This window comes from Kitasatospora sp. NPDC048298 (assembly GCF_043201465.1).
Lineage (GTDB): Bacteria > Actinomycetota > Actinomycetes > Streptomycetales > Streptomycetaceae > Kitasatospora.
Genome location: NZ_JBICYZ010000002.1, coordinates 1 through 57,671, shown reverse-complemented (window position 1 = coordinate 57,671; position 57,671 = coordinate 1). Strand labels below are relative to the sequence as shown.

Here is a 57,671-nt window from a genome sequence, read left to right as displayed (position 1 = left end):
TCCTCCTCCCCACCGCCTCCGTGCTCCGCATCGAGGTCTCGGACGCCAACTCCAAGCTCCCGACCGTCCGCCACGCCACCCCCGAGGACGAGTCCGGCCGGGGCCTCGAACTCGTCGCCGCCCTCGCCACCTCCTGGGGCGCCCACCTCCGTGGCGACGGCCACATCGGCAAGACCATCTGGTGCGAACTCGCCCTCCCCGCCCCCCTCGACCCTCACGCCTGAGCCCTACCCGCCGACCGCGCGAGAAGTCGGGTGGGCCGACTTCTCGCGCACGCCCTCCGGTCGCTGCCGCACGCCTCTACCGCCTTCTGCGGTGCCGGGACAGGGTGGCGACCGACCGTATCCGTCTCATCAACAGGAGAACAGCATGGGAGAGCACTCGAAGCCGCCGACGGACCCGAGCCAGGGGACTCCGCCGCCGGACAACGCCGACGGCAAGGTGCCCCCGCCGCCGCCGAGCAACGGCAAGCACAAGAAGAAGTGATGGCGAGCGACGACGGGCGCCTGGCCGAGCACCGGGCACGCCTGCACGCGGAGATGGCGCGACGCGGGGCGTGGCCGGAGGACTCGCCGTGGCTGCGCGAGGCCTTCGCCGCCCTGCCGCGCGACCGGTTCGCGCCGGACCGGCTGTGGCGCTGGGACGGCTGGGCCTACGTGCCGGTCGACCACGCCGACGACCCGGACCGCTGGGCCGCCGAGCTGTACTCCGGCGTCGACGCGGCTGCCGTCACCCAACTCACCGACGGCCGCCCGTCGTCCTCACTGTCCGCGCCCTCCGTGGTGGCGGACATGCTGGACAGCCTCAGGGTGGAGCCGGGCCACCGGGTGTGGGACGTCGGCACCGGCCAGGGCTGGACGGCGGCGCTGGCCGCCTGGCGGGCCGGGCCCGGCCTGGTGGTGACCACCGAGGTCGACGAGGGCCTGGCCACCTTCGCCCGGGCCCGCCTCGCGGACGCCGGGCTCGACGTCCACGCAGCGGCGGGGGACGGCACCCGCGGCGGGGTGCCGGGCGGCGGCCGGGTCGACCGCCTCCACGCCACCTACGCCGTCGAAACCGTCCCCTGGTCCTGGGTGGAGGCGGTGCGCCCGGGCGGACGGATCGTCTACCCCTGGGGCCGGTTGGGGTACGTCGCCCTCACCGTCGCCGACGACGGCACCGCCGCGCACGGCTGGGTCCACGGCCTGGCCCAGTTCATGGGCGACCGCCACGCTCCGGCCCAGCCGGGCAGTGGGCCCGCCGCGTACGCACAGGTGCGCGGCGATGCCGAACCCGAGGCCTGCCGGGTACTGGACCGCGACCCGGCAGGCCTGGAGGACTGGCACCTCAGGTTCGCGCTGCGCGTCGCCGTCCCGGACGCCGTGCTGTTCACCGACCGGGCCGGGGAGGGGCCGGCCACCCTGGTCCACGACGGCGCCCGTTCGTGGGCCGAGATCCGTCCGGACGCGGACGGCGGGCCGCTGCTGTCGCAGGGCGGGCCGCGCCGCATCGGCGACGAACTCGTGGCCGCCTGGTCCCAGTGGGAGGAACTCGGCCGCCCCGATCTCTACGACTACGGCGTCACCGTCACCCCGGACGCCCAATGGGCCTGGCAGGGCGACCCGAACGACGGCCCCCGGTGGCCGATCGGACGCCGGTCGACCCCGCCTCTGCCCGGCGCCCTCGGGCAACGGACCGCGCTGAATGACGTTCTCCGGCGGTTCGGGCCGGATGAGGACTTTGCGGCGGACGTGGCATCCGCTCACGCCCTGCTCAACGACAAGGTGGCCGAGTGGCCCGCCGACTGAGGGCGATGCGCGAGAAGTCGGCCCGGCCGACTTCTCGCGCAGCATGGGCGTGTTGATGACGCCCGGGGTCAGGAGAGCGAGAAGCCCATCTGGTTCACCACCGGCGTCATCGGCACGTACAGCACCTGCGCGTAGCACTTGGCCGGGTGCGTCGTCGATCCGGCCGGGCAGCCGACCTCGGACCTCGCCGCCACGATCACGCCGCGGGCCTCCATGTCGCCGTTCGGGCCGGAGGGGTTGGCCACTGCCGGGCCGCCGCTGTCGCCCTGCGCGGCGATCGCCCGGCGGTCGCCGCCCTTCGACTCGGCGACGTCCACCGGCCTGATCTTCGTGCCCTCGTCGTTCGTCGTCTCCACGTCGACCCGCTTGATCTGCACGTCGCACTTCCACCCCGACTGGGCGCCGCTCAGGCAGACCAGGTCCCCGACGTTGTTCCGCCCGGCCCCGTACGTGTGCCGGGACGAGCCGCCGTGGTCCGACCAGGCGCCGTCGTAGAACCGGCCGCCGCCGCTCCCGTTGACCGCGATCATGCCGACGTCCAGGCCGTCGCCGACCGAGGACAGGTCGCCGATGTAGCCGCCGGTGCCGTTGTAGTACCTGCCGCCGCCGCAGTGCGCGGCGGTCAGTACCACCCTCGTCCCGCCCTTCCAGCCGCTGAACGCCGTCGAGCAGAACGACGCCTTCGCCGTGCTCACCTCGGCCCCCGCGTAGTACGGCGCGCTGTCGGAGTGCCGGCCGCCGGACAGCGCCACCGGTGTTCCTTCGACACTGGCCGTCACCGGCATCCCGGCGATCTCGGCGGCCCGCGAGGAGTACGCCTGCACGGTCGCGTCACCGTCGGTGAGCCGCTTCGCCGCCGCCGTCTCCGGCGCGTACGTGATCGCGATCGCGGCGCCGTCCTCCTGGGGGCCGATCGACGTCCAGGCGTCGCGGGCCACGGCGGCGGTGAAACGGTCGATCGCGGCGCGCATCTCCGCGCGGGAGTACGGGCTCCGGTGGACGTCGACGGTGTAGCCGGGCCGGGCGTTCGCGTCGAGGAGGAGGCGGACCGTGGCCGGGGTCGCACCCTTCCAGTAGACGTCGGCGTGCTGGTCGGACGCGTCGACCACCGTCCCCGCGTAGCCGGCAGCCGCCGGGTCCCCGGACTCCACCCAGTCCTGCACCGGGTCCGTCATGCGGTGGAGCACCTGCTGGGCGTCCGGATCGCGGAGCACCGGCAGACTCACGGACAGGTACGGCTCGTCCTGCGCCACATCGGCGGCGACCAGGCCGGAGCCGACCACGACGGCCAGGACCACGGGCAGCACGAGGCGGGAGCGGCGCATGAGCGGGGTCCTTCCGGTGAGCCGACGGGCCGACACTCAGCGTAGGGATTCATCGACGGTCCGCTACGGGGGAAAGCCGAACACCGGGCCGCCAACGGGTGTGCGCGAGCGGCAACGCGCCCCCGCGAGGGGCGGGGCGACCCCCCGGAGGCAGATGGGGCGCCTGCGCGGGAAGTCGGCCCTGTCGACTTCCCGCGCGGACGGCTAGCATCGGGCCCGTGAACCTGTACTGGCACGTCGTGCTGCCACCGCTCAGCGCCTGATCGGGCGCGCGCTTCGGTGGCTTGACCCCCTGCGACCCCGGCCCGGCCCGATGGCGGCCGCCGTGGGCCGGTGGCGTGCGCCCGTTCTCGGAACCCCTCTCCTGACGGTCTTCGACGACGGAAGTTCACGACTGTGCCGAATCGCTTGCCCTCGCCTGCCCGTACCGCTTCCCCCGTTTCCCCCGTGCCCCCCGTTCCCCGGGCACCCCGCCGCGCCCGTCCCCGCGGTGGCGCGGTGCCGATCCTGACCGCCGCCGTCCTCTGGGGCACCACCGGCACGGCCAGCTCGCTGGCACCCTCCGGCGCCCCGGCGGCCGGGATCGGCGCCGCCGGACTGGTGCTCGGCGGACTGCTGCTGTTCCTCACCGACCGCACCGCCCGGGAACTGCCCCGGGTGTGCGCGCCGCGCGAGCGGTGGCTGCTCGCGGCCGGAGCCGTCGCGGTGGCCGGGTACCCGCTGACCTTCTACCCGGCGGTGAGCCGTACCGGCGTGGCCGTCGCCACCGTGATCGCCCTCGGCAGCGCGCCGGTGTTCACCGGACTGCTCGGCTGGCTCGCCCGGCAAGGCCGGCCCGACGGGCGGTGGGCCGGGGCCACGGCGCTCGCCGTACTCGGCTGCGCCGTGCTCGTACTGGGCCCCGAACTCGCCGGGCGCGGCACGGCGGTGGACCCGTTGGGCGTACTGCTGGCGGCGCTCTCCGGGCTCTCCTACGCGGTCTACTCGCTGATCGGCGGACGACTGATCGCGGCCGGGCACCCCTCGGGCGGGGTGATGGGCGCCATGTTCGGCGGCGGGGCGCTGATCGTCCTGCCGGTGCTTCTCACCGGAGACCTGGCCTGGCTCGCCTCGGCGCGCGGGGCAGGAGTGGTGCTGCACCTCGCAGTGGTCACCACGTTCGTCGCCTACTGGCTGTTCGGCCACGGCCTGCGGCACACCACCGCCCAGACCGCCACCACCCTGACCCTCGCCGAACCGGCCGTCGCCGCCGTCCTCGGCGTGGCCGCCCTCGGCGAGCGCCTGCCCGCCCTCTCCTGGTGCGGCCTCGCCGTCCTGGCCTGCGGCCTGGCCGTCCTCGCCCTCCCAGCGCGCCGCTAGTGCTCTGACCGCATAGGTTCGCCGGGGTGGGTGCTTCTCAGTCGGATCGTGCCGCCTTCCATGTCCACGATGTTCGGCGGGGAAGGCTGTCCAGTTCCCGGCGGCCGGTGCACCAGAGAAGCACCTGGACAGGATCTCCGGGTGGGGCGTCGGGGAAGAGGCGATCGAGCACAGCCGCACACAGCGGTGCCGGCGGCAACCAGTCCACGCCCAGTCCCTGCGTGATGTCGTGGGTGTGCAGCAGGGTTTCGGCGACGCCCATGGCTGCGAACCCCTCGGGGTCGCACGGACCCCAGTGCCAGGCCCGCAAGGTGGGGCCGGCTGTGGCCAACGCGCTGCTGAGGAGTCGGCCGCAGGCGGTGACCGTCTGAAGTACATCGGCCGGCGAGGCGGTGGGGCGAACGTTCAGGTCGAAGGGGAGGTAGGCGTCGGCAGCACCTGATGCCACTTGCCCTGCGTAGGCCAGGAGGTCGTGTCCGATGTGCGCCGCCGTCTCCCAGCAACTCCACTCCAGCGGACCCGCCCGCACCGTCCAATCCGCAGCCGTGTGGGGGCCGAGCGTCCTCGACATCTCCGCCACGGCCGTGTCGACATCCTGATAGTCCATGCGGAGCTCCTTACGAGGTTCGTGTTGTGCGACTGAGCTGTGTCGGTGGTCCGGTCACGCTGCTTGGGCTTCGGGGCGCCCTCCCCACCGGACGCCCTTCTCTGAGCTGTGTGGTTCGGATGGTTCGAGTCCGCCGGCGTGAACTGCCGCAGCGGTCCGAAGTGCGCCTCGATCGGGTTCGCCCAGGACGCGTTGGCGGGTGTGAAGCAGAGGTGGACGTTGTTGTTCTTCGTCCAGCGAATGATCTTCTTGCCGTTGTGGGCGGAGAGGTTGTCCGGGATCACGTAGACCGGGGCGCCGTCCGGGCGGGCCGCCCGGATCGACCTGAGCGCGGCCAGGGTGTTCACGGTGCCCTCGCGGCGCCTGTTCACGCCCCACAGGGCGTCGTCGCCGACCGAGTAGCAGCCGTGGAAGTAGGTCACGCCGTGGGTCCGCTTGTAGGTCGCCGGCAGCCAGTCGGGCCGGCCCTGCTCGACCCGGCAACTTCCCGCGGTGGGGCGGGTGCCGAGCGGGCCGAACCCGTCGAACGCGAATGTGCGGTCCGGGAAGCGGTCCAGGACGTGCTCGATCCGGTCGAGCTTGGCGTCGTAGCCGGGGTCGGTGGACTCCTTCCACGTCTTGGTCCGCTGGAAGGCGACGCCTCGTCGGGCGAGCAGACAGCGCAGGGCCTCACGGCCGATGCGGATCACCCGGCCATGAACCCGGCGCAGGTAGGCGAGCAGTTTGCGGACGGACCAGCGGGTGAACGGCTGCCCGAGCTGGGCGGGGCGGGTGGCGGCCGTCTTGATGACGAAGGCCTCGTCGTCAGGACTGAGCAGACGGGGACGGCCTCCCGCCCGCTGAGGGTCCAGGCAGGCCAGGCCGATCTCGTTGAACCGGTGGACCAAATCCCGCACGGTGTCCCCATCCGCCTGGACCAGCCGGGCGATGACCGGCACCCGGTTCCCGCCGGCCGACGCCAGCAGCATCGTCGCCCGCCGGTAGCGCACCGAACTGGTACTGCCCCGGCGCACGATCCGCTGTAACTGCTGCCCCTCTTGATCGGTCAGTCTCCGGACCTTGACCGGCTCTGCCACCATGCCTCCCCACACCGGACCGGAGGTCCACCGACATCCAACCGGTTCAGGCGTCACCGCCGCCAACCTGGCGAACCTATGCGGTCAGAGCATTAGCCGCCCGCCTCGTGCGGGAAGTCGGACTGGCCGACTTCCTGCGCGTTGGGGTGAACCGGTTGTCGGCAGTGGCGCCGTCTGTTGGGCTGGCCGGATGGGTCACCTGGATGAGCAGAGCAGGCCTGCGGCGTATGACCGCATCGGCGTCGGGTACCGGCGGATCCGGCGGCCGGATCCACGGCTGCACGCGTTGATCGGGTCCGCGCTGCGGGGGGCGCGCACGGTGGTCAACGTCGGGGCGGGGGCGGGGTCGTACGAGCCGGAGGGCGCCGAGGTCACGGCCGTCGATCCGTCGCAGGTCATGCTCGACCAGCACCCCGGGCGGCGGAAGATCAAGGCTTCGGCCTCGCAACTCCCCTTCGCGGGCGGGGCGTTCGACGCGGCGATGGCCGTGCTGACCGCCCACCACTGGCCGGATCTGCAGCAGGGGCTCGCCGAGCTGCGGCGGGTCGCGCGGCGGCAGGTGGTGTTCACCTGGGATCCGGCGCACCGGCCGCAACTGTGGCTGTTGGAGGACTACCTGCCGGAGATCCGGGAGCTGGAGGACGGCCGCTTCACCCCGCTCGCCGAGGTGGTGGAGGCCCTGGACGCCCACACCGTGCTGCCGTTCCCCATCCCGCACGACTTCACCGACGGCTACCAGGCCGCCTACTGGCGGCGGCCCGAGCTCTACCTCGACCGGGCCGTCCGGCAGGCCAGTTCGACCTTCGCGACGCTGCCTCCGGAGGTGGTGGAGCCGGCGGTCGAGCGGCTGCGGGCCGACCTGGCCTCGGGGGAGTGGCACCGGCGGTACGCCGACCTGCTCGACCGGGAGAGCGTGGACTACGGCTACCGCCTGATTATCGCGGGCAAATAGGCCGGGTATCGGCTGCGGCCGCCGCGCGGGAAGTCGGACCGGCCGACCTCCCGTGCGGCGTCGGTCACTTGACGAACACGCTGGCGCCGAACTCCTGGGTCGTGTGGCTGCAGGGGGAACGACCGCGATCACGTGCCCGGTGCAGTTCGGGCCGTCGTACACCAGGGCGTACTCGTCGGTGTTGTTCCGCGTGATGAGCGGAAAGATCGGGTTGTCGATGACCACGTTGGGGGAGATGGCGAGCTGCCCGTCGGCGGCGAGGGTGCCGAGTGCGGTCGTGAGGCGTCGCATGATGACACCTTGGGAGTGGAGGGTCGGGTCCGGGGCCGATGCGGCCCCGGAAGCAGCCTCCCCGCCCGCCGGGGAAGCCGCCGGCCCCGTGCGCCGAGCGGGCGACACGTATGCGCACCAGCGGGCGCGGCCCCGGCGGGTCAGAGGCCGAAGTGGGTGGCGATGCCGTCGAGGACGCAGTCGAGGCCGGTCTCGAACTGCCAGTCGGGGTCGTCCTTGCGGGTGGCCTCGTGGAGGTAGCGCTGGTAGCGGGGGTAGCGGCCGGTGCTCATCAGCCAGCTCATCCGGGAGGCCAGGCCGGCCCGGGTCTGGTCGCCGTCGGACCAGCCGCGTTCGCGGCGCAGGGTCGCGAGGGTGATCTCGGTGGTGACCGAGCCGTGGACGTAGCCGGTGACGGTGCGGAACACCGCCATGGTGGTGTCGGCGTCCAGGCCGTGCTCGGCGAGGGCGGCGAACGCGTGCTCGGGGACTGCCAGTTGGTTGGGGCTGAGGGAGAACGGGGTGGCCGCCCGGACGGTCCAGGGGTGGGCCAGGTGCATGGCCCGCAGGTGGACGGCCAGGGTGCGCATGGTGTCCCGCCAGTCCTCGGCGGGGGCGTCCAGGGGGAGCCGGCCGTAGGCGAAGTCGACCATCAGCTCGATGAGTTCGTCCTTGCCGGAGACGTACCGGTAGGCGGCCATCGGGGCGACGCCGAGTTCGGCGGCCAGTCGGCGCATGGTGACGGCGTCCAGGCCCTCGGCGTCGGCGATGGCGACCGCGGTCTCGGCGATCCGGTGCGGGGTCAGGGTGGTGCGCGGCGCGGGGGCCGGGCGGGCCAGGCGCTCCCAGAGTGGGACCTGGGTTCTGTCGCTGTCGCCACTGGGGGCCTGCTGGGCGGGCATGGGGCGGGCTCCTTCCGGCCGGGATCGTTCTCACCGTAGCACTTCTGGTGTACGGCGTATCGGCAGTGGACGGCGTACGCGTCGATGTGTACGTTGTATTCGACTGATACGCCGTACACAGCGCCCATCCCGGAGGGGGATTCCCATGTCCACGGAGCAGAACCTGAAGGTCGCCGTCCTCGTCGGCAGCACCCGCGAGGGCCGTTTCGGCCCGGTGGTCGCCGACTGGCTGCTCGGCCACCTCGAAGCGCGCGGCGACCTGACCGCCGACCGGATCGACCTGGTGGAGACCCCGCTGCCCGTCACCTTCCCGTCCTTCGGCGGTGAACTGGCGCCGGGTGACGCCGAGTTGCTGGCCGCCGTGTCGCCCCGGCTGGAGGCGGCCGACGCGTTCGTGATCGTCACGCCCGAGTACAACCACAGCTTCCCGGCCCCGCTGAAGAACGCCATCGACTGGCACAACCGGCAGTGGCACGGCAAGCCGGTCGGCTTCGTCTCGTACGGCGGCCTGTCCGGCGGCCTCCGCGCCGTCGAGCAACTCCGCGTGGTAATGGCCGAGTTGAACGCCGCGACGATCCGCAACACGGTCAGCTTCCACAGCGCCGCGCAGTGCTTCGACGCCGACGGCAGGGCGGTCGACCCGGCCGCCGACGCGGCCGCCAAGACCATGCTCGACCAGCTCACCTGGTGGGCCCAGGCGTTGCGGGACGCCCGCCGGGCCCGCCCGTTCGCGGCCTGAGCCGACGGGGGGAGGTACGAACGCCATGGCCAGCGAACCCGCCACCGAGCCCGCCACCGAACCCGCCACCGGCCCGGTCACCGGTCCCGCCACCGGCCCCGCCGTCGAACCCGCCGCCGAGCAGCGGCCCAAACCGCGGCTGCTCGGCGTGGTCGGGCTGATGCTCGGCATCTTCCTCGCGGCCCTCGACGGGGAGATCATCAGTACCGCGCTGCCCACCGTCGTCGGCGACCTCGGCGGGCTGGAACACCTCTCCTGGGTCATCACCGCGTACCTGCTGACCTCCGCCGCCACCACCCCGCTCTGGGGCCGGCTCGGCGATCTGTACGGACGCAAGGGCGCCTACCAGTGGGCGGTGGTGCTGTTCCTCGCGGGCTCGGTGCTCTCCGGGCTCGCCCAGGACATGGCGCAGCTGGTCGCCTTCCGGGGCCTCCAGGGGATCGGCGCGGGTGGGCTGATGGTCGGCGCGCTCTCCGTGATCGGGGTGCTCGTCCCGGCCGACGACCGGGCCCGGGTGCAGTCGGTGATCGGCGTGCTGATGCCGATCGCGTTCGTCGGCGGCCCGCTGGCCGGCGGCTTCCTCACCGAACGCCTCAGCTGGCGCTGGGCCTTCTACGTCAACCTGCCGATCGGGCTGTTCGCGCTGCTCGCGGTCGGCGTCGGGGTGCAGCTGCGGACCGAGCGCGTGCGCGCCCCGTTCGACTGGACCGGGGTCGTCCTGCTGACCACCGGCATCACCGCGCTCACCCTGGTCGGCAGCTGGGGCGGCGTCGCCTACTCCTGGACCTCCCCGCAGCTCCTCGGCGCGGCGGCGGTCGCGGCGGTCGCGCTCGGCTGGTTCGTCCGGACCGAACTGCGCGCCCCGGGGCCGCTGATCCCGCCCGCCCTGTTCCGCAACCGCAACTTCACGGTCGCCCAGGTGCTCGGCTTCCTGGCCGGAGCGCTCATGCTCGCCCTGATCGGCTACCTGCCGCAGTACCTCCAGTTCGTCCAGGGCGCCTCGCCCACCGTCGGCGGGTTGCTCCTGCTGCCCCTGATGCTCGGCATGATGGGCACCCAGCTGGTGACGGCGCGGCTGATGGGCCGGCCGGGCGGCGAGCGGCGCTACCCGCTGCTGGGCGGCGCGCTGGCGTTCGCCGGGGCCGCCCTGCTCCTGTTCCTCGGCACCGGTACGCCGGTGGCCCTCGCCTCGGGGCTCACCCTGGTCGCCGGGGTCGGGATCGGCCTGTTGACCCAGAGCACCCTGCTGACCTCGATGGGCGCCGTGCCGCCGCGGGACATGGGCGCGGCGATGGGCGTGGTCACCCTGCTGCGCAGCATCGGCGGCTCGCTCGGCATGGCCGTGCTCGGCGCGGTCTACACGGCGCGGCTCACGAGCTCGCTCGCGGAGCGCCTGGGGCCCGCCGAGGCCGACCGCCTCACCGGCGGCGGTGGTCTGACCCCGTCCGCCCTGGCCGGGCTCCCGACCGGGGTCCGCGACGCGGTCGGGGTCGCGGTCACGGGCGGCCTGCACGGTACGGCCGCGGGCGGTGCGCTGTTGGCGGCGGTGGCCACCGCGGTGGCCTGTCTGGCCCGCCCGTCCAGGGCTCCGGGCCCGGTCGGGACGGGCACCGCCGCCGGCGCCGCGGCCGGCGCCGCGGCCGGGGCCGGGGCCCGGGCGGAGGCGGGCAGCTGAGGCGCACGGGACGTGCGAAGGCCCCCGGGCGGAGGGGAACTCCGCCCGGGGGCCGTCAGACCGCCGCGATCAGCACTCGATGACGTTCACGGCGAGGCCGCCGCGCGAGGTCTCCTTGTACTTGATCTTCATGTCGGCGCCGGTCTCCTTCATCGTCTTGATCGCCTTGTCCAGCGAGACGTGGTGCCGCCCGTCGCCGCGCAGCGCCATCCGGGCCGCGGTGACGGCCTTGACCGAGGCCATGCCGTTGCGCTCGATGCAGGGGATCTGGACCAGGCCGCCGACCGGGTCGCAGGTGAGGCCGAGGTTGTGCTCGATGCCGATCTCGGCGGCGTTCTCGACCTGCTCGGGGGTGCCGCCGAGGACCTCGGCGAGGCCGCCCGCGGCCATCGAGCAGGCGGAGCCGACCTCGCCCTGGCAGCCGACCTCGGCGCCGGAGATGGAGGCGTTCTCCTTGAAGAGCATGCCGATGGCGCCGGCCGCGAGGAGGAAGCGGACGATGCCGTCCTCGTCGGCGCCCGGAATGAAGTTCAGGTAGTAGTGCAGGACGGCCGGGATGATCCCGGCGGCGCCGTTGGTCGGCGCGGTGACCACCCGGCGGCCGGAGGCGTTCTCCTCGTTGACCGCCATCGCGTAGAGGGTCACCCACTCCATCGCGTTGGCCGGCCCGATGCCCTCGGCGCGCAGCGTCCGCGCCGCGGCGGCCGCCCGGCGGCGGACCTTCAGGCCACCCGGCAGGATGCCCTCGCGGGTCATGCCGGCCCGCACGCACTCCTGCATCACGGACCAGATCTCCAGCAGCCCGGTGCGGATCTCCTCCTCGCTGCGCCAGGCCTTCTCGTTCTCCAGCATCAGGCCGGAGATCGACAGCCCGGTCTCCCGGCTGAGCCGCAGCAGCTCGTCACCGGTGCGGAAGGGGTACTTCAGCACGGTGTCGTCGGGCTTGACCCGGTCCGCGCCGATGGCGTCCTCGTCCACCACGAAGCCGCCGCCGACCGAGTAGTAGGTCTTCTCCAGCAGGGTCGAGCCGTCCGCCGCGTACGCCCACAGGGTCATGCCGTTGGCGTGGTACGGCAGCGAGCGGCGGCGGTGCAGGACCAGCTGGCTGTCCGGGTCGAAGTCGATGGTGTGCTCGCCGAGCAGGCTGATCCGCTTCTCGGCGATGATCCGCTCGACGTCCTTGTCGGCCTGGTCGACGTCGACGGTGCGGGGCGAGGCGTCCTCCAGGCCCAGCAGGACGGCCTTCGGGGTGCCGTGGCCGTGGCCGGTGGCGCCGAGCGAGCCGTACAGCTCGGCGCGCACGCCGGTGACCCCGTCCAGCAGGCCTTCGGTGCGCAGTCGGCGGGCGAACATCCGGGCGGCGCGCATCGGGCCCACGGTGTGGGAGCTCGACGGGCCGATGCCGATGGAGAAGAGGTCGAAGACGCTGATGGCCACGGGGGACGTCCTTGTCTGGTCTCGTGGAAGGACTTGCAGGCAGGGGAGGGCTGACACGGGACGGGGCACCGCACGCACTGTCCAGTGTGCGCGGTGCCCCGGGGTCCCCAGGTACGCCGGCGGGGTGAGGCCGGTCACCTGTTCCTGAGCCCGACCGGGCCCTGGAAGGACTACTCCTGGTTGCCCAGGTTGGGGTACAGCGGGTACTTGTCGGCCAGGGCGGTGACCCGGGCCTTGAGGGCGGCGGCGACGGTCTCGTCGAAGGCGGGCTTGAGCGCCTCGGCGATGATGTCGGCGACCTCGCGGAAGTCCTCGGCCTGGAAGCCGCGGGTGGCCAGGGCCGGGGTGCCGATGCGCAGGCCCGAGGTGACCATCGGCGGGCGCGGGTCGTTCGGGATCGCGTTGCGGTTGACGGTGATGCCGACCTCGTGCAGCCGGTCCTCGGCCTGCTGGCCGTCGAGCTGGCTGTTGCGCAGGTCGACCAGGACCAGGTGGACGTCGGTGCCGCCGGACAGCACGCTGGCGCCGGCCTCGGCCACGTCGGCCTGGAGCAGGCGCTCGGCGAGGATGCGGGCGCCGTCCAGGGTACGCTGCTGGCGCTCCTTGAACTCCTCCGAGGCCGCGACCTTGAAGGCGACCGCCTTGCCGGCGATCACGTGCTCCAGCGGGCCGCCCTGCTGACCGGGGAAGACCGCGGAGTTGATCTTCTTGGCGAACTCGGCCTTGGACAGGATGACGCCGCCGCGCGGGCCGCCCAGGGTCTTGTGGGTGGTGGTGGTGACCACGTCCGCGTAGGGCACCGGGTTCGGGTGCAGCCCGGCGGCCACCAGGCCGGCGAAGTGCGCCATGTCCACCATGAGCAGCGCGCCGACCTCGTCGGCGATCCGGCGGAACGCGGCGAAGTCGAGCTGGCGCGGGTAGGCCGACCAGCCGGCGATGATCAGCTTCGGCTGGTGCTCCTTGGCGAGGCGCTCGACCTCGGCCATGTCGACCTGGCCGGTCTTCTCGTCCACGTGGTACGCGGCCACGTTGTAGAGCTTGCCGGAGAAGTTGATCTTCATGCCGTGGGTCAGGTGGCCACCGTGGGCCAGGCTCAGGCCCAGGATGGTGTCGCCCGGCTGGATCAGCGCGAACATCGCGGCGGCGTTGGCCTGCGCGCCCGAGTGCGGCTGGACGTTGGCGTGCTCGGCGCCGAACAGGGCCTTGATGCGGTCGATCGCGATCTGCTCGACCACGTCGACGTGCTCGCACCCGCCGTAGTAGCGGCGGCCGGGGTAGCCCTCCGCGTACTTGTTGGTGAGGACCGAACCCTGCGCCTCCATGACCGCCACCGGGGCGAAGTTCTCGGAGGCGATCATCTCCAGGGTGGTCTGCTGGCGGTGCAGCTCGGCGTCGACCGCGGCGGCGATCTCCGGGTCGAGGGCGTGCAGGGACTGGTTGAGAACCGTCATGGTGTGGTCTTCCCGGTGGAGGAGAGCGGAGGGACGGTGGGGGCGGGCCGGCGAGCGGCCCGCCCGGTCACGGGCTGGTCAGCCGCCGATGAAGGCGGTGTACTCGTCCGCGCTGAGCAGCGTGTCGGTGGCCTCGACGCGCACCTTGAACAGCCAGGCGTTCCCGAACGGGTCCGCGTTCACGGAGGCCGGGTCGTCGATGACGTCCTGGTTGATCTCGGTGACCTCGCCGGTGGCCGGGGAGAACAGGTCGCTGACCGACTTGGTGGACTCCAGCTCGCCGCAGGTCTCACCGGCGGTCACGGTGTCGCCGACCGCGGGCAGCTGCACGTAGACGATGTCACCGAGCGCGGTGGCGGCGTGCTCGGTGATGCCGACCGTGGAGACACCGTCCTCGGCGGCCGTCAGCCACTCGTGCTCCTTGGTGTACTGCAGGTGCTGGGGGTTGCTCATGGCGTCATTCTCCAGGATGGGAAGCGGGCACGACGAAGCGGGCCGCCGCGCGGACGGCTGCGACGTGCGTGTATGGGAAAAACGGGGGCGGGACGAAGACTCAGCGGGCGCGCTTGTAGAACGGCAGCGCCACGACCTGGACGGGCTCGTGCTTGCCGCGGACGTCCACCGCGACGGTGGTGCCGGGCTCCGCGTGGGCGGCGTCGACGTAGGCCATCGCGATCGGCTGGCCGAGCGTCGGGGACGGCGCGCCGGAGGTGATCCGGCCGATCGGCTCGCCCTCGGTGGAGACCACGGTGTACTCGGCGCGCGGCACCCGCTTGCCCTCGGAGACCAGGCCGACCAGCTTCTTCGGCGGGTTGGTCTCGGCCGCGGCGGCGGCCTGCTCCAGCGCCTTGCGGCCGACGAAGGCGCCCTCGTTGGTGGTCTTGTCGAAGCGGACGACCCGGCCCAGGCCGGCGTCGAACGGGGTCAGGTCGGTGGACAGCTCGTGCCCGTACAGCGGCATGCCGGCCTCCAGGCGCAGCGTGTCGCGGCAGGACAGGCCGCACGGGATCAGGCCGTGGCCCTCGCCGGCGGCGGTAAGCGCCTGCCAGACGGGCTCGGCGTCGACCGGGTGGCAGAAGATCTCGAAGCCGTCCTCGCCGGTGTAGCCGGTGCGGGCGAGCAGCACGTCGCGGCCGGCCACCTGGGCCGGGAGGATCGCGTAGTACTTCAGGCCGGGCAGGTCGGCGTCGGTGGTCTTCGCCAGGATGCCGGTGGCCTCCGGGCCCTGGACGGCGATCAGCGCGTAGGTGTCGCGGTCGTCGGTGACGACGGCGTCGAAGCCCTTGGCGCGGGCGATCAGCTCGTCGAGGACCAGCTGGGCGTTCGAGGCGTTGGCGACGACCAGGAAGGCGTCCTCGCGCAGGCGGTAGACGATCAGGTCGTCCAGGATGCCGCCGTCCTCGGCGCAGATCATGGTGTAGCGGGCGCGCAGCACGCCGAGCGCGGAGACGAAGCCGACCAGCGCGTGGTCCAGCATCTCGCCGGCCTGCGGGCCGGTGACGGTGATCTCGCCCATGTGCGAGAGGTCGAACAGGCCGGCCTTGGTGCGGACGGCGAGGTGCTCCTCGCGCTCGCTGCCGTAGCGCAGCGGCATGTCCCAGCCGGCGAAGTCGGTCATGGTCGCGCCGAGGGCGCGGTGCAGCGCGTCGAGCGCGGTCAGGCGGAGGGACGACATGGCCAGGAACTCCTCGGTCGGGGCACTCAGGGGTGCACGCACCGGATCGGACCCGCTCGGGGGCCGACCCTGCGCGCGGGCATGCGGCGGCGTGGGTCTCCCCATCTGTCGTCGAACCTGAGAGCTTCACCGCCCGCCGCCCGCAGCCGTTTCCAGCTTGGGGGACAGCATGACGGCTTGCACCGTGGGTGGGCACACGACATGGCCGTGCGCCGCTTTCCAGATGTGCCTAACCCGTGCGGTAGGGGTGCCTGAGAGATTCCGGGGAGGACTTGCTCCTTCGGCGCCGGCTGTGCCTGAGCGGCACTCCGGGCTCTCCCGCGCGGGTTCGAGCGGCCGGTGTGGAGTTGTAGGGGCCCGCGGCGCATGCCGTCGGACGGGCACATCATGGCACGTCCCGGGCGACGAGGGGAGGGGGGACCCGGTCACACCGCGCGGTATCCGGACACGGGCCCCGGACGGCACCCGAACACGAGGCCGGGGTACGCCCGAGGCCGGGCCCCGGACAGCACCCGAACACGAGCCCTAAAGAGGAAGGCCCCGGGGCCCTAGACTGCTGCGCGTCGGCGCAGCAGTGGGCGGCCGACCAGCAGAGGGCGGAATCGGCGGCGCATGGGGTACCCGGTGGAGCAGCAGCAGGGGTGGGGCGGACCGGAGGAGGCGCCGGCGGGTGGCTCCTGGCCGGCCAACGAGCTGGAGCAGGTGCTGACCGCGGCCCTGGGGGACCCGGGCGCGACGCCGCGGGTGATCGAGGTGCTGGCGCGCAGCCAGGTGTGGGTGCCGCTGCCGGCCGGGGCCGACCCGCAGGGGCAGTCGCTGGACCTGCCGACCATCGAGCTGGGCGGCGACCCGTACGTGCCGGTGTTCTCCTCGCAGGAGGTGTTCCTCCAGCAGGCGCCGGGGATGGCCTTCGCGATCGCGCCGGTGTGGGAGTTCGCCCGCGGGCTGCCGCTGGGCCTGGGCATCGCGGTGAACCCGGAGGCGGCGGTGGGCATACCGGTGCCGCCGCAGGGGGTCGCCGAGCTGCGCCGCGGTCCGCGCGCGGACCGCTGGGAGGGCGCCGGCGACGCGTCGGAGCCGACCGGCGGGCGGGTGGCGCTGCGCGAGCCGGTGCCGGGCGAGGACCCGGAGCACTTCCTGGCCGCCTGCCGGAGCGAACTGTCCGCGCTGCCCGGGGTGCTGACCGCCCGCAGGGCGCTGGCCAGCATCGAGGGCGAGCCGACCGTGATGTTCGTGGGCGTCCAGCTGGACGCGGCGGCACCGGCCGATCCGGCCGCGGTGAACGAGGCACTCGGGCGAGCCCTGGGAACCGCGCCGCTGCCCGGCGGCGTCCACCTCGTACTGCTCGACCTCGCCGACGACCCGGTGGTCGAGTGGCTGCTCACCCGGGTACAGCCGTTCTACGCGCGGGTCTGAGCGGGGTCCGTATCAAAGGCACGTCGCCGTGGCGGTGGCCGGTGCCGCGCCATAGGGTGCGTGCAGACGGCCGACGGGTCGGCGGGTTGAGGGAAAGAGGCGCGGCGAGGTGGGCGCATGAGTGCGGGAACGGGAGCGGGCGGTGTGCCGGGGCCCTGGGGCCAGGCACCGGCCGGGCGCCCGGGAGCTGATCCCGGCGCGTTGGAGCGCGCCCTGCGCGACGTCGCGCCGGAGCGCTACGACGCGTACGAGCGGCTGCTGCACGCGCTGGCGGACGGTCAGGTCTGGATGCTGCTGTGGCACGGCACGCCGGGCAGCCCGGACGCCCAGTACGGGAACATGGAGATCAGCGGCCACGGCTACGCGCCGGCCGTCACCTCGTCCGAGCAGCTGACCGCCTCCGGCTGGGCGCGGGCCCACGAGGTGGTCTCGGGCCGGGAGATCGCGGCCTCGCTGTACCGCACCCGCTGGGGCCTGTGGCTCAACCCGCACGCGCCCGGCGGCGGCGTCGGGGTGCCCTGGGCGGACCTCCGGCGGATCGCCGCGGGCCTGGACCGGCTGCCGGCGGGGCCGTTGAAGCTGAGCGAGCCGCAGCTGAACGCCCAGCCGTTCTTCGCGCTGCTGGAGCGGCAGGCCGTCGAGGTGCGCCCGGTGCGGGCGCTGCGCCGGGCCTGGGTGCAGCCCGCGGTGGGGGAGCCGTACCTGGCCATCGGCCTTGACCTGTACGAGAGTTCGCCGCCGGCCGTGGAGGCGGTGCGGGCGCTGATGCAGCGCGCGATCGCGGTGGCCCCGGAGGGGCTCGCGGTGTCCACGGTGGCGATGTCGGACGAGTACGACCCGGTGGCGCTGTGGATGCGCGCCAACGCGCGGCCGTTCTTCGACCGGGAGGCGGGGCGCCCGCCGACCGGCCCGTACCCGCCGGTGCCCCCGCCGCCGTACCCCGGGCAGTCGATGCCGGGCTACGCGTACGGCACCCAGCCGCCGGCCCAGGGCTGGCAGCAGCAACAACAGCAACAGCCGCCGCAGCGGCCGTGGCCCGGTTACCCCGGGAACTGATCCCCAAAACCCATTCCGCGAAGCCGACTTGATTGTCCATCAAGTCGGCTTCGATGCTTTCCGGACGAATTTCCGGATGTGTGCTCCGGTCATCTTGACATGGCAGTAACAGCTATGTGAAGAGGTATATGCGGAAGATCGGGGAGGTGCATGTGCGCAGATCACAGTTGGGCATCTGTCGGTTGGCAGGGCTGGCGCAAGTCAGTTCGGATGGCAGAGAGTTCTGCGCAACGCACCGCGCGTGCTGGAACCCCACAAAGGTGAGCGCGCACGCCGACAGCCCCGCCCACGCGACGCCCATCCCGCGTGGTGGCAGTGCCCGTGCACCACTCACTGCCGTCAAGACCGCTCCTCCACAGCACTTCCGCACGTCCGCAGCCGCACCGCCGAAGCCGGCGACCGGCACCCGTGGGCCGGCCACCGTCGGCGAGGGGACCAACTGACCATGACCGCATCCGTGACCACCGCCGGGAACGAACCGGAGGCACCAGCCGCCGAGAGCCCGGCCAAGAAGATCGAGGGCCGCTCCCTCGGCCAGATCGCCTGGACCCGCTTCAAGCGGGACAAGGCCGCCGTCGCCGGCGGCGTCGTGGTGATCGTGCTGATCCTGCTCGCCCTGCTGGCGAAGCCGATCGAGTCGTTGTTCGGGCTCGACCCGGACGCCCTCCACCAGGACCTCCTGGACGCCGACCTCGGTGGTCTGCCGTTCGGTGACTGGGGCGGCATGAGCATGGACCACCCGCTCGGCATCGACCCGCTGCAGGGCCGTGACCTGCTCACCCGCGTCATCGAGGGCTCCTGGGTCTCCCTGCTGGTCGCCTTCGGCGCGACCGTCCTGTCCAACACCATCGGCACCGTGCTCGGCATCATGGCCGGCTACTACGGCGGTTGGGTCGACACCGTGATCAGCCGGGTGATGGACGTCTTCCTGGCGTTCCCGCTGCTGCTGTTCGCCATCGCGATCTCGACCTCGCTCCAGGGCGGCGCGTTCGGCCTGCACGGCCTGCCGCTGCACATCCTGGTGCTGATCTTCGTGATCGGCTTCTTCAACTGGCCCTACATGGGCCGGATCGTGCGCGGCCAGACGCTCTCGTTGCGCGAGCGCGAGTTCGTCCACGCGGCCCGCAGCCTGGGTGCCCGCGGCCCGTTCATCCTGTTCAAGGAACTGCTGCCCAACCTGGTCGGTCCGATCCTGGTCTACTCGACCCTGCTGATCCCGACCAACATCCTCTTCGAGGCCGGGCTGAGCTTCCTCGGCGTCGGCATCCAGCCCCCGCAGGCCTCCTGGGGCGGGATGCTCCAGGACGCGATCCGGTACTACCAGGTGGACCCCCAGTACATGGTGGTCCCCGGCCTGGCGATCTTCGTCACCGTGCTCGCCTTCAACCTGCTCGGCGACGGCCTGCGCGACGCCCTCGATCCCAAGAACAACTGACCGAGCGTCATCGAGCAGCCCTGAACGATCGACTGACCCCGTGTCAAGACCCTCCACCGCCTCCACATCCCCAAGGGGTTGATCTCACCCATGCGTAGGTCCCGTACCGTCGCCCTGACCGCGGCGGCTGCCGCCGCGGTCCTGGTCGTGACCGGTTGCACCAGCTCGTCGAAGAGCGGCGGCTCCTCCTCGGCCTCCGGCTCCGCCGGGGGCGGCGCCAACGCGGCCACCAAGAGCATCGTCAACGCCTCGGACAAGAAGGGCGGGACGGTGACCTTCGAGATGAAGGGCACCCCGGACTCGCTCGACCCGGGCAACACGTACTACGCGTACATCTACAACTTCTCGCGTCTGTACGCCCGTTCGCTGACCACCTTCAACCCGGCGCCGGGCGAGGAGGGCAACAAGCTCGTCCCGGACCTGGCCGAGTCGGAGGGCAAGCAGAGCGCGGACGGCCTGACCTGGACGTACAAGCTGCGCGCGGGCCTGAAGTACGACGACGGCACCCCGATCACCTCGAAGGACGTCAAGTACGCCGTCGAGCGCTCCAACTTCACGGACGTGCTCACCAACGGCCCGACGTACTTCCGCAACCTGCTGGTGGACAACCCGACGCCGTACCAGGGTCCGTTCAAGGACAAGGAGGGCGGCCTCAACTCGATCGAGACGCCCGACGACCTCACCGTCGTCTTCCACCTCCAGCACCCGTTCGCGGACTTCGACTACCTGGTCGCCACCCCGCAGACCGCTCCGGTCCCGCAGCCGAAGGACACCGGCGCCGACTACGTCAAGCACATCGTGTCCTCGGGCTCCTACAAGTTCGAGTCCTACGAGGACGGCAAGCAGGCCGTCCTGGTGCCGAACCCCAACTGGGACAAGAGCACCGACCCGATCCGCAAGCAGCTCGGCGACAAGATCGTGCTCCGGTTCAACATCGACCAGGCCACCATCGACAAGGACCTGCTGGCCGGCAACGCCCAGGTCGACCTCGGCGGCACCGGCGTCGACCCGCAGACCCAGGCGCAGATCCTCCAGGACCCGAAGCTCAAGGCCAACACGGACAACGCCTACGGCGGCCGCCTGGTCTACCTGGCGATCAACTCCAAGCTCGCGCCGTTCGACAACGTCGAGTGCCGCAAGGCGGTCCAGTACGCGGTTGACAAGGTCTCGGTGCAGACCGCCCTGGGCGGCCCGATCCGCGGCCAGGTCGCCAACACGGTGCTCCCGCCGGACATCCCGGGCCACCAGGACTTCAACACCTTCGAGACCAAGGACAACAAGGGCGACGAGGCCAAGGCCAAGGACGCCCTGAAGGCCTGCGGCAAGGAGGGCGGCTTCAACACCGTCATCTCCGCCCGCACCGAGCGCGCCACCGAGATCGCCGGCGCGACCTCGATCCAGGCGGCGCTGAAGAAGATCGGCATCAGCGCCGAGATCCAGCAGTACCCGTCGTCCAAGTACCTGACCGACAACGCCGGTTCGCCGAAGTTCGCGGCGGACCACAACATCGGCCTGATGATGATGCAGTGGGGCGCCGACTGGCCGACCGGCTACGGCTTCCTCCAGCAGATCGTCGACGGCCGCGCGGTCAAGGACACCGGCAACAACAACCTGGGCCAGCTGAACGACCCGGCGGTCAACAAGCTGATCGACGACGTCGCCGTCAACCCGGACAAGGCGGCCCGCGAGAAGATGTACGCGGACATCGACAAGAAGGTCATGGACTCGGCGGTCTACGTCCCGCTGACCTACTTCAAGGTCTTCCTGTACCGCCCGTCCAACGCCACCAACCTGGCCTCCACGTCGGCGTTCTCGGGTCAGTACGACTACCTGAACATCGGCACCACCAAGTAAGAGCCTGGCTCCGCATCCCTGAAGGCAGGTGAAGGCAGCGGCGCCCGCCGCCGTCCGGAAGACCCCGGACGGCGGCGGGCCGCCGGAGCCGCCCAACTGTGTTTGCCTACATCATCCGCAGGATCCTCGCGGCCCTGGTGCTGCTACTGGTCGTCAGCGCCGTCACCTTCGCGATCTTCTTCCTGCTCCCGCGCATCGCCGGTGAGACGGCCGACCAACTGGCCGCCCAGTTCATCGGGAAGAGCCCGTCCCCCGAGACGATCGCGGCGGTCAAGCAGAACCTCGGCCTCGACCAGCCGCTGTACGCCCAGTACTGGAAGTTCCTCAAGGGCCTGGTCGCCGGCGCCGAGTACAACTTCGGGCCGGAACCGGCCACCTGCCACGTGCCCTGCTTCGGCTACTCCTTCAAGAACCACCTCGAAGTCTGGCCCGAGCTGTCCAAGCGGATCCCGACGACCATCTCGCTCGCCGCCGGCGCGGCCGTGCTCTGGCTGGTCTCCGGCGTCGCCACCGGCGTCGTCTCCGCCCTGAAGCCGAAGTCGATCTTCGACCGGCTCTCCATGGGCATCGCGCTCGCCGGCGTCTCGCTGCCGGTCTTCTTCACCGGCGCGCTGCTGCTCACGCTGTTCAGCTACGAGTGGCCGATCCTGGACAACCTGCAGTACGTGGACTTCACGGACAACCCGCTGATGTGGGCCCGCAACCTGATCCTGCCGTGGATCTCGCTGGCCTTCCTCTACTCCGCGCTCTACGCCCGGCTCACCCGCGCCGGAATGCTGGAGACGATGAGCGAGGACTACATCCGCACCGCCCGGGCCAAGGGCCTGGCCGAGGGCAAGGTCGTCGCCCGGCACGGGCTGCGCGCCGCGCTCACCCCGATCGTCACGATCTTCGGCATGGACCTCGGGCTGCTGCTCGGCGGTGCGCTGATCACCGAGCAGGTCTTCTCGCTCCAGGGCGTCGGCCAGTTCGCCGTCCAGGCGATCACCGACAACGACCTGCCCAAGATCCTCGGCGTCACCCTGCTCGCCGCCTTCTTCATCGTCGTCTGCAACCTCGTGGTCGACCTCCTGTACGCCCTCGTCGACCCCCGGGTGAGGCTCTCGTGACCGACCTCCAGAAGACCCCGGCGGACGCCGCGCAGAGCCCGTCCGGCGACCCCTTCCTCTCCGTGCGCGACCTGCGGATCCACTTCGACACCGACGACGGCCTGGTCCGCTCGGTGGACGGGGTCAGCTTCGACCTGCACAAGGGGCGCACCCTCGGCATCGTCGGCGAGTCCGGCTCCGGCAAGTCCGTCACCTCGCTGGGCATCATGGGCCTGCACCGCTCCAAGCGGGCCCGGATCAGCGGCGAGATCCGGCTGAACGGCGAGGACCTGATCGCGGCCGGCCCGGACCGGGTGCGCCAACTGCGCGGCCGTGAACTGGCAATGATCTTCCAGGACCCGCTGACCGCGATGCACCCCTACTACACGGTGGGGCAGCAGATCGTCGAGGCCTACCGGGTGCACCACCCCCAGGCCTCCAAGAAGCAGGCCAGGGCCCGCGCCGTCGAGATGCTCGACCGAGTCGGCATCCCGCAGCCCGACCGCCGGGTGGACGACTACCCGCACCAGTTCTCCGGCGGCATGCGCCAGCGCGCGATGATCGCCATGGCGCTGGTCAACGACCCCTCGCTGCTGATCGCCGACGAGCCCACCACCGCCCTGGACGTCACCGTCCAGGCGCAGATCCTGGACCTCATCCGCGACCTCCAGGAGGAGTTCGGCTCCGCCGTCATCATCATCACCCACGACCTCGGGGTGGTCGCCGAACTGGCCGACGACGTCCTGGTCATGTACGGCGGCAAGTGCATCGAGCGCGGCCCGGCCGAGACCCTCTTCGACGCGCCCGAACACCCCTACACCTGGGGCCTGCTGGGTTCGATGCCGCGACTGGACCGGGAGCTCCAGGAGCGGCTGGTGCCGGTCAAGGGCACCCCGCCCAGCCTGATCAACGTGCCGTCCGGCTGCGCGTTCCACCCGCGCTGCCCGTACGCCGCCCTGACCGACGGGCGCTCCACGAGCGAGACCCCGGTGCTGGCCGAGGCCGCGCCCGGGCACTTCGCGGCCTGCCACCTGGCGGCCGGCGAGCGGCACCGCATCTTCGCCGAAGAGATCGCGCCCCTGCTGTGAGCCCGGCCTCGTACCACCTTTCTGGAGAGAACCGATGACGGACACTCAGGCGGCGTCGATCCCGTCGCCGGCCCCCGCCCCCGGCCGCGAGCCGCTGCTGAAGGTGGCCGGTCTGACCCGGCACTTCCCGATCCGCAGCGGTCTGATGCGGCGCCAGACCGGCGCGGTGCGGGCCGTCGACGGCATCGACTTCACGGTCAACGCCGGCGAGACCCTGGGCGTCGTGGGCGAGTCCGGCTGCGGCAAGTCGACCATGGGCCGACTCGTCACCCGGCTCGACGAACCGACCGGCGGGACCATCGAGTTCGAGGGCACCGACATCACCCACCTGGGCGTCGGGGCGATGCGGCCGCTGCGCCGCGACATCCAGATGATCTTCCAGGACCCGTACTCCTCGCTGAACCCCCGGCACACCGTCGGCACCATCGTCGGCGCGCCGTTCAAGCTCCAGGACGCGGTGCCGGAGGGCGGCCTCAAGAAGGCCGTCCAGGAGCTGCTGGAGCTGTGCGGGCTCAGCCCCGAGCACTACAACCGCTACCCGCACGAGTTCTCCGGCGGCCAGCGCCAGCGCATCGGCATCGCCCGGGCGCTCGCGCTGAAGCCGAAGATGATCGTCGCGGACGAGCCGGTCTCCGCGCTGGACGTCTCGATCCAGGCGCAGGTGGTCAACCTGCTGGACGACCTCCAGACGGAGCTCGGGCTGACCTACCTGATCATCGCGCACGACCTCTCGGTGGTCCGGCACGTCTCGGACCGGGTCGCGGTGATGTACCTCGGCAAGATCGTGGAGATCGCCGACCGGGACTCGCTCTACCGCAGCCCGAAGCACCCGTACACCACCGCGCTGATGTCCGCCGTGCCCGTCCCCGACCCGCGCCGGCGCCAGCGCGCGGGCCGCGAGCGCATCCTGCTCAAGGGCGACGTCCCCTCGCCGATCAACCCGCCCAGCGGCTGCCGCTTCCGCACCCGGTGCTGGAAGGCGCAGGACGTGTGCGCGAGCCAGGAGCCGCCGCTGGTGACGCTCGGGACCGGGCACCAGGTGGCGTGCCACTTCCCCGAGAACGCCCCGGCGGACGCCACGGCCTGAGGCCCTCGACGAGAAGAGGCCGCCCGCCCGGGCTCGCGGGGCGGGCGGCCTCTTCGTCGAGACGTTCGTATTCGTCGAGACGGTCGTATCCGGATCATGAGCGTTTACCGGAGTACTCCGGGACATCGGGTACACATGGACGGTGACATCCCAGCTCTTCCCGTCCGAGGTGCAGCAGTCGCTGGACCTCGTCGGCATCTTCGTCTTCGCCCTCTCCGGGGGCCTGCTCGCCGTCCGCAAGAACATGGACATCTTCGGGATCTGTGTGCTGGCCGAGGCCACCGCCCTGGGCGGCGGGGTGATGCGCGACCTGGTCATCGGGGCCACCCCGGTCGCCGCGTTCACCAACCTCGGCTACTTCCTGACCCCGCTCGCCGCCGGGCTGGTGGTGTTCTTCCTGCACCCGGAGGTCGAGCGGATCAACCGGGCCGTGCAGACCCTGGACGCCCTCGGGCTCGGGCTGTTCTGCGTGACCGGCACCGCCAAGGCGCACGACTTCGGCCTCGGCGCGGTCGCGGCGATCGCGCTCGGCATGGTGACCGCGGCCGGCGGCGGCGTGATCCGCGACGTGCTGGCCGGGGAGATCCCCTCGCTGCTGCGCTGGGACCGCGAGATCTACGCCGTCCCGGCCCTGGTCGGCGCCACCGTGGTCGCGCTGCTGATCGGCACGAACCGGCTCACCGGCGTGACCGGCACCGCGGCCGCGCTCACCGCCTTCGGGCTGCGGATGCTCGCGCTGAAGTACGGCTGGCGTGCCCCGCGGGCCTGGCACCGCAACGGTTCTCGCACCAGCGAGGAGTAGGCGAGCCGCCGTACGCGAGCGAGATCGCCTCGGCGGTGCAGAGCAGTTCCGGCACCATCCGGGCCAGTTCGGCCGACGGCACCTCGCTCGCCGGGGCGCTCAGCGCGCAGGCCGCCACCGTCCGCCCGCCGCTGCCCGCGACCGGCGCGGCCACGCAGGTCACCGGCTCCCGGTGCTCGTAGGACTCGGCAGCCCAGCCCCGGCGGCGCACCGCCGCCAGCTCGGGCTCCTCGCGCTCGCCGTCCGCGGCCAGCCCGGCGAGCAGCACCCGGCCGACCGCCGTCCCGTCGACCGGGGCCCGGCGCCCGATCCGGGACGGCTCGGCACCCGGCGGCCCGGCCACCTCGTCCAGGTAGAGCACCTCGCCGTCGTGCAGCACGGCCAGCCGGACGGTGTAGCCGCAGCGGGCGTTGAGCGCGGCCAGGTACGGTGCGGCGACCTGCCGGACGTCGAAGTCCTCCAGCGCGCGGTGGGCCAGCGAGAGCACCCGGCCGCCGATCCGGTAGCGCAGGTCCGGCTGGCGGCGGGCGAAGCCGTGCTCCTCCAGGGTGCGCAGCAGCCGCAGGGCGGTGGACTTGTGCACCCCGAGGCTGCTGGCGGCCTGCTCCAGCGAGAGCGGCGCTTCGCCGAGTGCGTCGAGCAGGGTCAGCGCGCGGTCGACCGACTGCGACATGGCGTTTCCCGTGGATCCGGCTGACTGGTGGCGTCAGGCTAACCGCTGGGTGGCGCAGTGGTGCAAACCAGTGCCGGACGCGGCCGTCCGGCAGCGGTGCGCCGGCCCCGGCCCGGGGCGTGCGCGGCCGGTGGCCTGATCGGTCCGTAGGGCTGGATGGCCGCGCGACGGGGCGCTCTACAATCGGATGGTTATGCCATACCTGGACCATGCGGCGACCACGCCGATGCTGCCCGAGGCGATCGCCGCGATGACGGCGCACCTGGGGGTGGTCGGCAACGCCTCGGCCCTGCACGCGGCCGGCCGCCGGGCCCGCCGGGTGGTCGAGGAGTCCCGGGAATCGCTCGCCGATTCGCTGGGCGCCCGCCCCAGCGAGATCGTCTTCACCGGCGGCGGCACCGAGTCCGACAACCTGGCGGTCAAGGGCCTGTACTGGGCCCGCCGGGACGCCGACCCGGCCCGAACCCGGGTGCTGTGCAGCCCGGTCGAGCACCACGCGGTGCTGGACGCGGTGCACTGGCTCTCCGAGCACGAGGGCGCCGACGTCGAGTACCTGCCGGTGGACGAGTACGGGCGGGTGCACCCCGAGGCGCTGCGCGAGGCGATCGAACGCGATCCGGCCGCCGTGGCGCTGGTCACCGTGATGTGGGCCAACAACGAGGTCGGCACCGTCCAGCCGGTGCGCGAACTGACCGCCGTGGCGGCCGAGTACGGCATCCCGGTGCACGCCGACGCGGTGCAGGCGCTCGGTCAGGTCCCGGTCTCCTTCGCCGAGTCCGGCCTCACCGCGCTCACCGTCACCGGGCACAAGATCGGCGGCCCGTTCGGCATCGGCGCGCTGCTGCTCTCCCGGGGCGCCTCGCCCGTACCGCTGCTGCACGGCGGCGGGCAGGAGCGCGACGTGCGCTCCGGCACCCTGGACGCCCCCGGCGCGGCCGGCTTCGCGGCCGCCGCGACACTCGCCGTGGAGCGGCGGGCCGAGCACGCCGTCACGCTGGGCGCGCTGCGCGACGAGCTGGTGGCCTCGGTGCTGGCCGCCGTCCCGGACGCGATCCTCAACGGCGACCCGACGGCCGAGGGGCGGCTGCCCGCCAACGCGCACTTCTCCTTCCCCGGCTGCGAGGGCGACGCGCTGCTGATGCTGCTGGACGCCCAGGGCATCGAGTGCTCCACCGGCTCGGCCTGCTCGGCCGGGGTGCCGCAGCCCAGCCACGTGCTGCTCGCCATGGGCGTCGACCCGCTGCTGGCGCGCGCCTCGCTGCGGTTCTCGCTCGGGCACACCTCGGTGCGGGAGGATGTCACGGCGCTGGCGCAGGCCATCGGGCCCGCGGTGCAGCGGGCGCGCAACGCGGGGCTGGCCTCGGTCCGGCGGTAGGGCATGTACGGGAGCCCCGTACGCTTGTAGTCACCATGACTGACTTCCCTGGTGCCCCGACCACTCCGTCCACCGGCCGCCTGCGCGTGCTCGCGGCGATGTCCGGCGGAGTCGACTCCGCCGTCGCCGCCGCCCGCGCCGTCGAAGCCGGGCACGAGGTGACCGGCGTCCACCTGGCGCTCTCCGCCAACCCGCAGTCCTTCCGGACCGGCGCCCGCGGCTGCTGCACCATCGAGGACTCCCGGGACGCCTGGCGGGCGGCCGACGTGATCGGCATCCCCTTCTACGTCTGGGACCTCGCCGAGCGCTTCCGCGAGGACGTGATCGACGACTTCGTCGCCGAGTACGCGGCCGGGCGCACCCCCAACCCGTGCCTGCGCTGCAACGAGAAGATCAAGTTCGCGGCGCTGCTGGACAAGGCGATCGCGCTGGGCTTTGACGCCGTCTGCACCGGCCACTACGCCCGGATCGTCGACCTGCCCGACGGCTCGCGCGAGCTGCACCGCGCCGTCGACGCCGCCAAGGACCAGTCCTACGTGCTCGGCGTCCTCGACGCCGACCAGCTCGCCCACTCGCTGTTCCCGCTCGGCGACACCACCAAGGAAGCCATCCGCGAGGAGGCCGAGCGCCGCGGCCTGGCCGTCGCGAAGAAGCCCGACAGCCACGACATCTGCTTCATCGCCGACGGCGACACCCAGGGCTTCCTGGCCAAGCACCTCGGCACCGCGACCGGCGACATCCTCGACGTCGACGGCACCAAGCTCGGCGAGCACGACGGCGCGTACGGCTTCACCATCGGCCAGCGCAAGGGCCTGCGGATCGGCCGCCCGGCGGCCGACGGCAAGCCGCGGTACGTCCTGGACATCTCCCCGGTGAACAACACCGTGACGGTCGGCCCGGTCGAGGGCCTCGACGTCACCGGGCTGACCGCCATCCGCCCCCGCTGGTGCGGCACCGAAGCGCTGGCCGACGGCCGCTACACCGCCCAGCTGCGGGCCCACGGCGAGGAGGTGCCGGTGAGCGCCTCGGTGGTCGACGGCGAGCTGCGGGTCCGGCTGGACACCCCGGTGCGGGGCATCGCCCCCGGCCAGGCCGTGGTGCTGTACGACGGCACCCGCGTCGTCGGCTCGGCCACCATCGCCACGACGGAGCGCCCGGCCGTCACCGCCTGATCCCGCGTCATGGGGTGACCAAGCGGTCACCCCGTGACACGCGTGATCACATTTAGTGCTGGTACATGCCGTCGCCCGCCGACCTCGACCCCGGCACCCAGCTGACCTGCACCGCGACCTACACGCTGACCGACCAGGACATCGTCAACGGCACCATCAGCAACACCGCGACGGCCACCGGCACACCGCCGTCCGGCCCGCCGGTCACCTCGCCCCCGGCCGTCTCCTGCAGCCCGGTGCCGCCGTGCCCGGAGCCGGGGGACGGGTGGAAGACCGCTGCGCCGGCCATCGTCGAGCGCGACCGGAGGGTGCTGATGCTCAGCAGTAGCTGACGTTCCACGTCAACCAGCGAACGGGCCGCTCGTCGGCCCGTTCGCCTTTTTCATGACCTCCTGAGCGGGAGCACCTGGGCGGGCCGGTCGAGCCAGGCCCACTGCGCTTCCGCGGTGACCGTCAGCCCGAAGCGCTCGGGACCGGGGCAGCCGTGCTCCTCCCACCAGCGGTGGGCGGCCTCGACCTCGTCCCAGAGGCGGCGCGGGCCGTACTGCCAGACGGTGGGGTGGTCGCCGTCGGTGTCGACGGCGGCCCAGGAGCGGGTGTCGGTGGTCGCGACCCAGAGCCGCTTGTCGTCGGCGTCCCAGGCGGTCCAGGCGTCGCCGAGATGCAGGCCGAGGGCGAACCTGGCCTCCCAGTTGTCGCCAGTGATGTCGTGCGGGGACAGGGAGGTCTGGGATTCCTCCGGAACGTGGTCGTCACGGACGATGTCGCGGAAGATCCGCAGGTCCTGCCGCTGGCCGCGCATGAGCATGAAGGCGGAGTGCGGGCTGAACCGGCCGAGGGCCCGGCCGGGTTCGACGGTGAGCTTGAGCAGGCCCCAGCAGAGCATGGGGTTGTCCCAGGGGGTGAGGATGATGCCGCCGGGGCGCGTCTGCTCGATCCAGGACCACGGGACGCGGCGCACGGAGCAGGTGGAGACGATCCGGTCGTACGGCTGGCGGAGGGGCCAGCCGTCGGCGCCGTCCCCGCAGATCACCTCGACGTTGAGGCCCGATGCGTTGAGGGACGCCCAGGCCGTGCGGGCGATGTCGGAGTCGACCTCGACGGAGGCGACGTGGCCGTCGCCGAGGCGGTGGGCCAGGAGAGCGGCGTTCCAGCCGGTGCCGGTGCCGATCTCCAGGACGTTCATGCCGGGGCGGACGTCGAGGTCGCGGAGCATGCGGACGACGATGGAGGGGGCGGAAGCGGAGGAGGACGGCCAGGCGTCGGCGGGGTCGGGGAGTGCGGTGCCGTCGTTGACCTGGGTGACGATCGGGACGTCGGCGTAGGCCGCCTCGAACCAGCGGTCGTGGTCGGTGGAGAGGTCGCAGGGCTCGTAGTCGCTATCGGCGTTCTGCAGCCAGAGGCGGTGGGGGAGGAAGTGGTGGCGGGGGACGGCGGTGATGGCCGCCTGCCACTCGCGGGGGACCGGGCCGTCGAGGGATGCCTCGACGGCCCGGAGCAGGGCGCTGTTCGCGGCCTGCTCCGGTCGATGCGTCACTTGTTGTTCTCGTCCTTCTTGCTGTGCTTCGGTTCGGGCGCCGGGCGGGCGCTGTCGGGGGAGGGCTTGCTCGTGCCCGGGTCCTTCTTGCCGCCGTGCTTGCCGTCGCTGGGCTTGTCGGTTCCCCACGTCATGGGTGCTCCTGGGTGGTTGGTGGGTGGTGGCTACCGGTCCGGCGGCCTGGGCGTGGGCGGGTGCGGCGGGTTGGGCGGCGGGGGAGGCTTCGGTTCGCGCCTGGGCATGGCGGTGCTCCTTCGCGTGAGGGAGGGGTGGGTTGGTGGTCCCGCCCGCGCCGCCGGGCCGGCGGCGCGGGCGGGGGGTCAGTGGGGGGTGGAGAGGTCGGCGTGAACGACCTTGCCGAAGGGGAGGGGCGTGACGCCCCACCGGCCGTCGGTGAGTCGGTGGACCATTGCCAGCCCTCTCCCGGAGGTGGCCCCGGGCTCGGCTTTGACCAGCACCGGAATCACCCGCGAGCCGTCCCCGACGAGGATGCGGAGGGTGCGGTCGGTAGGCCGGCGCACCGCTACGACCATGCGCGTCTGGCAGCCGGTCTTGAGCGCGTTGGTGGTGAGTTCGCTGACGACCACCGAGGCGTCGTCCACGAGGTCGTCCAGCCCCCATTCCCGCAGCTTGCCGGAGACGAAGCGGCGGGCGGCTCCCACCGATTCGGCCTGGTACGGCAGGCAGATGGTCGCCGGTTCCAAGGGCGGGCGGGCGGCGTCGCCTCTCATGATGTTCGAGATGAGAGTCATCAGCGCTTCTCCTTGGTGCTGGGATCGTGGCCGCTGACGAATAGGCAACTGCACTGCGATGCTGCGGGTCCCGGTCCCAAGCCCGCTGTGCATGAGTTATGCAGATCGCGCATCACGGACCGTTTGCATGCGGCTACGCTCGGTGCATCAGGTGTGATCAGCTCCAGCGGGAGAAGTCATGTCGCGCTCGGTCAATGGACATTCCGCCGCACTCTCGCCCGGCGAGGTGATTCGCCGGGCGAGAGTGCTCAGCGGCAGGTCTCAGGCGGATGTGGCCTCTGAGCTGGGCTACCACCAGTCGAAGATCAGCCGGCTGGAGAGCGGCAAAGGAACCCAGGACATGGAGGTTCTGCGGACTGTCGCAGCTGTGCTCGGCATCCCCCTGGCGAGCTTTGGTCTCGCATCTTCGATCAGCGCGGAGAACCGGACGGACGATATGCACCGTCGCGATTTCCTGGCTGCGAGCGTCGCCACGCTCGCAGCTCCAGCAGGCTACCCGCGTGCGGGCATTGAGCTGGTTCAGGAGCTTCTTCCCGGACCGGTCCGCTCCGAAGATCCGCCACAGCCGCCGACCGTGCTTGCGGCTCGGTTGTCCCGAGCCCGGGGGCAGTTCTACTCCTGCCGGTACGCCGAACTCGAAGCAGGCCTACCTCGGTTGATCGCCGACCTCCGGCGAGCTCAGCAGGAGAGCCGCGGTGACGACCAGGCTCTCTCATGCATGCTCGCGACGGCGTACCAGACTGCGGTGAGCCTGCTGCTCAAGCTTGGTGATCAGGGGAACGCCTGGCTTGCCGTCGGTCGGGCCATGGCGGAGGCCGAGCGGAGTTCTGATCCGGTGGTGATGGCCTCCAGTGTCCGCGTTCAGGCGCATGTTCTTGCTCGTGATCGGCACACGGTGCCAGCCATCAACCTTATTCGTCATACTGCCGACCAGCTTGTCGGGAGCTATGACCGGCGATCGCCCCAGTACCTCGCCGCGTTCGGACTCATGCTCCTCCGTGGAGTAACCGCAGCTAGTGCGGGCGGCGACCGTGCGACGGCGGCGGAGTTCCTCGTCGAAGCCCGGGATGTCGCGCGTTATGTCGATCTCGACAGCCCGGACTCCTGGGCGAACTTCAGCTCAACCAACGTCGCGCTGCATGCAGTCAGCTCCGCCGTGGTTCTAGGCGATGCCGGAATGGCGCTTGAGGCCGCCCAGCCTCTGATGCGCCGCCGTATCCCCGTTCCAGAGCGGCGGGCCGCACTCTGGGTGGACGCGGCACGCGCTTACAGCCAACAAGGCAAACTGGCTGAGGGGTACCGGGCACTGCGGATCGCGGAGAGCTGTGCGTCGGAGGACATTCGCCGACGTCCCAGTGTGCTGGAGCTGGCTGCTGACATGGCGGCACGCGACCGGCGCGGTACCGTCCCGGAGCTGCGCCGTTTCTGCCAGGAGTTGGGAGTCCAGGTTTGAGTGAGCACCGCGAGCCGTTCCTCTACATCGTTGTCTGCGCCTCGGGAATCGCCGACGGAGTGCGCGAACTGATCACCGCCGCCCACGCCGAAGGCTGGAAGGTCGGTGTGATCGCCACTCCCAACGCTCTGAGCTTCATAGACCAGGAAGCCATCGAGGCGCAGACCGGCTATCCGCTCCGATCCGCCTGGCGCACACCGAAGATCCCGCAGCCACTGCCTCCGGCCGACGCCATCGCGGTCGCGCCGGCCACGTTCAACACCATCAACAAGTGGGCTGCCGGCATCTCCGACACGCTCGCGCTCGGCATACTCTGCGAGGCGTACGGGCTCGATATCCCCGTAGCCGTCCAGCCCTACGTCAACTCCGCTCAGGCTGCCCACCCGGCCTACCCGGAGAGCCTGGCACGGCTTCGCTCGATGGGCGTGCTGATCGGCGACTACGTACCGCACAAGCCCAAGTCCGGCGGTGGCCGCGACAAGTACAACTGGACTCACGTCCTCGACCTGCTCCGTCCGGCACTGCGGGAGAAGGTCAATTCCACCGGGGAGTGACGGGACTCAGGTCCGGTGTGGCACCGGCCATCCGCACCCACGACGGCCGGCACCTGCTGTGACCCGGCGGCCTGCTCGCCGAGCAGGCCGCCGGGGGCGCGGGGGAGCGTAGTGGGTGGGCGCACTCGGTGGTGGGGAGCGCCTGGTTGGGGCTGACGGGTGGGGTGGGGGTCGGTACTCTGGCGAGGAGGTTCCCGGGTGAGTGGAGCTGGTGGTCATGCTGCGGCGCATTCCCTTCGACCGGCCGGAGCCGATGGTGGTGGCGCCGGAGTTCCGTCAGCTCCAGGAGTCCGGTGAGATCCTGCAAGTGCGCACCCCCGCCGGGCACTTGGGCTGGCTGGTGACCCGGCATGACGATGTGATCCGCATGCTGTCGGACGAGCGGTTCGAGCGGGCGCATCCTGATCCCGTTTCGGCGCCCGTGCTCTCCGACGCGGGGCAGTTTTACGGGCCCCAGGGTACCGACGGCGACCGTCTTGAGGACGAGTTCCGGATCCTGCGGCGCGCGACCGCCAACTCCCTGTCCGTGCGCCGGGTCCGTCAACTGCGCCCACGGATCGAGGAGCTCGTCTCCCTGCGGCTCGACCAGCTGGAGGCCGCGGGCCCGCCGGCGGACCTCCACTCCCTGCTCGCCGAGCCGCTGCCCGTCGACGTGGTCTGCGAACTGCTCGGCGTACCGGCGGCCGACCGTGACGAATTCCAGGTCTGGACCGCGGACGTCGTCTACCTGGCCGAGCCGGACCGGGTCATCGACGCCCTGGGCAAGCTGAACGACTACATGCGGCCGTTGATGGCCCGCAAGCGCCTCGAACCGGCGGAGGACGCGCTCACGGAACTCGTGCGCGCCCAGCAGGCCGGGCTGATCGACGAGAACCTCGCCGTCCTCTGGTCGGTGGCGCTGCTCTTCGCCGGCCACGTGACGACCGTGACCCGGATCGGCACCGGCGTCCTCCACCTGCTTGCCCATCCCGAGCAGCGCCGGGAGATGCTGAGCGGCCCCGACCTCCTCGCGGCGACCGTCGACGAACTGCTCAGGGTCAGCCAGCAGGACCTGGGCCTCGTCTGGCGCTGGGCCGCCGTCGACGTCGAGACCCGGGGCGGCCTGATCAAGGCCGGTGACCTGGTCCTGTTCGCCAACGGCCCGGCCTGCCTGGACCCGACCGCCTACCCGGAGCCGGACCGGTTCGACATCCACCGCGAGCAGGGGCCGCACACCGCCTTCGGCGCGGGCCCCCACCTCTGCGTCGGGGCCGCTCTGGCCCGGCTGGAGCTGCAGGTGGTGTTCGAGCTGCTGTTCCGCCGGTTCCCGGGGCTGCGGCTGGCCGTACCTGAGGAGGGCCTGCGCTGGCGGGACAGCCAGTTGACCGGCGGGCTGCTGGAGCTGCCTGTCACCTGGTGACGGAGTCCGCAGACGTAATCCCAGTGAGACGCGCAAGCTCCGCGTGATAGACCAGACGACATTATGAACATCTGTGTCTTCTGCTCCGCGTACTCCCTCGACGACCGCTACTCCGCCCCGGCCGCGGAGTTCGCCCGGCTCCTCGGGGAGGGCGGGCACACCCTCGTCTGGGGTGGCTCGAACGCCGGCCTGATGGGGCTCCTCGCCGACGAGGTGAAGGCGGCGGGCGGCCGGACCGTCGGGGTGATGGTCGAGATGCTGCGGCACAAGGCGTACGTCGGCGCCGACGAGCTGGTGTGGACCGCCGACCTCGCCGAGCGCAAGGCGGAGCTGGCCGCGCGGGCGGACGCGATCGTCGTGCTGGTCGGCGGGCTGGGCACCATGGACGAGGTCACCGAGGTGCTGGAGCTCAAGAAGCACGGCCGCTTCGAGAAGCCGGTGGTCGTCCTGGACACCGAGGGCTTCTACGCGGGCCTGCGCACCCAGATGGAGCGGATGGACGCCGAGGGCTTCCTGCCCCGCCCGCTCGCCGAGCTGCTCACCTTCGCGGACACGCCCGCCGAGGTGTTCGCGCAGCTCAAGGCCTGAGAGGATCGGGACCATGGCTGCACACCTGATCACCGGCGCTGGCTCCGGCATCGGCGCCGTCCTGACCGAGAAGCTCGCCGAGCGCGGGGACGAGCTCTGGCTGCTGGCCCGCGACGCCCGTCGGGGCGCCGAGTTGCGCGAGCGCTTCCCCGGGGCGAAGACCCTGTCCGGTGACCTCGGGGACCCGGGCAAGCTGTCCTGGGCCCTCGGGCACCAGCAACTGCCCGTCCGGCTGGACTCGCTGCTGCACGTCGCCGGCATGGTCGAGCTCGGTACGGTCGGCGACCTGACCCCGAAGGCCTGGCAGCAGACGCTCAACGTCAACCTGATCGCCCCCGCCGAGCTCACCCGGCTGCTGCTGCCGTCCCTGCGGCTCGCCAAGGGCCACGTGCTGTTCGTCAACTCCGGCGCCGGCCTGAACGCCCACGCCGAGTGGTCGGCGTACGCGGCCAGCAAGCACGGCCTCAAGGCGCTCGCCGACTCTCTGCGCCAGGAGGAGCACGCCAACGGGGTCCGGGTCACCTCCGTCTACCCCGGCCGCACCGCCACCGCGATGCAGGTCAAGGTGCACCAGCAGGAGGGCAAGGAGTACGACGCCGACCGCTGGATCGAGCCCGAGTCCGTCGCCAAGGCGATCCTCGCGGCCCTGGACGCCTCGCGGGACGCGGAGATCACCGACATCACCGTCCGTCCCGGGCGGTAGGAGCGGATCCGGACGGCCCCGGTGCCGGGCCCCGCGCCCGGCACCGGGGCCGTCCGGCTGAGTAGGCTCGGGCGGGTGAGCACCCCACACCCCTTCCCCGACCTGCGCGGCGCCTCCACCGGAGTCGGCTCGCTGCCCGGCACCGACGCCCGGGAGGCCGCCAAGACCTCCACCGGGGCACTGGAGCACCTGCCGTTCCTGCCCGAGCTGCCCGCGCGCGGGCCGGGCGCCGACATGATCGGACGCGGCGCCGGCCTGCTGGTCGAGCTGTTCGCGCAGACCGAGCCGAGCGGCTGGCGGTTCACCGACCGCCCCGGTCGGGACACCCGGCGCGCCCACTCCTGGCTCGGCGAGGACCTGGACGCGCTGGAGGAGTTCACCCAGGGCTACCAGGGCGCGCTCAAGGTCCAGGCCGTCGGCCCCTGGACGCTCGCCGCGAGCATCGAGCTCAAGTACGGCGAGAAGGCGCTCGCCGACCCCGGCGCCTGCCGCGACATCGCCGGCTCGCTCACCGAGGGCCTGCGCCGCCACCTCGCGGACGTCCGCAAGCGGGTGCCCGGCGCCGAGGTCGTGCTGCAGCTGGACGAGCCCTCGCTGCCCGCCGTGCTGGCCGGGTCGGTGAAGACCGCCAGCGGCTTCCAGCGGCTGCGCGCCGTCGACCGGCAGGTCGCCGAGGAGGTACTGCGGGAGACCGTCCGCGGTGTGGACGCGCCCGTGGTGGTGCACAGCTGCGCGCCGGACGTCCCGGTCCCGCTGCTGCGCCGGGCCGGGGTCGCCGGGATCTCCCTCGACTTCTCCCTCCTCACCGAGCGCCAGGACGACGACCTCGGCGAGGCCGTGGAGGGCGGCACGATGATCCTCGCTGGTGTCGTCCCCGCCACTGACCAGGCAGTGTCCGACCCTGCCGGTAGTGTCCAGGGGGTCAGGACCCTGTGGCGCAGGCTCGGGTTCGCCCCGGAGCTGCTGGGCCGTCGCGTACTGGTGACGCCGACCTGCGGGCTGGCCGGGGCCTCCCCGGCGTACGCGCGCAGGGCGCTGTCGTCCGCGGTGCGGGCGGCGCAGAGCCTGGTGGACAACCCGGAATGAGAAGGTAGGAGGCTTGCGGTGACGGCTGTCGAGGGCTGGGAGGACGTCCCGGCGGAGGTGCGCAGGCGGCACGTCGAGCTGTCGCAGGAGATCACCGACCACCGGGCCCGGTACTACGAGCAGGACGCGCCGGTCGTCAGTGACGCCGAGTTCGACGCGCTGATGCGGGAGCTGGAGGCGATCGAGGCCGAGCACCCGGCCCTGGTCACCCCGGACTCGCCGAGCCAGAAGGTCGGCGGGGCCGCCGCCGGGCTGTTCGCCGAGGTGGAGCACCGCGAGCGGCTGCTCAGCCTGGACAACGCGATGGACGACGAGGAGCTGGCCGCCTGGGCCGAGCGGGTCGCCACCGAGCTGCACGGCATCGACTACCACTACCTGTGCGAGCTCAAGGTGGACGGCCTGGCCGTCAACCTCACCTACGAGAACGGCCAGTTGGTGCAGGCGGCGACGCGCGGCGACGGCCGGGTCGGCGAGGACATCACCGCCAACGTCCGCACCATCAAGGAGATCCCGCACCAGCTCAAGGGCGACGACATCCCGGAGCTGGTGGAGATCCGCGGCGAGGTCTACTTCCCGACCGAGGCCTTCGACGCGCTCAACGCGTCCTTCGCGGAGGAGAACGAGCGCCGCCGGCAGGAGAACGAGGAGCGCGCCAAGGAGGGCAAGCGGCCCCGGGCGATGATCCGGCTGTTCATGAACCCCCGCAACGCCGCCGCCGGTTCGCTGCGCCAGAAGGACCCGCACGTCACCGCCTCCCGCCCGCTGCACATGGTGGTGCACGGCATCGGCGCCCGGGTCGGCTTCGACATCGACAACCAGTCGCACGCGTACCGGTTGCTGCACGACTGGGGCCTGCCGACCGCCCGGCACAACAAGGTGGTGGGGACGCTCGCCGAGGTGCGGGCCTTCATCAAGCACTTCGGCGAGCAGCGGCACTCGGTCGAGCACGAGATCGACGGCGTCGTGGTGAAGGTGGACGAGATCGCCCTGCAGGGCCGGCTCGGCGCCACCTCCAAGTCCCCGCGCTGGGCGATCGCGTGGAAGTACCCGCCGGAGGAGGTCACCGGCAGGCTCGCCGAGATCAAGGTCGGCGTCGGCCGCACCGGCCGGGCCACTCCGTACGCGGTGCTGGCCGAGCCGGTGAAGGTGGCCGGCTCGATGGTGCAGTACGCGACGCTGCACAACCAGGAGATCGTCAAGGCCAAGGACGTGCTGCTCGGCGACACCATCGTGCTGCGCAAGGCCGGCGACGTCATCCCGGAGATCCTCGGCCCGGTGTACGACCTGCGGGACGGCACCGAGCAGGCCTTCGTGATGCCCTCGCACTGCCCGGAGTGCGGCACCGAGCTGCGGCCGATGTCCGAGGGGGACATCGACCTGCGCTGCCCGAACGCCCGGTTCTGCCCGGCCCAGATCCGGGAGCGGATCGCCTTCCTCGGCGGCCGGTCCTGCCTGGACATCGAGGGGCTCGGCTATGTCGCGGCCACCGCGCTGACCCAGCCGCTGGAGCCGGCCGAGGCGCCGGTCAGGAACGAGGGCGACATCTTCGGGCTGTCCGAGGAGCAGCTCCTGCCGATCAAGGTGCTGGTGCGCGACCAGAAGACGGGCATGCCGAAGCTGGACGACGTCACCGGCGAGGAGAAGGAGGTGTTCTTCTTCGCGACCACCACGGGCGCGGCGAAGAAGACCACCGGGCTGCTGCTGGAGAACCTCGACAAGGCCAGGGACCGGCCGCTCTGGCGCTACCTCAACGGGCTGTCCATCCGGCACGTCGGCCCGGTCGCGGCGCAGGTGCTGGCCCGGGAGTTCCGCGACCTGGACCGGATCTTCGCGGCCACCGAGGAGGAGCTGGCCGCCGCGGAGGGGGTCGGTCCGACCATCGCCCGCTCGATCAGGGAGTGGTACCAGGTCGACTGGCACCGGGAGATCCTGGAGAAGTGGCGCGCCGCCGGTGTCCGCTTCACCGAGGAGTTCGCCGACGAGGAGGGGGCGGAGCGCCCGTTGGAGGGCCTGACCGTGGTGGTGACCGGCACCCTGGCCGGCCACACCCGGGACGGCGCCAAGGAGGCGCTGACCACGCGCGGAGCGAAGGTGACCGGTTCGGTTTCGAAGAAGACCGATTTCGTGGTCGCTGGTGACAACCCAGGGTCCAAGTACGACAAGGCCGTTCAGCTCGGCCTGCCGGTCCTGGACGACGCGGGGTTCGCCGTGCTGCTCGCCGACGGGCCGGCCGCCGCCCGCGCCCACCTGGGACTTCCGGAGCCGGAGGAGGCCGTGGGGGTGGAGAAGAAGCCCGTCGAGGACTGATCCCGAGCCGACCCGAGCGGTCCGTGACCGGATCGGTGTTGTTATCGTCCTGATGCAGCGTCACCGGGTGCCACACAGTGAAAGCGGGCATTGTGTCACTGTGTGACACCCGAGCGCGGTGGCGCGTTTCCGGTTGTCCGAAAGTCTGCCCACCGGGTGGAGCCCGGCATACCCTGGAGCGCAACAGAGTGTCAGCAGGGGTGGGGGCACCGGCTGGGCCGGTGCTCCTCGGGGTCGCTCCATGCCCGGCAGCTGTCGGTACCGGCACGGTGCCTCACCGTAAGGCGGCCTGACGGGGCGGGCCCGACGGAGGACAGGGCTTATGGATCGTACGACCGGCGGTGCGCCCACACGCCCGCCGCAGGGGGTGGCGGGTGCGGTCCTGCTGCTCGGCGTGCTGCTGGCCGGAGCCGCGCCGCTCATCCCGCTGGCCGTCCTGGTCTACCGGTACGAACCCGAGTTGCTGCCGCTGTTCGCCGTGCCCCTGGCGGTGCTGGTGGCGGCCTGGCGGATCGCCCGGGACCGCGCCCGGGACCAGCTGAGCGACCCGCTGACGGATCTGCCCAACCGTCAGGCCCTGCTGTTGGCCGCCCAGGAGGCGATCGCGGAGTGTGAGCAGGGCTACAGCGTCGGTCTCATCCTGCTCGACCTCGATCGCTTCCGATCACTCAACGACACACTCGGTCATACGGCCGGTGACCGGCTGCTGGTTCACATCTCCCGCCGGCTGCACCGGGCCCTGCGCTCCGGCGGCCCGGCCGGCAGCGCCACCAGGGAGTCCATCGACGACGTCTTCGCCGGGCTGCCCCGGCACTACCGCCGCGGCCGCCCGATGGTGGCCCGGATGGGCGGCGACGAGTTCGCCGTCCTGCTGCCCGGCATCAACTGCCCGGACAGCCTGGAGCGGGTCGCCAAGGCGCTGATCGCCGAACTGGCCGCCCCGATCCGGCTGGACGGACTGCTGCTCGTCCTGGAGGCCAGCGCCGGCGTCTGCGTCTACCCGCAGCACGCCCAGGACGCCGAGGCGCTGCTGCGCCGGGCCGACGTCGCGATGGGCCACGCCCAGCGCGGGTGCAGCGGCGTCGCCCAGTACGACGAGACCCAGGACGCCGACACGCCGTACCGGATCGGACTGCTGGGGGACCTGCGCCGGGCGCTGGAGACCGGCGAGGTGCAGCTGCACTACCAGCCGAAGGTGGCCTTCGACGGTCGGGTGGTCGGCCTGGAGGCGCTGCTGCGCTGGGAGCGGCCCGGCCAGGGGAAGGTCTCGCCGGACGAGTTCGTCGGGCTCGCCGAGTCCAGCGGACTGATGCCCCGGCTCACCGACTACGTGCTGGAGGCCGCCGTCGGCCAGCTCGCGTACTGGCGCGACCAGGGCCTCCAGGTGCAGGTCGCGGTCAACGTCTCGCCGCGCGACGTGCTCAACCCGGGCTTCGCCCAGCGGGTGGCCGGCCACCTCGTGCGCCACCAGGTGCCGGCCCACGCGCTCCAGCTGGAGATCACCGAGCGGCTGCTGCTGGACGACTCCCGGCGGGCCGCCGACACCCTGGCCGAGCTGCGCGGCTACGGCGTCGGGATGTCCCTGGACGACTTCGGCACCGGGCACTCCTCGCTGGTGCGGCTGCGCAGCCTGCCGGTCGGCGAGCTGAAGATCGACCGCTCCTTCGTCTCCCGGATGGTCGCCGACGACCACGACGCGGCGGTGGTCCGATGCTCGGTGGAGCTCGCCCACTCGCTGGGCCTGACGGTGGTCGCCGAGGGCGTCGAGGACGACGAGACCTGGGAGCGGCTGCACTGCATGGGCGTGGACGCCGTCCAGGGCTGGCTGGTGTCGGCCGCGCTGCCGGCCGAGCAGGCCACCGCCTGGTTGCGGGTGCACCGCACCGGCGCCCCGCCGGTGGAGCGGCTCGGTGTGCCGCCCCAGCTGCACGCCGGCTTCCGGCCGGGCCAGGGCGCCAAGCCGGTCGCCCAGCCGGCCGGGCCGCCGGTGCTGCCGCCGACGCTCCCGCCCGTCCGGCCGCCGGTCGCCCCGCCCCCGCTGCCGCCGGTGGCGCAGATGGTGCAGGCCGCGCACCGGGAGGTCGAGCAGCAGGGGTGCGCCGCCGCCCGCACCCAGCCGCAGCAGCGCCCGCCGGACGCCGCCGTCCGGCGGTGACGGCGGCCGGCGGGTGAACCGGTGGAGGCGGTGGACGAACGGGTGGAGCGACCGGTGGACGGCCCGGTGGGCGACCGGTGACGGGCGCCTCGGCTCACTCGTTGGCCGGGGTGGGGGACGGGCCCCATAGGATGGGGTCCAAAGACCACGAGGACGGAGCGCCGAACCCGGCTGCTCCTGCCCGGGCCCGGCGCCGCCCGCAAGGCACCGCCGGGTCTCACCAGAACTCACCCTGAGGATCGCTGCATGCCTGGCATCACGCGCGAGGAGGTCGCCCACCTCGCCCGGCTGTCGCGTCTTGAGCTGAAGCCCGAAGAGCTGGACCACTTCGCCGAGCAGCTCGACGTGATCATCGGCGCGGTCGCCCGCGTTTCCGAGGTCGCCGGACAGGACGTCCCGCCGACCTCCCACCCGCTGCCGCTGACCAACGTCATGCGTGCGGACGAGGTACGGCCGTCGCTCACCCCGGAGCAGGCGCTGTCCGGCGCCCCCGCCGCCGAGGAGCAGCGTTTCCGTGTGCCGCAGATCCTCGGGGAGGACTGACCGAGATGACCGAGCTGATTCGTTTCACCGCCGCCGAGACCGCGAGCGCCATCGCCAAGGGCGAGGTGTCCGCCGTCGAGGTCGCGCAGGCCCACCTGGACCGCATCGACGCCGTCGACCAGAAGGTCAACGCCTTCCTGCACGTCGACACCGAGGGCGCGCTGGCCGCGGCCAGGGCCGTCGACGAGAAGCGCGCCAAGGGCGAGGAGCTGGGCCCGCTGGCCGGCGTCCCGCTCGCGCTCAAGGACGTCTTCACCACCAAGGGCATCCCGACCACCTGTGGCTCGAAGATGCTCGAGGGCTGGATCCCGCCGTACGACGCCACGCTGACGAGCCGTCTCAAGGACGCCGACGTCGTCATCCTCGGCAAGACCAACATGGACGAGTTCGCGATGGGCTCCTCCACCGAGAACTCCGCGTACGGCGTGACCGGCAACCCGTGGGACCTCTCCCGCATCCCCGGCGGCTCCGGCGGCGGTTCGGCCGCCGCGCTGGCCGCCTTCGAGGCCCCGCTGGCGATCGGCACCGACACCGGCGGCTCGATCCGCCAGCCCGGCGCCGTCACCGGCACCGTCGGCGTCAAGCCGACCTACGGCTCGGTGTCCCGCTACGGCCTGGTGGCGTTCTCCAGCAGCCTGGACCAGGGCGGCCCGTGCGCCCGCACCGTGCTGGACGCGGCCCTGCTGCACGAGGCCATCGCCGGGCACGACCCGCTGGACTCCACCTCGATCGACGCGCCCGTCCCGGCCGTGGTCGAGGCCGCGAAGATGCGCGACATCCGCGGCATGCGGATCGGCGTCGTCAAGGAGTTCGCCGGCGAGGGCTACCAGGCCGGCGTGATGCAGCGCTTCAACGAGTCGGTGGAGCTGCTGCGCGAGCTGGGCGCCGAGGTCGTCGAGGTCTCCTGCCCGTCGTTCACCCTGGCGCTGCCGGCGTACTACCTGATCGCGCCGAGCGAGTGCTCCTCCAACCTGGCCCGCTTCGACGCGATGCGCTACGGCCTGCGGGTCGGCGACGACGGCAGCCGCTCGGCCGAGGAGGTCACCTCCCTGACCCGCGAGGCCGGCTTCGGCCCCGAGGTCAAGCGCCGCATCATCCTGGGCACCTACGCGCTGTCCTCGGGCTACTACGACGCCTACTACGGCTCGGCCCAGAAGGTCCGTACGCTCATCTCGCGCGACTTCGACGCCGCCTTCGCGGGCGTGGACGTCCTGGTCTCGCCGACCACGCCGACCACCGCCTTCCCGATCGGCGAGCGCGCCGACGACCCGATGGCGATGTACCTGGCCGACCTGTGCACGATTCCGTCGAACCTCGCGGGCAACGCGGCCATGTCGCTGCCGGTCGGCCTGGCGCCGGAGGACAATCTCCCGGTCGGCCTGCAGATCATCGCACCCGCGATGGCGGACGACCGCCTGTACCGCGTGGGCGGTGCCGTCGAGGCCGCGCTCAACGACAAGTGGGGGCACACCCTGCTGGAGGAGGCACCGGCACTGTGAGCAAGATCGAGAAGGCCAAGGCCCAGTCCACGTCGCTCAAGGGCTTCAAGCACAGCAAGCCCGGCCTGTGGCTGTCCATCGGCACCAGCGCGTTCGGCGCGATCTCCGTCGTCAAGGACGTCCGCAGGGCCCGCGAGGAGAGCGACACCCTCAAGCTGGTCAACGCCCTGGTCGGCGCGGCCGCGCTGGTCACCGGCACGGCCCTGCTGGTGCGCGAGCTGCGCCGGCTGGGCTCCGACGACGTGCTGCTGGGCTGAGCCGAGCTGAGCGCCCCGGCCCGGCCCCGCGCGATGCGGCGGCCGGGCCCGTACCTCCCAAGCTTCAAGTGAGAAGGGACGCTGTGAGCGTCATGAACCTGGTCTCCTACGAGGACGCTCTCGCGTCGTACGACCCGGTGATGGGCCTTGAGGTCCACGTCGAGCTGGGTACCAAGACCAAGATGTTCTGCGGTTGCTCGACCGAGCTGGGCGCCGAGCCGAACAGCCAGACCTGCCCGACCTGCCTGGGCCTGCCGGGTTCGCTGCCGGTGGTCAACGCGGTCGGCGTGGAGTCGGCCGTCAAGATCGGCCTGGCGCTGAACTGCGAGATCGCCGAGTGGTGCCGGTTCGCGCGGAAGAACTACTTCTACCCGGACATGCCCAAGAACTTCCAGACCTCGCAGTACGACGAGCCGATCGCCTTCAACGGCTACCTCGACGTGCAGCTGGAGGACGGCTCGACCTTCCGGGTGGAGATCGAGCGTGCCCACATGGAGGAGGACACCGGCAAGTCCAGCCACGTCGGCGGGGCCACCGGCCGCATCCACGGCGCCACCCACTCGCTGCTCGACTACAACCGGGCCGGCATCCCGCTGATCGAGATCGTCACCAAGCCGATCGTCGGCGCCGGCGAGCGTGCCCCCGAGGTCGCCAAGGCGTACGTCGCCGAGCTGCGCGAGGTCATCCGCTCGCTCGACGTCTCCGAGGCCCGGATGGACAAGGGCCAGATGCGCTGCGACGTCAACCTGTCGCTGCGCCCGAACGGCACCGAGACCTTCGGCACCCGCTCGGAGACCAAGAACGTCAACTCGCTGCGCAGCGTGGAGCGGGCCGCCCGGTTCGAGATCCAGCGGCACGCCACGGTGCTGACCGACGGCGGCACCATCATCCAGGAGACCCGCCACTTCCACGAGGAGAACGGCAGCACCACCTCGGGCCGGATCAAGGACAACGCCGAGGACTACCGCTACTTCCCCGAGCCGGACCTGGTGCCGGTGGCCCCCGCCCGCGAGTGGGTCGAGGAGCTGCGCGCCGCCCTGCCCGAGCTGCCGCGGGTGCGCCGCGCCCGGCTGCAGGCCGAGTGGGGCCTGTCCGACAAGGACATGCAGTCGGTGCTCAACGCCGGTGCGGTGGGCCCGATCCAGGAGACCATCGCGGCCGGTGCCCCGGCCGACCAGGCCCGCAAGTGGTGGATGGGCGAGCTGGCCCGCCGCGCCAACGAGACCGGCACCGAGCTGAGCGAGCAGCCGATCACCCCGGTGCAGGTCGCCCGGGTCGCCGCGCTGGTCGCCGAGGGCAAGCTGAACGACAAGCTGGCCCGCCAGGTCATCGAGGGCGTGCTGGCCGGCGAGGGCGAGCCGGACGAGATCGTCGAGAAGCGCGGCCTGGCCGTGGTCTCGGACGACTCCGCGCTGGGCGCCGCCGTCGACCAGGCCATCGCCGAGAACGAGGCGATCGCCGCCAAGATCCGCGACGGCAAGGTCCAGGCCGTGGGCGCGCTGGTCGGCGCGGTCATGAAGGCCACCCGCGGCCAGGCCGACGCCGCCCGGGTGAAGGATCTGATCCTGGAGCGGCTTGCCGTGGAAGGACAGTGAGCACAGTCCGGAGAAGCTCGGCGTCTCCGCCTGAGTGCCACCCGGCCTGTCAAGCCTGCCTTCCTAAGGTATCTAAGGCATCTAAGGCCCTCTAAGTAAGGCCTAAGGCCCCGCCTCACCTATGTATCTAGGTGAGGCGGGGCCTTAAACCTTTCTTGGCGACCGATCTAAGGCAGCTGGGCCCCGGAAGATGCGGCAGGCTCCCGATGCGGCACCCCCCACTGGCGGAGGAAGCTCTTACCTGTCAGCAAGACGGAGTGAGAACCCGAGGGGGAACCGGAAATGATCGAGTACCAGACCTTCCAGCAACAGGCCCACGAGCTCGTGGCCCGCGCCGAGCACGAGCGCCTGGTGCGCGAGGCCAAGGAGGCCCGCCGACTGCGGCAGCGCCCGGTGGCCGCCCGCTTCCAGCGGCGCCCCGTGCGTCGGCCCGAATGCTGACGGTTCGGCACCACGACGGTGCCGAAGGAGCTCCGGAGGGGGAGACGCCGCGAACGGGCGTCTCCCCCTCCGGGCGTTCGGGCTCGGAACCCCGTTCGCCTCGGGAGATAACCCCTCGGCCGGGCCCCACCGGCTATGGCATGCTCGCCTCCATGCAGCAGACATCGGTCAGCCCCGTCTTCGTCGGCCGCGGCAGCGAGATCACCGAGCTGACCGACGCGCTGCGCCGCGCGGGCACCGGCAGTCCGCAGGCCGTCCTGGTCGGCGGCGAGGCGGGGGTCGGCAAGACCAGGCTGCTGGAGGAGTTCCTGGAGCGGGCCGCGGCCCAGGGGGCGGTCACCACGCTCGGCAGCTGTCTGGAGGTCGGCGCCGAGGGCCTGCCGTACGCGCCGCTGGCCGCCGCGCTGCGACGGCTGCACCGCTCGCTCGGCCCCGAACTGGAGGCCGCCGCGGCCGGCAGCGAGAGCCATCTCGCCCTGCTGCTGTCCGAGTTCGGCGAGGTGGACGGCGAACCCAACGACGAGTACAGCCGGGCCCGGCTGTTCGAGCACACCGCGAGGCTGTTCGAGCGGCTCGGCGCGGAGCGTACCCTCGTCCTCGCCGTCGAGGACCTCCACTGGTCCGACCGCTCCACCCGCGAGCTGCTCGCCTTCCTGGTGCGCACCCTGCACCGCTCCCGGGTGCTGCTGGTCGCCACGTACCGCACCGACGACCTGCACCGCCGGCACCCGCTGCGCCCCTTCCTGGCCGAGCTCGAACGGCTGCGCACCGTCCAGCGGCTGGAGCTGGCGCGGTTCGGCCGGCGCGAGGTGGCCGCCCAGCTGGCCGGCATCCTCGGCACCGCCGCCCCCGACCGCCAGCTGGTGGACCGCATCCACCGCCGCTCGGAGGGGAACCCGTTCTTCGTCGAGGAGCTGGCCACCGCCTTCGAGGACGGCTTCGGCGCCGGGCTGACCGACTCGCTGCGGGACATCCTGCTGGTGCGGGTCGAGGGCCTGGACGAGGAGGCCCAGCGGGTGGTGCGGATCGCCGCCGAGGGCGGCTCGCACGTCGAACACGCCCTGCTGGCCGCCGTCCTGGACGACGAGGAGGCGCTGATCGAGGCGCTGCGGGTGGCCGTCGGCGCCAACATCCTGCGCCCGGACAGCGAGGGCGAGGGCTACCGGTTCCGGCACGCGCTGGTCCGCGAGGCCGTCTCGGACGACCTGCTGCCCGGCGAACGGCACCGGATCAACCGCAAGTTCGCGCTCGCGGTGGAGGCCCAGCCGCAGCTGGTCCCCGGCGACGCGCTGGCCGCCCGGCTGGCCAACTACTGGTACCACGCGCACGATCCGGCCCGCGCCCTGCCGACCGCCCTGGACGCCGCCCGCGCGGCCCGCCGCCGCAACGCCTTCGCCGAGCAACTCGGCATGCTGGAACGGGCCCTGGAACTGTGGGACCTGGTCTCCGAGGAGGTGCTGGCGCACACCCTGCGCCCGTACGACTGGGCCGAGACCTACCCGCCCGGCTCCCGGGACCACGACGCCGCGGACGAGGACTGCGACCGGATCCAGCTGGAGGACGTGCTGGCCGAGGCGGTGGTCGCGGCCCGGCGCAGCGGCGACCGCGAGCGCGGCCTGAGCCTGGCCAAGCGCGGCATCCGGCTGGTCGACGAGGTGGAGCACCCGGTGCGGGCGGCCTGGTTCCGGATCAACCGGGCCCGGATGCTGGGCAGCCTGCGCCGCTCCGGGGACGAGGAGGAGATCGCCCACGCCCACCGGCTGGTGGAGCACCTGCCGCCGTCCGCCGTGCAGGCCGAGGTGTTCGCGCTCAGCGCCAACTCCGCCATGCTCAAGACCCCGGGGCCCGAGCACGTCGAGCTGGCCGAGCGGGCGATCCGGATCGCCCAGGAGGTCGGCGCCCACTCGGTCGAGGTGCACGCCCGGATGACCCTCGGCGGCCTGCGCTACGACGTGCAGGGCGACGCCGAGGGCGGGCTGACCGAACTCGCCGGCGCGGTCGAGCGGGCCCGCCTGCTGGGCGTGCCCGACCTCCTGCTGCGCGGCATCAACAACCTGGCCAGCATGCAGCGCGGGCTGGGCCGGCCCGAGGCGGCCGTCCGGCTGGCCAGGGAGGGGCTGGAGTTCGCGGACGGCAACGGCCTGCTGCGCAACATCGGCGCCATCCTGACCGGCAACCTGGTCGAGGCGCTGACCGACCTCGGACGGGTGCGGGAGGCCGCCGAGGTGCTGGCCGGCTACGAGTCGACCAGCCTGACCGGCACCCACGCCGAGTTCCTGGACCGGATGCGCGGCGACCTCGCCGTGCTGGCCGGGGACCTCGCGACCGCGGCGGCCATGCTGGCGCAGGCCCGGGCGGCGAACCGGATCGGCCAGGTCCAGCACAGCGTGCCGATCAGCCGGCTGGCGATCCGGATCGCGGCGCTCGGCGGGCGGCCGCTGGAGGCCCGGGACGAACTGCTCGCCGCGCTCGCGGAGGAGGGCAGGACCGGCAACGAGTCCGACGTCTACCCGCTGCTGGCCGAGGCGGCCGCGGTGGAGGCGGACAGCCGGGGCCTGCCGCAGGCCGAGGCGGGTCGGCCCGGGGCGCTGGCCGTGATCGCCGAGGCCGCCGCCGAGCTACGGCCCAGGGCGCCGCTGCACCACGGCTGGGCCCGGCTGCTGGAGGCCGAACTGGCCCGGGCCGAGGGCGCCGACACCCCGCGGGAGTGGGCCGCCGCGGTCGAGGCGCTGCGGCCGACCGGCCTGCCGTACCCGCTGGCGCTCGCCCTGCTGCGGGCCGGCGAGGCCGAGGTGCAGGCCGGCCGGCGCGAGGCCGGTGCCGAACTGCTGCGCGAGGCGGCCGAACTGGCGGCCGTCCGGGACGACCGGCCGCTCGGCGGGCAGATCGCCGCGCTGGCCGAGCGGGCCGGGCTGAGCCTCGCCCCGGCCGAGCGGGCGGCCGCGGTGCCGGCCCAGGCCGCCGGGGACTCCTTCAACCTCACCCCCCGTGAGCGGGACGTGCTGCGGCTGCTGGCCCGCGGCTGGACCAACCGGCAGATCGCCGAGGAGCTGTACATCTCTCCGAAGACCGCGAGCGTGCACGTCTCCAACATCCTCGGCAAGCTCGCGGTCGGCGGCCGGGGCGAGGCGGCGGCGCTGGCGCACCGGCTGCGGCTGTTCCCGGACGACCTGGCCTCCTCCGGCCGTTGAACGGGGCGCCGGCACGGGCCCGGACCGGCTTGGGCCGGTCCGGGCCCGCCGTTCGTCCACCCTGGCACCGGTGTTCGGGCGCCTCCCCGTGCTCCCGTGCGCGCCGCGTGAGCCCCCGTCCGCGCGCCGCCGCCAACCGGGCCGATCCGTAGGAATCGGGGGCATTTCCCCACCCTTTCGCCATTACTCTAAGTTGAGTGTGTGTGTCATTGAGTGACGGAATTGGTGTAGGGTCCATTTTGGGAGCATCGGTACGGTGTGGCGTCCGGCAGGCCGCCCGCCCCCTGGGCCGCCGTCCTGACGGGGCGCCAGGCCACCGCGTACGTCCGAGAGGTGCGCGGCCGGTGGTCCGTGGCCGGGGCGCGAGGCCCCGGGCCGGAGGGGGAGAGGCCGAGTGAGCTCCACCGAAACGGTGCTGCCCGGAACCGGGCGGCCGGACGCGCCGCGCGTCGACACGTCCGCCGTCGACGTGCCCGCAGCCGTCCGCTGTAGACGGCTGTGCCGGATCCGGGACAGCCGCGCGCTGCCCGGCTTCGTCCTGGGCGCGCTCTGCGCGGCCTACGCCTGGGGCGCCGCCGCGGGCTGGGGATCGCACCAACTGTCCGTCTTCATGGGTGACTTCGGGCTGGCCGCGGCGGCCCTGGCGGCCACCCTGTCCTGCCTGGTGTACGGCTGCACCGTCGGTGGGCACGCCCGCCCGGCCTGGCTGCTGTTCGGCCTCTCCTCGCTCATGGTCGCCTTCGGCAACGGCACCTGGGGCTGGTACGAGCTGGTCCTGCGCTCCCCGCTGCCCGAGGACTCGCTCGCCGAGTACGCCTTCCTGCTGTTCGCCCCGCTCGCCATCACCGGCGTCCTGGTGCTCGCCCAGCACCCGCGCACGGCGGCCGGCTGGCTCTGCCTGCTGCTCGACGGCTGGCTGATCGCCGGCTCGCTGTTCACCCTCAGCTGGAGCCTGGCGCTCGGCCGGATCGCGGCCGGGGAGGACGGCTCACCGCTGCGCCTGGCCCTCAACCTGGCCTACCCCGTGCTGGACATCCTGCTGGTCAGCCTGGTCGTCGGGCTGCGCTTCCGGGGTCGGGACGGCAACCGGGCGGCGGTGCACACGGCCATGCTGGCGCTCGCCGTCACCGTCACCTGCGACGCCCTGTTCACCTCCCCGGAACTGCGCAGCAGCTACCACTCGGGCGAACTGCTGGACGCCGGCTGGTTCGCCGGCAGTCTGCTGCTGGGCTGGGCGCCGTGGTCGCCGCGCTGGCGCCGTCCGCTGCGCGACCACCCCTCGGCCGGCGGCCTGCCGCACCGCCGGGTGGCCACCACCTTCAGTGCGCTCACCCCGTACGCGGCCGCCGCGGTCTGCACCGCCGGAATCCTCTACAACGCCCTCGGCGGGCGGGAGTTGGACCGGGTGGTGGCCGCGGCGGCCTGCACCGTCGGGCTGGCGCTGATCCTGAGGCAGGGCGTGATGCTGCTCGACAACCTGTCGCTGGCCCAGGAACTCGCCCACAAGGAGGCGCACTTCCGCTCCCTGGTGCAGGGCTCCAGCGACGTCATCATGATCGCCGGCGCCAACGGCGTGCTCTCCTACGTCTCCCCGGCCGCGCTCGGCGTCTACGGGCGGGACCCGGAGGAGCTGGTCGGCGGCAACCTGCTGGACCTGGTGCACCCCGAGGACGTCGGCCGGGTGCTCTCCGAGGTCCGCCGCTACCTCGCCAGAGTCCGGCTCGCCACCCACCGCAGCCCCGGCACCGCCGTGCCCTCCGCCCGGGTCGAGTGCCGGATCAGCTCCGGCGCGGGGGAGTGGCTGCACGTCGAGTCCAGTGTCAGCAGACATCGCGACGGCCTGCTGCTCAACAGCCGGGACGTCACCGAACGCGTCATGCTCCAGGCCCAGTTGCACCACAACGCCTTCCACGACCCGCTCACCGACCTGCCCAACCGGGCGCTGTTCACCCAGCAGCTGCGGGCCGCCCTCGGCGCCCGCGGCCAGCAGGGCGAGACCGGGGCCGGGATCGCGGTGCTCTTCCTCGACCTGGACGGCTTCAAGGCGGTCAACGACACCGCCGGACACCAGGTCGGGGACGAGCTGCTGGTGCAGGCCGCCCGCCGGCTCCAGGGCGCCGTCCGCTGCGGGGACACCGTCGCCCGGTTCGGCGGCGACGAGTTCGCCGCGCTGGTCTGCGGCCCGCTCGGCCGCCTCCAGGTCCAGGAACTGGCCGAGCGGCTGCGCCTCGCGCTCTCCGAGCCGTACTGGATCGGCGGCGCCGAACTCAGCGTCGCCGCCAGCATCGGCATCGCCTTCGGCGCCCCCGAACGCGGCCCGGCGGCCGACCCCAGGGCCGCCGCCGACGAGCTGATGCGCAACGCCGACCTCGCGATGTACCGGGCCAAGTCCGAGGGCAAGGGCCGGGTGGTGCTCTACACCCCCGCCATGCGGGCCGACCTGGAGCGCCGCACCGAACTGGAGGAACGGCTGCGGCTGGCCGTCCGGGAGGGCGGCTTCACGCTGCTCCACCAGCCCGTGGTGGACCTCGGCAGCGGCGCGGTGACCGGCGTGGAGGCCCAGGCCCGCTGGCGCTCGGTCGGCGGCCTGCTGCTCACCCCGGCCGAGTTCCTGCGCTCGACCGAGCACGGCGACGCGGCGACCAGGTTCTCCCGCTGGCTGGTCCTGGAGGCGGTCAGCGCGGCCGCCGAGCGCCGCGGCCTGCCGGGCCGGGGCCGCGGACTGCCCGAGCCCGTCCCGGTGGCCGTCCGGCTGTCCGTCGAGCGGCTCTGCTCGCCCGGCCTGTACGAGACGGTGGCCGCGGCGCTGCGCGACAGCGGGCTGCCCGCCGACGAACTGGTGATCGAGGTGGCCCGGATGGGCCCGGACTCGCTCGCCGACGAGCTCGGCCGCCGGCTCACCGCCCTGCGCGGCCTCGGCGTCTCCACCTGGCTGGCCGGGTACGGCGCCGGTGGCGGCTCGCTCGGCGCCCTCGCCCGGCTGCCGCTGGACGGGCTCAAGCTCGACCGCACCCTCGTCCAGGACCTCGGCGAATCCCCGCTCAGCCGCACCCTCGCCGGGCACGCGCTGCGACTCGGCCGCGACCTCGGGATGGTCACCGCCGCCGAGGGGGTGGACCTGCCGCGCCAGGTCGCCGCGCTGCGCGAGCTGGGCTGCGGACAGGCCCAGGGCTCGGCCTTCGCCCCGCCCCTGGACGAGCCCCGGCTGCGCCGGGCGCTGGCCCGCCGCGACTACCCACTGCCCACGTCGACGGGTCCGCTCCCGGCCCGCCGCCCGTACCCGCCGACCGTCGACGACACCCGGACGGGTGGCCGCCCGAACGGCCGGGCGGACGCCACGCCGGGACGTGGCGCACATCACCATGGCGGCTCTGACCTGCCCGAACACCGTGCCGTTACTGGTCCGTCGGGGGGTCCGCATGGCGAGACGGTCGTCCCACCTGCTTGACACGTTGCCCCGCACGGGAGGAAGGTCGTTGCCATGCGCACCCGAATTCTCGTACTTGGCGGGCGCGTCGGCTGAGTGGGCTCGTACGCCCTGCTCGTGACAGACCGACGCGCCACCCCTCGCATGCCCTTGGGCACGAGGGGTTTTTTGTTGCACTGACGCTGTTCCACCTCCGCAAGACCCCTGGCCTCGACCCCCGAGCAAGTCCGACCTGTCGGATCAAGCGGGACGATTGAGGCAGAGCCGGCGATCGACCCGGACCGGGACCCCACCCTCGCAGCACCGGGGCCCGCACACCGGGTCGGCAAAACCCGAGAAGAGACAGGCAGATGACCGAGCACGCCGCATCCCCCCGCCGCGGGGACAACCCGGCCGCCAACGCTCCCGCTCCCCAGCACGTCGTCGAGACCATGACCGGCGCCCAGTCGCTCATCCGCTCCCTGGAGGCCGTGGGCGCGGACACCGTCTTCGGTATTCCGGGCGGGGCCATCCTTCCCGCGTACGACCCCCTGATGGACTCCGTCAAGGTGCGCCACATCCTGGTCCGTCACGAGCAGGGCGCCGGTCACGCCGCCACCGGCTACGCCCAGGCCACCGGCCGGGTCGGGGTCTGCATGGCGACCTCGGGACCGGGTGCGACCAACCTGGTCACCCCGATCGCCGACGCCTACATGGACTCGGTGCCGGTCGTCGCCATCACCGGCCAGGTCTCCTCCAAGGCGATCGGCACCGACGCCTTCCAGGAGGCGGACATCTGCGGCATCACGATGCCGATCACCAAGCACAACTACCTGGTCACCGACCCGGCCGAGATCCCCCGGGTGATCGCCGAGGCCTTCCACATCGCCGCCACCGGCCGCCCCGGCCCGGTCCTGGTCGACATCGCCAAGGACGCGCTCCAGGCGACCACCACCTTCCGCTGGCCGGTCGAGACCGCGCTGCCCGGCTACCGCCCGGTGACCAAGCCGCACGCCAAGCAGATCCGCGAGGCCGCGAAGCTGCTGGTCAGCGCCAAGCGCCCGGTGCTGTACGTCGGCGGCGGCGTGCTCAAGGCGCAGGCCACCGCCGAGCTGCGGATCCTCGCCGAGCTGACCGGCGCCCCGGTCGTCACCACCCTGATGGCGCTCGGCGCCTTCCCGGACAGCCACCCGCAGCACCTGGGCATGCCCGGCATGCACGGCTCCGTCCCCGCCGTCACCGCGCTCCAGAAGTCCGACCTGCTGTTCACCCTCGGCGCCCGCTTCGACGACCGCGTCACCGGCAAGCTGGACGGCTTCGCCCCCAACGCCAAGGTCGTCCACGCCGACATCGACCCGGCCGAGATCGGCAAGAACCGCCCGGCGGACGTGCCGATCGTCGGCGACGCCCGCGAGGTCCTCGCCGACCTGATCGTCGCCGTCCAGGCCGAGTTCGACGCCGGCCACAGGGGCGACTACACCGAATGGTGGGAGCGGCTCGACGAGTGGAAGAAGACCTACCCGCTCGGCTACGAGCCGGCCCCGAACGGGCAGCTCTCGCCGCAGCAGGTCATCGAGCGGATCGGCCGGATGGTCGGCTCCGACGCGATCTACGCCGCCGGCGTGGGCCAGCACCAGATGTGGAGTTCGCAGTTCATCCAGTTCGAGAAGCCGGGCACCTGGCTCAACTCGGGCGGCGCGGGGACGATGGGCTACGCCGTCCCCGCGGCGATGGGCGCCAAGGCCGGCCGGCCGGAGACCGCGGTCTGGGCCATCGACGGCGACGGCTGCTTCCAGATGACCAACCAGGAGCTGGTCACCTGCGCCCTGAACGACATCCCGATCAAGGTCGCGGTCATCAACAACGGCTCGCTGGGCATGGTCCGGCAGTGGCAGACGCTGTTCTACAACCAGCGCTACTCCAACACCGTGCTGCACTCCGGCCCCGGCCACGACGGCGTCGAGCCGCCGGTCCAGGGCACCCGGATCCCCGACTTCGTCCGGCTGTCCGAGGCGATGGGCTGCGTCGGCCTGCGCTGCGAGCGCCCCGAGGACCTCGACGCCGTCATCAAGCAGGCGATGGAGATCAACGACCGTCCGGTCGTCATCGACTTCATCGTCCACCAGGACGCCATGGTCTGGCCGATGGTCGCGGCCGGCACCAGCAACGACGAGATCCAGTTCGCCAGGGGCGTGCGCCCCGACTTCGGCGACGATCTCGACTGATGTCCCTGCCCGCCCGCCCGTCGCCCGCCACCACCCTTCTCGGGACCGGCTGTGCCGGACCCCTCCTGTGCGACTGAGGAACCCCATGTCCAAGCACACCCTCTCCGTCCTGGTCGAGAACAAGCCCGGCGTGCTCGCCCGCATCGCCGCACTGTTCTCCCGGCGGGGTTTCAACATCGACTCCCTCGCCGTCGGCTCGACCGAGCACCCGGACGTGTCCCGGATGACGATCGTGGTCAACGTCGAGGACCTCCCGCTGGAACAGGTCACCAAGCAGCTCAACAAGCTCGTGAACGTGATAAAGATCGTCGAACTCGACCAGTCCGCTGCGATCCAGCGGGAACTGGTCCTGGTGAAGGTCCGCGCCGACAACGAGACCCGGTCGCAGATCGTCGAGATCGTCCAGCTGTTCCGTGCCAAGACCGTCGACGTGTCGCCCGAAGCGGTGACCATCGAGGCCACCGGCAGTTCGGACAAGCTGGAGGCCATGCTCCGGATGCTGGAGCCTTACGGCATCAAGGAGTTGGTCCAGTCCGGCCTGGTCGCCATCGGCCGCGGCGCGCGCTCCATCACGGACCGCTCGCTGCGCGCCCTGGACCGCAGCGCCTGACCGGCGTCATCTCAAACCCTGAAGCAACGACCCAAACCCCCCGCCGGTGCGCATACGGTGAACACCGCGTACCCGGCAACCACCACGCAAGGAGATGTGCCCCCGTGGCCGAGCTGTTCTACGAAGACGACGCCGACCTGTCCATCATCCAGGGCCGCAAGGTCGCGGTCATCGGCTACGGCAGCCAGGGCCACGCCCACGCGCTGTCGCTGCGCGACTCCGGCGCCGACGTCCGGGTCGGCCTGAAGCCGGAGTCCAAGTCCCGCGCCAAGGCGGAGGAGGCCGGCCTGCGCGTCGTCACCCCGGCCGAGGCGGCGGCCGAGGCCGACGTCATCATGATCCTGGTGCCGGACCCGATCCAGGCCGACGTCTACGAGGCCGACATCGCCCCGCACCTGAAGGCCGGCGACGCCCTGTTCTTCGGCCACGGCCTGAACATCCGCTTCGGCTTCATCAAGCCCCCGGCGGACGTCGACGTCTGCATGGTCGCCCCGAAGGGCCCGGGCCACCTGGTCCGCCGCCAGTACGAGGAGGGCCGCGGCGTCCCCGCGATCGTCGCGGTCGAGCAGGACGCCTCGGGCAACGCCTTCGCCCTGGCGCTGTCGTACGCCAAGGGCCTGGGCGCCACCAAGGCCGGCGTCATCAAGACCACCTTCACCGAGGAGACCGAGACCGACCTGTTCGGTGAGCAGGCCGTCCTCTGCGGTGGCACCGCCGCCCTGGTGAAGGCCGGGTTCGAGACCCTGGTCGAGGCCGGCTACCAGCCGGAGATCGCCTACTTCGAGTGCCTGCACGAGCTGAAGCTCATCGTCGACCTGATGTACGAGGGCGGCCTGGAGAAGATGCGCTGGTCGGTCTCCGAGACCGCCGAGTGGGGCGACTACGTCACCGGCCCGCGGATCATCACCGACGCCACCAAGGCCGAGATGAAGAAGGTCCTCGCCGAGATCCAGGACGGCACCTTCGCCAACACCTGGATCGCCGAGTACAAGGCGGGTCTGCCCAAGTACAACGAGTACAAGAAGGCCGACGAGGACCACCTGCTGGAGACCACCGGCAAGAAGCTGCGCTCGCTGATGAGCTGGGTCAACGAGAAGGCCTGAGCTCGTCAAGGCCCTTCCCGGCCCTGATTTTGTAACTCGCTTGTACAAGTAGGCTGCTCCCGTCCGGGTGATTTCGCCGGACGGGAGCAGCCCGCCACCCAGCCCGTCGATACACTCCGAGTGCGCGTCAGGCCCACAGCGTCGTGCGTCTACTCACGCGGCATGCCACCTTCCCCCGCCCTCCACGCCACCCACGTGCCCGGGGGAACCGGACAGTTAAGGACCCACTGTCGTGAGCACTGTGACCACTGCGAAGACCGGCGTAGTTCTGATCGCCGAAGAGCTCTCGCCCGCCACCGTCGACGCCCTCGGCCCCGACTTCGAGATCCGCCACTGCAACGGCGCCGACCGCACCGAGCTGCTCACCGCGATCGCCGACGTCGACGCGATCCTGATCCGCTCCGCCACCAAGGTCGACGCCGAGGCGCTGGCCGCGGCCCGCAAGCTCAAGGTCGTCGCCCGGGCCGGTGTCGGCCTGGACAACGTGGACGTCTCCGCCGCCACCAAGGCCGGCGTGATGGTCGTCAACGCGCCGACCTCCAACATCGTCACCGCCGCCGAGCTCGCCTGCGGCCTGCTGATCTCCGTCGCCCGCAACATCGCGCCGGCCAACGCCGCGCTCAAGCAGGGCGAGTGGAAGCGCAACAAGTACACCGGCGTCGAGCTGAGCGAGAAGACCCTCGGCGTCGTCGGCCTCGGCCGGATCGGCGTCCTGGTCGCCCAGCGGATGTCCGCGTTCGGGATGAAGATCGTCGCGTACGACCCCTACATCCAGGCCGCCCGCGCCGCGCAGATGGGCGTCAAGCTGGTCTCGCTGGAGGAGCTGCTGGAGGTCTCGGACTTCATCACCGTCCACCTCCCCAAGACCCCGGAGACCATCGGCCTGATCGGCGACGACGCGCTGCACAAGGTCAAGCCGACCGTCCGCATCGTGAACGCCGCCCGCGGCGGCATCGTGGACGAGGAGGCGCTGGCGAACGCGCTGCGCGACGGCCGGGTGGCCGGCGCCGGTCTGGACGTGTACGCCAAGGAGCCGTGCACCGACTCCCCGCTGTTCGCCTTCGACAACGTGGTCGCCACCCCGCACCTGGGCGCCTCCACCGACGAGGCGCAGGAGAAGGCCGGCATCGCCGTCGCCCGGTCGGTGCGCCTCGCGCTGGCCGGCGAGCTGGTGCCGGACGCGGTGAACGTCCAGGGCGGCGTGATCGCCGAGGACGTCCGTCCGGGCCTGCCGCTGGCCGAGAAGCTCGGCCGGATCTTCACCGCGCTGGCCGGCGAGGTGGCCGTGCGCCTCGACGTCGAGGTCCGCGGCGAGATCACCCAGCACGACGTCAAGGTGCTCGAACTGTCCGCGCTGAAGGGCGTGTTCGAGGACGTGGTGGCGGAGACGGTGTCCTACGTCAACGCCCCGCTGTTCGCCCAGGAGCGCGGTGTCGAGGTCCGCCTGACCACCTCCAGCGAGAGCCCCGAGCACCGCAACGTGATCACCGTCCGCGGCACGCTCGCGGGCGGCGAGGAGATCGCCATCTCCGGCACGCTGGCCGGCCCCAAGCAGACCCAGAAGATCGTCGGCGTGGACGCCTTCGACGTGGACGTGGCGCTCACCGACCACATGGCCTTCTTCAAGTACGAGGACCGCCCCGGCGTGGTCGGCGTGCTCGGCCGCCACCTCGGCGACGCGGGCATCAACATCGCCGGCATGCAGGTCGCCCGCGACGGCGGCAGCGCGCTGGCCTCCATCACCGTGGACACCGAGATCCCGCAGGAGGTGCTGTCGGCCATCGCCGCCGAGATCGGCGCCCGCTTCGCGCGCTCGGTCGACCTGGGCTGATCCACCGGCTCCGGCGGGGGGGCGGGCCCCCCCCCCCACCGGGGGGGGGGCCCCCCGGGGGCGGGGGGGGCGCCCCCGGGGGCCCCGGGGCGCCCACTGGGCGGCCGGGGGGCCGGCGCGGGGCCCCCCCCCCAC

47 protein-coding genes, 2 pseudogenes and 1 riboswitch (1 of these 50 running past the window's edge) are annotated in these 57,671 nt (G+C 72.2%); of the genes and pseudogenes, 36 read left to right on the top strand and 13 right to left on the bottom strand.

The annotated features are described in order from the left end of the window. Window positions 1-224 carry the 3' portion of an ATP-binding protein gene (locus ACGF0D_RS01500; RefSeq protein ID WP_392913569.1) on the top strand. Its footprint begins 211 nt before the window's first position, so 224 of the gene's 435 nt are visible here — the last part of the coding sequence; the start codon falls outside the window, past its left edge; the stop codon is at window positions 222-224. Window positions 225-485: 261 nt separating this feature from the next. Next, on the top strand, window positions 486-1,787 hold the full coding sequence (locus ACGF0D_RS01495) for a protein-L-isoaspartate O-methyltransferase (RefSeq protein ID WP_392913566.1): 1,302 nt from the start codon (window positions 486-488) through the stop codon (window positions 1,785-1,787). Window positions 1,788-1,855: 68 nt separating this feature from the next. Here the strand turns inward: ACGF0D_RS01495 and ACGF0D_RS01490 are convergent, their stop codons facing one another. Beyond that, window positions 1,856-3,112: a hypothetical protein gene (locus ACGF0D_RS01490; RefSeq protein ID WP_392913564.1), complete on the bottom strand. Its 1,257-nt coding sequence runs from the start codon at window positions 3,110-3,112 to the stop codon at window positions 1,856-1,858. Window positions 3,113-3,610: 498 nt separating this feature from the next. Here ACGF0D_RS01490 and ACGF0D_RS01485 point away from each other — a divergent pair, with 498 nt between their 5' ends. Further along, on the top strand, window positions 3,611-4,471 hold the full coding sequence (locus tag ACGF0D_RS01485; protein ID WP_392913562.1) for a DMT family transporter: 861 nt from the start codon (window positions 3,611-3,613) through the stop codon (window positions 4,469-4,471). Between the two features lie 37 nt (window positions 4,472-4,508). On the opposite strand, the gene ACGF0D_RS01480 is transcribed toward ACGF0D_RS01485, so the two are convergent. The 3 genes and pseudogenes from ACGF0D_RS01480 to ACGF0D_RS01470 all read right to left on the bottom strand — a co-directional run. Continuing rightward, window positions 4,509-4,733, bottom strand: coding sequence for a hypothetical protein (locus ACGF0D_RS01480; protein WP_392874292.1), 225 nt, complete (start codon window positions 4,731-4,733; stop codon window positions 4,509-4,511). A gap of 21 nt (window positions 4,734-4,754) precedes the next feature. Then, a pseudogene (locus tag ACGF0D_RS01475) lies at window positions 4,755-5,042 on the bottom strand (hypothetical protein); the annotation flags it as partial. A 128-nt stretch (window positions 5,043-5,170) separates the two neighbouring features. Beyond that, window positions 5,171-6,154: pseudogene (locus ACGF0D_RS01470) on the bottom strand (IS630 family transposase); the annotation flags it as partial. Window positions 6,155-6,344: 190 nt separating this feature from the next. Between ACGF0D_RS01470 and ACGF0D_RS01465 the strand changes: the two are divergent. Then, entirely contained in the window at window positions 6,345-7,106 is a 762-nt protein-coding gene (locus ACGF0D_RS01465; protein WP_392913560.1) for a class I SAM-dependent methyltransferase, read from the top strand. A gap of 431 nt (window positions 7,107-7,537) precedes the next feature. On the opposite strand, the gene ACGF0D_RS01460 is transcribed toward ACGF0D_RS01465, so the two are convergent. Beyond that, entirely contained in the window at window positions 7,538-8,278 is a 741-nt protein-coding gene (locus ACGF0D_RS01460; protein WP_392872928.1) for a TetR/AcrR family transcriptional regulator, read from the bottom strand. 145 nt (window positions 8,279-8,423) lie between these two features. Here ACGF0D_RS01460 and ACGF0D_RS01455 point away from each other — a divergent pair, with 145 nt between their 5' ends. After that, complete coding sequence (locus tag ACGF0D_RS01455) at window positions 8,424-9,017, top strand: NADPH-dependent FMN reductase (RefSeq protein WP_392872925.1); 594 nt, start codon at window positions 8,424-8,426, stop codon at window positions 9,015-9,017. A 25-nt stretch (window positions 9,018-9,042) separates the two neighbouring features. Then, window positions 9,043-10,692, top strand: coding sequence for an MDR family MFS transporter (locus ACGF0D_RS01450; protein WP_392913558.1), 1,650 nt, complete (start codon window positions 9,043-9,045; stop codon window positions 10,690-10,692). Between the two features lie 69 nt (window positions 10,693-10,761). On the opposite strand, the gene ACGF0D_RS01445 is transcribed toward ACGF0D_RS01450, so the two are convergent. The 4 genes from ACGF0D_RS01445 to gcvT form a co-directional block, all read right to left on the bottom strand. Beyond that, on the bottom strand, window positions 10,762-12,129 hold the full coding sequence (locus ACGF0D_RS01445) for an L-serine ammonia-lyase (RefSeq protein ID WP_392872919.1): 1,368 nt from the start codon (window positions 12,127-12,129) through the stop codon (window positions 10,762-10,764). 170 nt (window positions 12,130-12,299) lie between these two features. Beyond that, window positions 12,300-13,580 carry a serine hydroxymethyltransferase gene (gene glyA, locus ACGF0D_RS01440; RefSeq protein ID WP_392872916.1) on the bottom strand — a complete coding sequence of 427 codons (1,281 nt, stop codon included), beginning with the start codon at window positions 13,578-13,580 and terminating at the stop codon, window positions 12,300-12,302. Window positions 13,581-13,658: 78 nt separating this feature from the next. Further along, a complete protein-coding gene (gene gcvH, locus ACGF0D_RS01435; RefSeq protein ID WP_392872914.1) occupies window positions 13,659-14,033 on the bottom strand; it encodes a glycine cleavage system protein GcvH in 375 nt (124 codons plus the stop codon). Window positions 14,034-14,133: 100 nt separating this feature from the next. Beyond that, the gene (gene gcvT, locus ACGF0D_RS01430) at window positions 14,134-15,255 is read right to left on the bottom strand and encodes a glycine cleavage system aminomethyltransferase GcvT (RefSeq protein ID WP_392872911.1); all 1,122 of its coding nucleotides are present in this window, start codon (window positions 15,253-15,255) and stop codon (window positions 14,134-14,136) included. Between the two features lie 229 nt (window positions 15,256-15,484). After that, a riboswitch (glycine riboswitch) is annotated at window positions 15,485-15,586 on the bottom strand. Between the two features lie 281 nt (window positions 15,587-15,867). On the opposite strand from gcvT, the gene ACGF0D_RS01425 reads away from it, so the two are divergent. The 8 genes from ACGF0D_RS01425 to ACGF0D_RS01390 all read left to right on the top strand — a co-directional run bounded on the left by ACGF0D_RS01425 (window position 15,868) and on the right by ACGF0D_RS01390 (window position 25,081). Beyond that, complete coding sequence (locus ACGF0D_RS01425) at window positions 15,868-16,671, top strand: enhanced serine sensitivity protein SseB C-terminal domain-containing protein (protein WP_392913556.1); 804 nt, start codon at window positions 15,868-15,870, stop codon at window positions 16,669-16,671. A gap of 117 nt (window positions 16,672-16,788) precedes the next feature. Next, complete coding sequence (locus ACGF0D_RS01420; protein WP_392913554.1) at window positions 16,789-17,727, top strand: enhanced serine sensitivity protein SseB C-terminal domain-containing protein; 939 nt, start codon at window positions 16,789-16,791, stop codon at window positions 17,725-17,727. A 445-nt stretch (window positions 17,728-18,172) separates the two neighbouring features. Then, window positions 18,173-19,162, top strand: a complete 990-nt coding sequence (locus tag ACGF0D_RS01415; RefSeq protein WP_392872902.1) for an ABC transporter permease — start codon at window positions 18,173-18,175, stop codon at window positions 19,160-19,162. Window positions 19,163-19,252: 90 nt separating this feature from the next. Beyond that, window positions 19,253-21,016, top strand: a complete 1,764-nt coding sequence (locus tag ACGF0D_RS01410; RefSeq protein WP_392872899.1) for an ABC transporter substrate-binding protein — start codon at window positions 19,253-19,255, stop codon at window positions 21,014-21,016. A gap of 98 nt (window positions 21,017-21,114) precedes the next feature. Continuing rightward, window positions 21,115-22,125: an ABC transporter permease gene (locus ACGF0D_RS01405; protein ID WP_392872896.1), complete on the top strand. Its 1,011-nt coding sequence runs from the start codon at window positions 21,115-21,117 to the stop codon at window positions 22,123-22,125. Further along, window positions 22,122-23,192 carry an ABC transporter ATP-binding protein gene (locus tag ACGF0D_RS01400; protein WP_392872893.1) on the top strand — a complete coding sequence of 357 codons (1,071 nt, stop codon included), beginning with the start codon at window positions 22,122-22,124 and terminating at the stop codon, window positions 23,190-23,192. The genes ACGF0D_RS01405 and ACGF0D_RS01400 overlap by 4 nt, the downstream gene beginning before the upstream one ends. 34 nt (window positions 23,193-23,226) lie before the next feature. Then, window positions 23,227-24,279: an ABC transporter ATP-binding protein gene (locus tag ACGF0D_RS01395; RefSeq protein ID WP_392913552.1), complete on the top strand. Its 1,053-nt coding sequence runs from the start codon at window positions 23,227-23,229 to the stop codon at window positions 24,277-24,279. A 142-nt stretch (window positions 24,280-24,421) separates the two neighbouring features. Beyond that, window positions 24,422-25,081 (top strand): trimeric intracellular cation channel family protein, encoded by a 660-nt coding sequence (locus tag ACGF0D_RS01390; protein ID WP_392872887.1) that lies wholly within the window; start codon window positions 24,422-24,424, stop codon window positions 25,079-25,081. On the opposite strand, the gene ACGF0D_RS01385 is transcribed toward ACGF0D_RS01390, so the two are convergent. Next, window positions 24,987-25,754, bottom strand: coding sequence for an IclR family transcriptional regulator (locus ACGF0D_RS01385; protein ID WP_392913550.1), 768 nt, complete (start codon window positions 25,752-25,754; stop codon window positions 24,987-24,989). The genes ACGF0D_RS01390 and ACGF0D_RS01385 overlap by 95 nt on opposite strands. A gap of 193 nt (window positions 25,755-25,947) precedes the next feature. Between ACGF0D_RS01385 and ACGF0D_RS01380 the strand changes: the two genes are divergently transcribed. The 3 genes from ACGF0D_RS01380 to ACGF0D_RS01370 all read left to right on the top strand — a co-directional run bounded on the left by ACGF0D_RS01380 (window position 25,948) and on the right by ACGF0D_RS01370 (window position 28,633). Beyond that, the gene (locus ACGF0D_RS01380) at window positions 25,948-27,129 is read left to right on the top strand and encodes a cysteine desulfurase family protein (protein ID WP_392913548.1); all 1,182 of its coding nucleotides are present in this window, start codon (window positions 25,948-25,950) and stop codon (window positions 27,127-27,129) included. 35 nt (window positions 27,130-27,164) lie between these two features. Next, the gene (gene mnmA / locus ACGF0D_RS01375) at window positions 27,165-28,301 is read left to right on the top strand and encodes a tRNA 2-thiouridine(34) synthase MnmA (protein ID WP_392872879.1); all 1,137 of its coding nucleotides are present in this window, start codon (window positions 27,165-27,167) and stop codon (window positions 28,299-28,301) included. A 65-nt stretch (window positions 28,302-28,366) separates the two neighbouring features. Beyond that, entirely contained in the window at window positions 28,367-28,633 is a 267-nt protein-coding gene (locus ACGF0D_RS01370) for a hypothetical protein (protein ID WP_392913546.1), read from the top strand. Window positions 28,634-28,683: 50 nt separating this feature from the next. Here ACGF0D_RS01370 and ACGF0D_RS01365 read toward each other — a convergent pair whose 3' ends face one another. The 3 genes from ACGF0D_RS01365 to ACGF0D_RS01355 form a co-directional block, all read right to left on the bottom strand. Then, complete coding sequence (locus ACGF0D_RS01365) at window positions 28,684-29,838, bottom strand: methyltransferase domain-containing protein (protein WP_392913544.1); 1,155 nt, start codon at window positions 29,836-29,838, stop codon at window positions 28,684-28,686. After that, window positions 29,835-29,972 (bottom strand): hypothetical protein, encoded by a 138-nt coding sequence (locus ACGF0D_RS01360; RefSeq protein WP_392913542.1) that lies wholly within the window; start codon window positions 29,970-29,972, stop codon window positions 29,835-29,837. Before ACGF0D_RS01360 ends, ACGF0D_RS01365 begins: the two co-directional genes overlap by 4 nt. Before the next feature lie 186 nt (window positions 29,973-30,158). Continuing rightward, window positions 30,159-30,590: an ATP-binding protein gene (locus ACGF0D_RS01355; RefSeq protein WP_392913540.1), complete on the bottom strand. Its 432-nt coding sequence runs from the start codon at window positions 30,588-30,590 to the stop codon at window positions 30,159-30,161. Between the two features lie 178 nt (window positions 30,591-30,768). On the opposite strand from ACGF0D_RS01355, the gene ACGF0D_RS01350 reads away from it, so the two are divergent. The 19 genes from ACGF0D_RS01350 to serA all read left to right on the top strand — a co-directional run bounded on the left by ACGF0D_RS01350 (window position 30,769) and on the right by serA (window position 57,536). After that, window positions 30,769-32,043 carry a helix-turn-helix domain-containing protein gene (locus ACGF0D_RS01350; RefSeq protein WP_392913538.1) on the top strand — a complete coding sequence of 425 codons (1,275 nt, stop codon included), beginning with the start codon at window positions 30,769-30,771 and terminating at the stop codon, window positions 32,041-32,043. Beyond that, on the top strand, window positions 32,040-32,597 hold the full coding sequence (locus ACGF0D_RS01345; protein ID WP_392913536.1) for a flavoprotein: 558 nt from the start codon (window positions 32,040-32,042) through the stop codon (window positions 32,595-32,597). The genes ACGF0D_RS01350 and ACGF0D_RS01345 overlap by 4 nt, the downstream gene beginning before the upstream one ends. A gap of 202 nt (window positions 32,598-32,799) precedes the next feature. Continuing rightward, the gene (locus ACGF0D_RS01340; protein ID WP_392913534.1) at window positions 32,800-33,996 is read left to right on the top strand and encodes a cytochrome P450; all 1,197 of its coding nucleotides are present in this window, start codon (window positions 32,800-32,802) and stop codon (window positions 33,994-33,996) included. 63 nt (window positions 33,997-34,059) lie between these two features. Next, window positions 34,060-34,584, top strand: a complete 525-nt coding sequence (locus tag ACGF0D_RS01335) for a TIGR00730 family Rossman fold protein (protein ID WP_392913531.1) — start codon at window positions 34,060-34,062, stop codon at window positions 34,582-34,584. A gap of 13 nt (window positions 34,585-34,597) precedes the next feature. Beyond that, complete coding sequence (locus ACGF0D_RS01330) at window positions 34,598-35,287, top strand: SDR family oxidoreductase (RefSeq protein ID WP_392913530.1); 690 nt, start codon at window positions 34,598-34,600, stop codon at window positions 35,285-35,287. A 75-nt stretch (window positions 35,288-35,362) separates the two neighbouring features. Continuing rightward, on the top strand, window positions 35,363-36,373 hold the full coding sequence (locus tag ACGF0D_RS01325) for a methionine synthase (protein WP_392913528.1): 1,011 nt from the start codon (window positions 35,363-35,365) through the stop codon (window positions 36,371-36,373). An 18-nt stretch (window positions 36,374-36,391) separates the two neighbouring features. Beyond that, window positions 36,392-38,680, top strand: a complete 2,289-nt coding sequence (ligA, locus tag ACGF0D_RS01320) for an NAD-dependent DNA ligase LigA (RefSeq protein ID WP_392913526.1) — start codon at window positions 36,392-36,394, stop codon at window positions 38,678-38,680. A 322-nt stretch (window positions 38,681-39,002) separates the two neighbouring features. After that, a complete protein-coding gene (locus ACGF0D_RS01315) occupies window positions 39,003-40,835 on the top strand; it encodes a putative bifunctional diguanylate cyclase/phosphodiesterase (RefSeq protein WP_392872850.1) in 1,833 nt (610 codons plus the stop codon). 246 nt (window positions 40,836-41,081) lie between these two features. Continuing rightward, window positions 41,082-41,378, top strand: coding sequence for an Asp-tRNA(Asn)/Glu-tRNA(Gln) amidotransferase subunit GatC (gene gatC / locus ACGF0D_RS01310; RefSeq protein WP_030057414.1), 297 nt, complete (start codon window positions 41,082-41,084; stop codon window positions 41,376-41,378). 5 nt (window positions 41,379-41,383) lie between these two features. Beyond that, entirely contained in the window at window positions 41,384-42,877 is a 1,494-nt protein-coding gene (gene gatA, locus ACGF0D_RS01305; protein ID WP_392872847.1) for an Asp-tRNA(Asn)/Glu-tRNA(Gln) amidotransferase subunit GatA, read from the top strand. Then, window positions 42,874-43,134: a hypothetical protein gene (locus ACGF0D_RS01300; protein ID WP_392872845.1), complete on the top strand. Its 261-nt coding sequence runs from the start codon at window positions 42,874-42,876 to the stop codon at window positions 43,132-43,134. The genes gatA and ACGF0D_RS01300 overlap by 4 nt, the downstream gene beginning before the upstream one ends. Window positions 43,135-43,217: 83 nt before the next feature. Then, window positions 43,218-44,729: an Asp-tRNA(Asn)/Glu-tRNA(Gln) amidotransferase subunit GatB gene (gene gatB, locus ACGF0D_RS01295; protein ID WP_392913524.1), complete on the top strand. Its 1,512-nt coding sequence runs from the start codon at window positions 43,218-43,220 to the stop codon at window positions 44,727-44,729. A 282-nt stretch (window positions 44,730-45,011) separates the two neighbouring features. After that, the gene (locus tag ACGF0D_RS01290; RefSeq protein ID WP_158077676.1) at window positions 45,012-45,170 is read left to right on the top strand and encodes a hypothetical protein; all 159 of its coding nucleotides are present in this window, start codon (window positions 45,012-45,014) and stop codon (window positions 45,168-45,170) included. Between the two features lie 152 nt (window positions 45,171-45,322). Beyond that, window positions 45,323-48,361: an AAA family ATPase gene (locus ACGF0D_RS01285; protein WP_392913522.1), complete on the top strand. Its 3,039-nt coding sequence runs from the start codon at window positions 45,323-45,325 to the stop codon at window positions 48,359-48,361. A gap of 496 nt (window positions 48,362-48,857) precedes the next feature. Next, window positions 48,858-51,809 (top strand): putative bifunctional diguanylate cyclase/phosphodiesterase, encoded by a 2,952-nt coding sequence (locus ACGF0D_RS01280; RefSeq protein WP_392874192.1) that lies wholly within the window; start codon window positions 48,858-48,860, stop codon window positions 51,807-51,809. A gap of 329 nt (window positions 51,810-52,138) precedes the next feature. Then, window positions 52,139-53,992, top strand: coding sequence for an acetolactate synthase large subunit (locus tag ACGF0D_RS01275; protein WP_392913520.1), 1,854 nt, complete (start codon window positions 52,139-52,141; stop codon window positions 53,990-53,992). 85 nt (window positions 53,993-54,077) lie between these two features. Then, window positions 54,078-54,602 carry an acetolactate synthase small subunit gene (ilvN, locus tag ACGF0D_RS01270; protein ID WP_049657946.1) on the top strand — a complete coding sequence of 175 codons (525 nt, stop codon included), beginning with the start codon at window positions 54,078-54,080 and terminating at the stop codon, window positions 54,600-54,602. Window positions 54,603-54,706: 104 nt separating this feature from the next. Further along, window positions 54,707-55,705, top strand: coding sequence for a ketol-acid reductoisomerase (gene ilvC, locus ACGF0D_RS01265; RefSeq protein WP_097236149.1), 999 nt, complete (start codon window positions 54,707-54,709; stop codon window positions 55,703-55,705). A 241-nt stretch (window positions 55,706-55,946) separates the two neighbouring features. Continuing rightward, entirely contained in the window at window positions 55,947-57,536 is a 1,590-nt protein-coding gene (gene serA, locus ACGF0D_RS01260; protein WP_392874189.1) for a phosphoglycerate dehydrogenase, read from the top strand. The last annotated feature ends 135 nt before the right edge of the window (window positions 57,537-57,671 follow it).

Bases quoted from the DNA above. Each gene is read 5' to 3' on its own strand.
- gatA (WP_392872847.1), top strand. From the start codon at position 41,384: ATGACCGAGCTGATTCGTTTCACCGCCGCCGAGACCGCGAGCGCCATC.
- ACGF0D_RS01465 (WP_392913560.1), top strand. From the start codon at position 6,345: ATGGGTCACCTGGATGAGCAGAGCAGGCCTGCGGCGTATGACCGCATC.
- ACGF0D_RS01335 (WP_392913531.1), top strand. From the start codon at position 34,060: ATGAACATCTGTGTCTTCTGCTCCGCGTACTCCCTCGACGACCGCTAC.
- ACGF0D_RS01355 (WP_392913540.1), bottom strand. From the start codon at position 30,590: ATGACTCTCATCTCGAACATCATGAGAGGCGACGCCGCCCGCCCGCCC.
- ACGF0D_RS01275 (WP_392913520.1), top strand. From the start codon at position 52,139: ATGACCGAGCACGCCGCATCCCCCCGCCGCGGGGACAACCCGGCCGCC.
- gcvH (WP_392872914.1), bottom strand. From the start codon at position 14,033: ATGAGCAACCCCCAGCACCTGCAGTACACCAAGGAGCACGAGTGGCTG.
- ACGF0D_RS01385 (WP_392913550.1), bottom strand. From the start codon at position 25,754: ATGTCGCAGTCGGTCGACCGCGCGCTGACCCTGCTCGACGCACTCGGC.
- ACGF0D_RS01455 (WP_392872925.1), top strand. From the start codon at position 8,424: ATGTCCACGGAGCAGAACCTGAAGGTCGCCGTCCTCGTCGGCAGCACC.
- ACGF0D_RS01285 (WP_392913522.1), top strand. From the start codon at position 45,323: ATGCAGCAGACATCGGTCAGCCCCGTCTTCGTCGGCCGCGGCAGCGAG.
- ACGF0D_RS01420 (WP_392913554.1), top strand. From the start codon at position 16,789: ATGAGTGCGGGAACGGGAGCGGGCGGTGTGCCGGGGCCCTGGGGCCAG.
- ACGF0D_RS01425 (WP_392913556.1), top strand. From the start codon at position 15,868: ATGGGGTACCCGGTGGAGCAGCAGCAGGGGTGGGGCGGACCGGAGGAG.
- ACGF0D_RS01410 (WP_392872899.1), top strand. From the start codon at position 19,253: ATGCGTAGGTCCCGTACCGTCGCCCTGACCGCGGCGGCTGCCGCCGCG.
- ACGF0D_RS01370 (WP_392913546.1), top strand. From the start codon at position 28,367: ATGCCGTCGCCCGCCGACCTCGACCCCGGCACCCAGCTGACCTGCACC.
- gatC (WP_030057414.1), top strand. From the start codon at position 41,082: ATGCCTGGCATCACGCGCGAGGAGGTCGCCCACCTCGCCCGGCTGTCG.
- ACGF0D_RS01360 (WP_392913542.1), bottom strand. From the start codon at position 29,972: ATGACGTGGGGAACCGACAAGCCCAGCGACGGCAAGCACGGCGGCAAG.
- ACGF0D_RS01460 (WP_392872928.1), bottom strand. From the start codon at position 8,278: ATGCCCGCCCAGCAGGCCCCCAGTGGCGACAGCGACAGAACCCAGGTC.
- ACGF0D_RS01290 (WP_158077676.1), top strand. From the start codon at position 45,012: ATGATCGAGTACCAGACCTTCCAGCAACAGGCCCACGAGCTCGTGGCC.
- gcvT (WP_392872911.1), bottom strand. From the start codon at position 15,255: ATGTCGTCCCTCCGCCTGACCGCGCTCGACGCGCTGCACCGCGCCCTC.
- glyA (WP_392872916.1), bottom strand. From the start codon at position 13,580: ATGACGGTTCTCAACCAGTCCCTGCACGCCCTCGACCCGGAGATCGCC.
- ACGF0D_RS01480 (WP_392874292.1), bottom strand. From the start codon at position 4,733: ATGGGCGTCGCCGAAACCCTGCTGCACACCCACGACATCACGCAGGGA.
- ACGF0D_RS01350 (WP_392913538.1), top strand. From the start codon at position 30,769: ATGTCGCGCTCGGTCAATGGACATTCCGCCGCACTCTCGCCCGGCGAG.
- ACGF0D_RS01315 (WP_392872850.1), top strand. From the start codon at position 39,003: ATGGATCGTACGACCGGCGGTGCGCCCACACGCCCGCCGCAGGGGGTG.
- ACGF0D_RS01495 (WP_392913566.1), top strand. From the start codon at position 486: ATGGCGAGCGACGACGGGCGCCTGGCCGAGCACCGGGCACGCCTGCAC.
- ilvN (WP_049657946.1), top strand. From the start codon at position 54,078: ATGTCCAAGCACACCCTCTCCGTCCTGGTCGAGAACAAGCCCGGCGTG.
- ACGF0D_RS01395 (WP_392913552.1), top strand. From the start codon at position 23,227: ATGACGGACACTCAGGCGGCGTCGATCCCGTCGCCGGCCCCCGCCCCC.
- ACGF0D_RS01380 (WP_392913548.1), top strand. From the start codon at position 25,948: ATGCCATACCTGGACCATGCGGCGACCACGCCGATGCTGCCCGAGGCG.
- ACGF0D_RS01490 (WP_392913564.1), bottom strand. From the start codon at position 3,112: ATGCGCCGCTCCCGCCTCGTGCTGCCCGTGGTCCTGGCCGTCGTGGTC.
- mnmA (WP_392872879.1), top strand. From the start codon at position 27,165: ATGACTGACTTCCCTGGTGCCCCGACCACTCCGTCCACCGGCCGCCTG.
- ACGF0D_RS01415 (WP_392872902.1), top strand. From the start codon at position 18,173: ATGACCGCATCCGTGACCACCGCCGGGAACGAACCGGAGGCACCAGCC.
- ACGF0D_RS01330 (WP_392913530.1), top strand. From the start codon at position 34,598: ATGGCTGCACACCTGATCACCGGCGCTGGCTCCGGCATCGGCGCCGTC.
- ACGF0D_RS01450 (WP_392913558.1), top strand. From the start codon at position 9,043: ATGGCCAGCGAACCCGCCACCGAGCCCGCCACCGAACCCGCCACCGGC.